Origin of the sequence: Reyranella sp. CPCC 100927, from assembly GCF_007859315.1 — a bacterium.
Lineage (GTDB): Bacteria > Pseudomonadota > Alphaproteobacteria > Reyranellales > Reyranellaceae > Vineibacter.
In genome coordinates this window covers 1-57,127 of record NZ_VOHA01000014.1, presented here as the reverse complement: position 1 = coordinate 57,127, position 57,127 = coordinate 1, and the positions used below count along the sequence as shown (strand labels likewise).

Here is a 57,127-nt window from a genome sequence, read left to right as displayed (position 1 = left end):
CCTCGCTACGCTCGGGATGACAACCGCTTCTAGTCTAAACGACCCGCCGGGCCTTGAACGCCGCCGACAGCGTGCCGTCGTCGAGGTGATCGATCTCGCCACCGACCGGCAGGCCGTGGGCCAGACGCGAGACCTTGACGTGGCCGAACTCGGCCAGACGATCGGCGATGTAGTGCGCGGTGGTCTGGCCATCGACGGTGGCGTTGGTGGCGAGGATCACCTCGTTCACGCCGCCGCTGCGTACGCGCGCCACCAGGGCGGCGATGTTGAGATCCTCCGGCCCGACGCCGTCGAGCGCCGAGAGCGTGCCGCCCAGCACATGATAGCGGCCGCTGAAGACGTGCCCACGCTCCATCGCCCACAAATCGGCGACGTCGGCGATGACGCAGATGGTGGCGGCGTCGCGCCGGTCGTCGCGACAGACGGTACAGGGATCGACGGTGTCGAAGTTGCCGCAGACGGAGCAGGTGCGGATGGCGTCGGCGGCCTGTCCCAGCGCCTGCGCCAGCGGTCGCATCAACGCTTCGCGCTTCTTCAGCAGGTGCAGCGTCGCACGCCGCGCCGAACGCGGGCCCAGCCCCGGCAATTTGGCCAGGAGCTGGATCATGCGCACGATCTCGGGACCGTTCATGGAACTTGTCCTTCCCCCGGAGGGGGAAGGTGGCGCGTAGCGCCGGAAGGGGGATGTTTCAAGAGAATCAATGCAACGTCGTAGAGCCGAAACCGCTCGAACATCCCCCTTCCGCCCTTCGGGCACCTTCCCCCTCCGGGGGAAGGCAGGGACAAGTTCATAGCTTGAAACCCGGCGGCAGCGGCAAGCCGCCGGTGAGGCCACGCATCTGGTCCTGCACCAGCGTCTCGACCTTGATGCGCGCATCGTTGGTGGCAGCCACGATCAGGTCTTCCAGCACGCCCTTTTCGTCGGCCACCAGCAGTGACGGGTCGATCTCGACCCGACGCATCTCGTTCTTGCCGTTGAGCGTCACCTTGACCAGGCCGGCGCCGGACTGGCCGACCACCTCGCTGTCCGCCAGACGCTCCTGCAGCTCGCCGATCTTCTGCTGCATCTCCTGCGCCTGCTTCATCAGGGCGCCCAGATCCTTCAATCCACCGAGCATGGTTCGTTCGCTTTCCGTGTTGAACGCTTCTCAATAGTCGCGTTCGGGAATCTCCTCGTAGGCGTCGGTCGGGTACTCCTCCGCCTCGGGTACATCGTCGCTGACACCGGCATTCTCGGCCACGATGGTCGCTGGTCCAGCCTCGTCCTTCGAACGCACCGCTTCAAGCGTCGCGCCCGGGAAAAGTTCCATCGCCGCCTGCACCATCGGGTGCGCCATCGCCCGTGCCCGTCGCGCATCTTCGGCCGCGACGCGCTGCTGCTGCAAGGTCGGCTCGCCGGCATCGCCCGACACCGACACCATCCACCGCCGCCCGGTCCACTGCGAGAGGACGTCGGCGACGCGCGGCGCCAAGTCGCGCGGCGCCGTGGGCTGCGGGCGAAACTCCAGCCGGCCCGGCTCACACCGCACCGGGTAGACATCGCGGCTGAGATGGTGCGCCAGCTTCGGCTCGCGCCGCTGCTCGAACAGTTCCACGATCTCGGCAAAGGTTGCCGGCGATGGCTTGGGCGGCGCATCGGCTTGTGCCGGTACGGCACCGGCTGCCGGCGCGACGGCCACCGCGGCATTGACGGACGCCAGCCGCGCCACCGGCGCATTCGGCGGCGGCGACGGACGCGGCGGTGGGGCAGGCGGCGTGCGCACCGCGGTACCGGTACCCCCGGCGGGACCGGCGGGCGCACCGCGGCCAGCAGGTGGCGCCGCGCCGACGCTGCCGGCACTCGCGTCGTTCAACGCCCGCAGCGCCTCCGCCGGGGTCGGCAGGTCGGCGGCATAGCACAGCCGGATCATCGCCATTTCAGCGGCGCGGATCGGCGAGGGCGCGCTCTGGGTTTCCTGCAGTCCCTTCAGCAGCATCTGCCAGGCCCGCGTCAGGTGGGCCATGGCCAGACGCTTGGCCATGTCGGCGCCGCGCGTGCGCTCCAGCTCGGCTGCCGTGGCGGCAGCATCGGGCACCACCTTGAGACGGGTCAGCCAGTGCGTCAGTTCCAGCAGATCCTGCAACACCACCACCGGGTCGGCGCCGGAATCGTACATGTCGCCCAGCAGCGCCAGCACCGCCGGCGCGTCGCCCTTCATCAGAAGGTCGAACAGGTCGAACACGCGGCCGCGATCGGCCAGCCCCAGCATGTCGCGCACCTGGCCGGCATCGACCACGCCGCCGCCGTGGGCGATCGCCTGGTCGAGCAGGCTCAGGCCGTCGCGCACCGAACCGTCGGCGGCGTGGGCCACCAGGCGCAACGCTTCCGGCGCGATCTCGACCTTTTCCGCCTCGGCAATGCGCGCGAAATGCGCCGACAGCACATCGATCGGCACGCGGCGCAGGTCGAAGCGCTGGCAACGCGACAGCACCGTCACCGGCACCTTGCGGATCTCGGTGGTGGCGAACAGGAATTTCACATGCGGCGGCGGCTCTTCCAGCGTCTTGAGCAGGCCGTTGAAGGCCTGGCGCGAGAGCATGTGCACTTCGTCGATGATGTAGACCTTGTAGCGCGCTGATGCCGGGCGATAGCGCACGCCCTCGATGATCTCGCGGATATCGTCGATGCCGGTGCGGCTGGCGGCGTCCATCTCCTGGACGTCGACATGGCGGTCCTCGGCGATCGCCACGCAATGCTCACAGGCACCGCACGGATCCATCGTCGGGCCGCTTTTGCCGTCGCGCCCGATGCAGTTCAGCGCCTTGGCGATGATGCGCGCGGTGCTGGTCTTGCCCACACCGCGCACGCCGGTGAGCATGAAGGCATGCGCCAGCCGCCCCGACTCCAGCGCGTTGCGCAGGGTGCGCACCATCGCCTCCTGCCCGATCAGGGTGGAGAAGTCGGCCGGCCGGTACTTACGGGCGAGGACGTGGTAGGGCGAACCGTCGGCGATGTCGTTCATGCGGCGACCGCCCCGAATGGCGCCCGGCCTCGTCGGCGCGGGCTGCGTGTGCTTGCAGCGCGGGTGGGAGACCGGACACGACCCGCAGCGAATTCGTTACGGCTGCTTCCTTCCGGACCTGACCGGGTTGGCGAAGACTGCGTCCACGCCGGCCTCCCGAGGGGGTTATATCAGGACTCCGGGCGCCCGCCGCAAGGGCAATGATGGGCCTGTTGACAGCCGCCCTGCGACATGTGCGCCGCCACGCCCCGGCAAACGCGCGCCTACTCGACCAGACCCGGTCCCATGGTCATGACGCCGCCCACGGCCGCCTGGGCGATCGTGCGGAAGGCGGCCTTCAACTCCTCGACATTCTTGGCGGAGTACCACTTCTTGTCGTCGCTGGCGCAATTCTTCCAAAGATTCACGGCCGTGCTGTTGCGCGAGTCGACATTGTAGCCAACCGTGTAGACGGTGATTCCCGCCGCCTTCATCTTGGTGCACAGGGTCTGCGTCTGTACCGACGAATTGCCGTTGGCGGTTTCGTAGTAGGTGTTCATGTCGAAATCCGACAGCAGCACCGCGACCTTCAGCGTCTTGGTCGCATCGTAGGCGGCCGGCGTGGTGTCGCCCGTCCACACGTTGGACCACTTGGGCGACAGCAGGTACCACGTCCAGGCGACGCCCAGATGGCCGGCGGTCGAGCCCTTGGCGGTGAAGTCGTCGATCGTGTCCTTCAGTTTGGTCTTGTCGGTCGTCAGCGGGTGGACCAGCGCGCTCGACGGCACGTTGGACGAATAGTTGGCGACCTGGGAGGCATATTGCCCCTGCGCACTGCTCTTCTTGGTTCTGAAAGCGCCGAAATATTTGCCGGATGCCGGGGCGTCATCGGTGAACGCCGATGTGCCGGTGCGCTCGACAACAGTGGACCACGTTGTCGAGGTCTTGTTGGTGACGGCCTGGTAATAGTCGCGGCCGACATTGACCGCCGACGAATAGGGCGCGATCGCCACACGCGATTTGAACGGCGCCTGCGTCGGCTGCACGACGATGTCGATCAAGGCCTTGGCGGCGTCCTGCATGCCCTCAAGCTTGGAGCCGTCCATCGAGCCGCTGACGTCGAGCATCATGGCCACTTCGAGATTCTTGCCCTGTACGCCGGACTGGTAGCTCACCGAGCGCGCCGAGACGGTCTGGGCCGTCTTGATGAAGTAGCGGCTGAAGACGAGCGGCAGGTCGCGCTTGAAGGTGATTTCGACCGCGTTGCTCTTGCCGGCGTACGGACCGCTGGTCGGCGGTGACTGGAAGCAGCCGTCGCATTGGGCGGTGTAGCCGTTGCGGCGCGCATCATTGAGCGCGGCCATCTTGGCATCGGCGAGCGATCCGCCGTTCTGCAGCACCCGCACGGCGCCGAGGCTCGCGCTATCGGCCGCCTGCTGCAGCTTGCGCTTCTCCAGGTACCACAGGCCGGTATCGATCCCCAGGCCGAGGGCACCGATGACGACCGGCAGGGCCACGGCAACCATGATCATCGACGCGCCGCGCGTATCGGTCTTGAACGCCGACAGCAGCGCTGCAGCGGATGTCCGGCAACCTGCCGCCCGGGCCCAGAAACGTGTGACCGTCGCCATCTTGATCCCCCGTCCCCACGGCGGCCCCTGCGAGGCACGACCACTCCCTTTGGCGCAACGCGGGTCGCGCCCTTGCTCCGGTCTTCGGTGTCAGGAAGTGGCGGGCGGCAATTCCGCCCGCGCCGTCAAATTCGTTTGTAAAAATCCCGTTCGACGAATGCCGATCCGTTCAGAATGAACACAATGTAAAAATATCGCGCATCATGGTCAATAATAATGATTAAACTATTGAAATAATTGAATCTTATTTTAACGATATTTTGACGTTCTGATCTGCGAATCGGCGATTTCCGCCGATTCAGCAATATGTTGCAGGCAAATGCTAATGTGAATCAGCGTTCCTGATGCGACATCTGCAACGGCGCCGTCAGGGATTGCCGTCAGCCGGCCCCAAACGACGCTCGCGGGCGGTTTCGGGTTTGCCGCCGGACGCGGGCGCCAGGACATTGTCGCGCGGCGGGCTGGTGCGACCGCCCAGGTGGCGCGCCAGGAAGGCTTCGACCATGGTGTAGTAGCGGGCCCGGTTGGCGGGACGGTTGAGCCCGTGCCCTTCATCGGCAAAGACATGCAGCTCGACCGGCTTGCCGAACGAGCGCAGCGCACCGGCAAAGCGTTCGCTCTGGTCCCGGCGCACCCGTGGATCGTTGGCGCCGTGGATGATCAGCATGGGGCGCTCGACCTTGTCGGCCAGCCGCAGGGGCGAGACATCCCACATGCGGGCACGGGCCTCGGGATCACCGGGTTTGCCCAGGAAGCGGTGCCAGCGGTAGGGCTCCCAGTATTCCGGCATGAGGTCCATCAGGGCCGGCAGATCGGCAGGACCGACGAAGGAGACACCCGCGGCGTAGAGCCGGGGTGTGCGCGTCATCCCGACCATGGTGGCGTAACCGCCGTAGCTGGCGCCCATGATGGCGATGCGATCGGGATCGGCGATGCCGGTGTCGACAGCCCAACGCGCCGCATCGTCGATGTCATCGGACATCTTGCGGCCGAACTCGCCGACTGCCGACCACAGGTGGGTCTTTCCGTAGCCCGCCGAGCCACGATAGTTGACCTGGACCACGGCGTAACCGCGGTTGGCCAGGAACTGCACGCGCGAATCGAGCGTGCCGAAATCGCGCACCCACGGACCGCCATGGATGAACATCACGGTCGGCAGCCGCTGGCCCGACGCGCCGCGCGGCACCGTGACGTAGGCCGGGATGGTACGGCCATCGCGCGCTGCGAAACTGGCCGGCTGGGTCTCCGACAGGGTTTCGCGCCAGGCCTCCCACGGGCTCACCGACAGCAACGCGCGCTGGCCCGTGTGGCGATCGAGCAGCAGCGTACGCGCCGGCTTCACGGGACCGCTGACGGTCACGACAAGCCAGCGCCGGGCCTGGTCGCTGGAGACGATGTTGACGACATCGCCGGCATCGCCTGCCAACGGCTTGAGGTCGGCCTCCAATGCGGAATCGAAAAAGTGCAGCCGCTGCCGGTCGGGCCACGATACAGCGAGCAGAGGCTGACGCAGGTCAGCACTCAGCCGCACACTGCTGATGTCGACCGCAGGATCGGCATGAACCTCGGTTTCACTGCCGGTTTTGAGATCGAGCCGGACCAGTGCGGTCTTGTCACGGCCGCGATTGGACAGCGCCCAGACGGTCGGCTCACCCTGGGCGCCGCCCAGCATGCTGACGGACTCTTCCAGGTCGAGATCGAACAGCCGGCCGCAGTTGCCGCCGTCGTCGCATCGCTCGAACGACCGGCGGCCAGCATCGTTGGGCCGGGTCATGCGCGCAATCATGGTGCCGGCGGGATCGAAGAACCAGCTCGACACCGTGCCCGGGTTTTCGGCCACCAGCTGCGGCTCGGCGTCCGCCGTCAGTGCCAGTTTGTAGAGATCGAAGTAGCGGCGGTCGCGACGGTTGCTGCACAGATAGATCGCATCGTGCATGTCGCGTGGCGACAGCACCCAGTTGCGGGTCCCCTGCCAGGGCGTGACGTTGCGCGGCGTCGCGGTCGGCGCCTGCGTGTCGACGATCAGGATCTGGTCGTTCTCAGAACCCGACACCGGATCGATCGCCACGGTCATGAATCGGCTGCCGGCGGTCCAGTGGTACGAGCCGACATCGCGCGACAGGCGCACGACGACGGGATCCCCGCCTTCGACCGGCCGAATGTGGATCTGACGCCGGCCGCCGATGCGCTGCAGCCACGCGATCGTCTTACCGTTGGGCGAAATCTGGAAATTGCTGCGCGTTTCGGGATCGCCATCGGCCAGCAGAGAGATCGGCAGCAGCGGTGGCAGCTTGGCGTCCTTCAGCGCCGGATGAGTCTGCGCCGCGGCCACGCCCGCAAGCAGCCCGATCACGACGGACGACAAGACCAATTGCCTCAGATGCGCGCGCATGGAGCCTCACGCCGGCTGGAAAGGCAGCCATGCTAGCACGGCGGACCGGTTGCCGCTGGCCGCCTGCGGTGCCATTGTCGGCGACCCGTCCCCATGACTGCCAGTGGCGCCCGAACGCAATGCAGCCCAATCCCTATTCCAGCGCCGAGATCGACCGTGCCTCGCACCAGCGCGAGGATGAAGAGCATATCGAGGATCTGCTGGTCGGCTCGAAAACCAAGTTCGTGCCGATCGACAACGAGCGCAACCTGGTGAACAACAAAGGCCAGCCGGAGCCGGTGTTCCTGCAGGGGATGATGGCGCGCGCGTTCATCCGCGGCGGTGCCTCGCCGATCTTCCTGGGACACGTCGAGGGCGAGACCTTCTTCGCGCTCGACGTGACCGGCTTCGACATGCCGGCCGATGGGCTGGGCGAGTTCGTCGACCTGCGCCAGGTCGGCGCCCTGCTGTTCGCCCGCGAAGGGTCGATCCTGGCCTATGCGCGCGGCATGACCTACTGGCACCGGCGCCACAAATTCTGCGGCGTCTGCGGCGCGCCGACCAAGGTCGCCAAGGCAGGCCACGAGCGACTGTGCACCAACGAAGCGTGCAAGGCACAGCACTTCCCGCGCACCGACCCGGCCGTGATCATGCTGGTGCATCACGGCGACAAATGCCTGCTGGGGCGCAGCAAGCACTTCCCGCGCGGCATGCACTCGACCCTGGCCGGCTTCGTCGAGCCGGGCGAGAGCTTCGAGGATGCCGTGGCCCGCGAAGTGTACGAAGAGGTCAAGGTGCGCGTGAGCAACGTGCGCTATCACTCCTCGCAGCCGTGGCCATTCCCGGCATCGGTGATGATCGGCTTCCATGCCGAGGCCCAGTCGCTGGAGATCGACGTCAACCAATCGGAGCTGGAGAGCGCGCGCTGGATGAGCCGTGCCGACCTGCATCCCGACAACCTGCCCAAGGACGGCTCGTTCTTCATGCCGCGCAAAGACAGCATCGCGCGCCGCCTGATCGAGGACTGGCTGGGTCACGAAGCCGGCCCGCCGCCGACGGCGTAGGCGGCCTACTGCAGCACCTGTCATCCCGAGCGCAGCGAGGGATCCAGGCGTCGCCCCTGGATCCCTCGCTGCGCTCGGGATGACAGCAAAATATGCGTCATTCCACGTTCGGAGAGTGCCATGCCGCCTGCCCTCTTTACGCCCCTGCCCCTTGGCGGCGACGTCGTGTTGCCCAACCGGATCGTGGTCTCGCCCATGTGCCAGTACTCGGCCGTCGACGGCTCGGCGACCGATTGGCATCTCGCCCATCTGGGGCAGCTTGCCGCCAGCGGCGCCGGACTGCTGGTGGTGGAGGCGACGCACGTCGAGCGCCGCGGCCGCATCACGCATGGCTGCCTGGGACTCTACAGCGACGAAAACGAAGCGGCGCTGCAGCGCATCGTCGACTGGGTGCGCGCCTGGATGCCGTCCATCCGCCTTGGCATCCAGATCGGCCACGCCGGTCGCAAGGCATCGGCGCAACGCCCCTGGCGCGGTGGCGGTCCACTGAGCGCCGCCGACACCCCGGATACACCATGGACCACCGTGGCGCCGTCGGCGATCGCCTTCGACGCAACCGGACCCGGCGTCGGATTCGTGACCGGCGGCGCCAGCGTGCCGGCGCCTACCGCCAAGTGGCACACGCCAGTGGCGCTCGACCATGCCGAACTGAAGACGATCAAGGCTGCCTTTGTCGCCGCCACGCAGCGCGCCGCGCGGCTGGGCTTCGATGTCGTCGAGTTGCACGGCGCGCACGGCTATCTGCTGCACCAGTTCCTGTCGCCGCTCAGCAACCGGCGCGATGATGCGTACGGCGGCAGCGCCGAAAAGCGGCGCCGGTTTCCGCTCGAGGTGTTCGAGGCCTGCCGTGCCGCCTGGCCACGCGAGCGCGCGCTGGGCGTGCGGCTGTCGGCCATCGACTGGGTCGAGGGCGGCGTCACGATCGAGGATACCCTCGCGACCGCGCAGGCGCTGAAGGCGCTGGGCTGCGACTTCATCGACGTGAGTTCGGGCGGCGCCGTGCCCAACGCCAAGATCGCGTTCGGGCCCGGTTACCAGGTGCCGTTCGCCGCCCGTATCCGCCAGGAGGTCGGCATCAAGACCTGGGCTGTCGGCATCATCACCGAGCCGGAGCAGGCCGAGCAGATCGTGACATCAGGCGACGCCGACTGCACGGCGCTGGCGCGCTCGTTTCTCGCCGACCCGCGCTGGGGCTGGAACGCCGCGCGTGCGCTGGGCGCCGAGAGCCCGCCGCTGCCGACGCCCTATCATCGGGCCGCAACGATCCTGCAGTTCAAACCGCAGCCGGCAGCAGCGAAAGCAGCGGAATAGTATCGCCGTCTACCCCAGCGTGTGATCGAGAAAGAGCATCGTCGCGAAACCGATGAACAGCGCCACGGTAGCGCTGATGGTGCCGCCGGTTTCGGGGGCATGGGTTTCCGGGATGATCTCGTGGCTGATCACGAACAGCATGGCGCCGGCGGCGAAGGCCAGCGCCCAGGGCAGCAGCGCGTGCGAGACCGACACGGCGGCCGCGCCGGCGACACCACCCACGACCTCGATCAGTCCGGTGGCCGCCGCAACCATGAAGGCGCGCGCCCGGCCATAGCCCAGCGACAGCAGGCCGACGGCGACGGCGAGGCCTTCGGGCATGTTCTGCAGGCCGATGCCGATCACGACACCCAGGCCGGGGATCTCCCCCGGCATATGCGGTGCCGGGTTGCCGGCGGCCACGCCGGTCGCCAGACCTTCAGGAAAATTGTGGATCGCAATGGCGATCACGAACAACCAGACCCGCCGGATGCGCTGGACGTGCGGACCCTCACGGCCGCGGCCGAAATGCTCGTGCGGCGTCACGCGATGCGTCATGGCGATGACCAGCCCGCCGATGGCGAGCGCGATGATCACGCCGATGGCTGCCGGCACCCGGCCGGATGTTTCCTCTCGCGCCAGTTCCAAAGCCGGCAACAGCAGCGAGAAGAACGTTGCGGCCAGCATGACGCCGGCCGCGAAGCTCAGGAGCGCATTGCCCAGGCGTTCCGGCAACGACCGAACGACCATGACCGGCACGCCGCCGACGGCAGTGCCCAGGAAGCCGGCGATGACGGCGCCGGCCACGCCAGCCCAGAACGGCGACAGGTGAGCGAGGAACTGCATGGTCGTGTTTCCTGGGAGGGCCCGGTTTCAGGCCCGCATCAGGCGAAAGCCTTGCTTTCGCCTGACATGAGCAAGAGCGGGCGGGACACCCGCGCCCCCAGGTTACTCCGCCGGCGCCTGCGGTGCGGGTGCCGGACGGCGGCGCAAACGCTCCTCCAGGAAACGGATCGAGACGTAGAACACCGGCGTCAGGAACAAGCCAATCAACGTCACACCGATCATGCCGGCGAACACCGTGGTACCCAGTGCCCGGCGCATCTCGGCGCCGGCACCCGATGACGTCACCAGCGGCAGCACGCCCAGGATGAAGGCGAACGCCGTCATCAGGATCGGCCGCAGGCGCAGACGGCAGGCCTCGATCACCGCCGCGATCGGATCGAGCCCGGCATGCTCCTGCTGGCGGGCGAACTCGACGATCAGAATCGCGTTCTTGGCCGCCAGGCCGATCAGCACCACCAGGCCGATCTGCACCAGCACGTTGTTGTCGATGCCGGCGACCCAGACGCCGATCAGGCCGAACAACATGCTCATCGGCACGATCAGCATGATGGCCAGCGGCAAGGTCCAGCTTTCGTACTGCGCCGACAGGGCCAGGAAGACGAACAGGATCGACAGCGCGAAGATGAAGACCGCCGTGTTGCCGACCGAGCGCTCCTGCAGCGCCAGTTCGGTCCACTCGAAGCTTTGACCGGGCTGCAGCGACTCGCGTGCCAACTTCTCCATGGCGTCCAATGACGCGCCCGTCGAGATGCCGGGCGGCGTGTTGCCCTGAATCGGCACCGACACATACATGTTATAGCGCTGGACCAGGTCAGGCCCCGACGCATCGACGACATCGAGCAGGGTGCCGAGCGGCACCAACTCGCCGGTCGCCGAGCGGACCTTGAGCTGCTGAATGTCAGCACGCTCCAGGCGGTACTTGGCGTCGGCCTGGATACGGACCTGGAACACGCGGCCAAAGGCATTGAAGTCGTTGACGTAGGCCGACCCGATATTGACCTGCAACGCCTCGAATACCGACGACAGCGGCACGTTCAGCATCTGCGCCTTGACCCGGTCGATGTTCAGATAGACCTGCGGCGATGATACCGAGAACGTCGTGAACACGTCGGTGACGGTCGGCACGGTCCGTGCGCGACCCATCATCTGATAGGCCGCCATCAGCAGCGGACCGATATCGTCGCTGGTGCGGTTCTGCAGCTGCATCTTGAAGCCGCCGCTGTTGCCGATGCTGGGCACCGCCGGCGGCGGCACCGCCAGAACGAAGGCCTCTTCGATGCCCTGCAGGCGGCCGATCATGTCGCCGATGATGCGGTCCGACGTGAGCCCCTGCGGCAGCCGATCCTCGAACGGCTTGAACGTGACGAAGACCACGGCCGCGTTGGGCGAGTTGGTGAACGTCGCGCCGTTGAAGCCCGGGATCGATACGATATGGGCGACACCGGGAGTCTGTTCGATGAACTTCTCCGCCTTCTTCACCACCGCGTCGGTGCGATCCAGCGTGGCGCCGTCGGGAAGCTGCGCGATCACAATGGCGTAGCCACGGTCCAACGGCGGAATGAAGCCCTGCGGCACATGCCCGAACATGTAGACCGTCGCCCCCACCAACACGGCATAGGCGATCAAGCTCATCGCCCGGTGCCGGATGATGGAGCGCACGCCGCCAGCATAGGCGTGGCTGGTCCGGTCAAAGCCGGTGTTGAACTTCCGGGCAACGACCTGCCCGATCCAGATCGGCAGGAACCGCGACCGCTGGTGTTCCCCGCTGCGATGCGGCTTCAGCAGGATGGCGCCCAGCGCCGCCGACAGCGACAGCGAATTGAAGGCCGAGATGATTGTCGAGACCGCGATGGTGAGCGCGAACTGGCGATAGAATTGACCGGAGATGCCGGGAATGAAGGCCGTCGGCACGAACACCGCCGCCAACACCACGGCGATGGCCACCACCGCCGTGCCGACTTCGCCCATCGTGCGATGCGCCGCCTCGCGGGGCGACAGGCCCTCGGCGATATTGCGCTCGATGTTTTCGACCACGACGATGGCGTCGTCGACCACGATGCCGATCGCCAGCACCATGCCGAACAGCGTCAGCACGTTGAGCGTGAAGCCGAAGGCCAGCATGAAGGCCGCCGTGCCGATCAGCGACACCGGGATCGCAAGAATGGGGATGAGAGCCGCGCGCCAGTTCTGCAGGAAGATCAGCACGACCAACGCCACCAGCAGGATGGCCTCGATCAGCGTCTCGTAGACCGCGTCGATCGACTGCACGATGAACTCGGTCGGATTGTAGATGATGTCGTACTTCAGCCCCGGCGGGAAATCCCGCTGGAGCTCATCCATCTTGGCCTTGACCTGCTCGGCCGTGGCCAGCGCGTTGGTGCCGGGCCGCTGGAATACGCCCAGCGCAATGGCCACCTGGCTGTCGAGGTAGCTGCGGCTGCCGTAATCCTTGGCGCCCATCTCGACACGCGCGATGTCCTGCAGGCGTACCAGCCTGCCGTCCTCGCCGGCCTTGACGATCACGTTGCGGAACTGGCGTACGTCCTGGAAGCGACCTTGCGTGGTGACAATGGCCTGCAAGGCGGTATCGGTCGGCGCCGGCTGCTGGCCGAGCTGACCACCCGATACCTGCACGTTCTGCGCCCGCAGCGCCGCCACCACTTCGCCGCTGGTCAGCGAATAGGCGGCCAGGCGTGCCGGATCGAGCCAGATGCGGATCGAATACTCGCTACCGCCGAAGACGATGACGTCACCGGCGCCGTCCAGCCGCAGAAGCTGCTCACGAATGCGCAGCTGCATGTAGTTGGCGAGATAGAGTTCGTCATAGCTCTTGTCCGGCGACAGCAGATGCACGACCAGCAGGAAGTCGCCCGACCGCTTGCGCACCTGGATACCCTGGCGGCGTACTTCTTCTGGCAGGCGCGCTTCGGCCACCGCCACCCGGTTCTGCACCTGTACCTGGGCGATATCGAGATCGACGCCGGGACGGAACACGACGGTGAGCTGCAGCGTGCCGTCGCTGGTCGAATACGAGGACATGTAGAGCATGCCCTCGACACCGTTGATCTCCTGCTCGATCGGCGTCGCCACCGTGCGGGCCAGGGTCTCGGCATCGGCACCGGGATAGGTCGTGACCACCGACACCGACGGCGGCGCGATGTCAGGGTACTCGGTGATCGGCAGGCGGGTATAAGCGATCACGCCGACGATCACGATCACGATCGACACGACCGCTGCAAAGATCGGCCGATCGACGAAGAAATGTCCGAACTTCATGACGAGTTCCCGACCTGTCTATTTCTTGCTGTCGTCCGGCTTCTTGTCGCCGCCTGGCTTGTCGCCACCGGGCGGACCACCGGCGCCTGGCGGCGGCCCAAGCGCCATGAGGCCTTTCCACACCGGCGGCAACTCGACCGGCTGCGGCGTCACCTTGCCGCCCCCCATCCGCACGCGCTGCAGGCCGTTGATCACGACGGTCTCGTCGCCCTTCAGCCCATCGCGAACGATGCGGTAATTGTCGGTGCGCGATCCCAGACGCAGCGGCTGCTGCTTCACGCTGCCGTCGGCAGCAACGACGTAGACGAAGCGGCGATCGAGGTCGGTGAGGATCGCCTCATCCGGCACCATGACACCCTTGTATTTCGGGCTGCCCGGCACGGCGATGCGACCGAACAGACCCGACGTCAGGAACAGGTCCTTGTTGGGAAACGATGCGCGCAAGCGCATCGTACCTGTCGCGGCATCAAGGCGATTGTCCGTGAAGTCCAGCGTACCCTTGTGGCTGTACTCCTTTTCGTCGGTCAGCATCACCATCACCGGCAGGCCGGTGCTGCCACCATTGCCGGTGCTGTTGCTGCCCTGCTGCGCCAGTCGCTGGTAGGCGAGGTAGGAGCGCTCGTCGATGTCGAAATAGAAGTAGATCGGATCGATGGAGACGATCGTCGTCAACAGCGTCGTGTTGGCGTTGATGAGGTTGCCCTCGGTGATCAGCTTGCGCGAGATGCGGCCGGTGATCGGCGCCCGGATTTCGGTGAACTCGTAGTTCAGCCGCGACTGCTCCAGTGATGCCTTGGCACCGGCGAGATCGGCTTGCGCCGACAGGTAGCCCTGGCGGCGCTGATCCAGCGACTGCTCGGTGCCGGCGCCGCTCTTGGCCAGCCGCTCGGCGCGCTCGAGCTCGACCTTGGCGAGATCGAACCGCGTCTGCGCCGCCACCAGCGATGATTCAGCCTGATCGAGCACAGCCTTGAAGGGCCGCCGGTCGATGACGAACAGCAAGTCGCCTTCCTTGACCACGGCGCCTTCCTTGAAGTGCACCGACTCGAGATAGCCGCCGACCCGCGCCCGCACCTCGACCGCGCCCACCGGCTCGAAGCGGCCGGTGAATTCGTCCATCTCGACGATTTCCTTGACCACGGGCTTGGCAACCGTCACCGGCGGCGGGCCACCGCCCTGCTGGTCCTGCTGTTTGCGCTCGCAGCCCGCAACGGCGAACACCATGGCCAGGGTCACGACTCCCAACGGCCCCGCCCACGGCGCTCGCGACAAAGCCCATGCCTTCTTCATTGGTATCCCCTACCACGCACCGAGGCAGGCAGGCTGCGACACCACGCGGGGCGCTGCCGCCTGTCTCTGCGCGAAAATCGTCGTGCCTGCCTGTAAGCCAAGACGGAAGCCCGGGCTAGTTGTATCAATTCCGGGCCGACATCCGACGGACGCCGGACGGATCCCTACCAAGCCGGGTGGATATGGTGGTACGGCCGCCGTTGTTCCAGTGGAATCAGTTTAGATATCGTAACCGCTGCGATGAACGAGGAATCACTCGACTCACGTTCCTGGCCGCGTCGGCGCCTCCCAGCCCTTGCGCCGGAACGGGTGCGCCGGAAAGGTGCCCAGCATCTTGAACTCTTCGGAGAAGAATTCGAGTTCCTCCAGCGCCAGCTGTAGAGACCGCTGCTCCGTGTGCCCTTCCACTTCGGCATAGAACAGCGCCTGCTCGAACGCCGCACCCGACAGGTAGCTCTCCAACTTGGTGATGTTGACGCCGTTGGTGGCGAAGCCGCCCAGCGCCTTGTAGAGCGCCGCCGGACGGCTTTTCACCCGGAAGAGAAAGGCCGTCAGACAGGGCACCGTGCGCCACTCCGGCGCCGCCGGCTCACGCGAAAAAACCAGCATGCGCGTCGTGTTGTGATCGGCATCTTCGATGTTGCGGGCCAACACGTGCAGCCCGTAGATCCGCGCCGCCAACGACGAGGCAATCGCTGCAACCGTCTTGTCACCCAACTCGGCGATCTCGCGCGCGGCGCCCGCGGTGTCGGCATGGATGTGCGGCGTCAGCCGGTGCTTCTTCAGGAAGCCACGGCACTGCGCCAGTGCCTGCACATGACTGCGCACGCTTTTCACGGTCTTGAGCGACGCACCCGAGACTGCCACCAGGCAATGCTCGACTCGCTGGAAGTGCTCGGCCACGATCCGCAGGTTGGTGTGCGGCAACAGGCTGTGCAGATCAGCCACCCGGCCGGCGATCGAATTTTCGACCGGAATCATCGCCAGTGCCGCGCGACCCTTGCGCACCGCTTCCATCGCGGCTTCGAAAGTCGGGCACGGCAACGTCGTCATGTAGGGAAACGCCGACCGGCATGCCATGTCGGAATTGGCGCCGAAGTCGCCCTGGAACGCGATGGTGTTGTTGGGGCGTGGCAAGGTCTTGCGGCGGGCGGCCATGACTGATCCGACGTTCGATTGTTTCCCAGGGACGCTGCTCTAGCGGGAAATGAACCGCGACGCCAGAAGCTGTCACGGCGCCAGGCGCCGGCGCGCTTCCTCGAGGTCATCGGGCGTATCGACTCCCAGCGGCACCGTATCGACCAGGCGCACGTCGATGCGCATCCCGGCCTCCAGCGCCCGCAGCTGCTCGAGCCGCTCGCGTTGCTCCAGCACGCCCGGCGGCAGGGCGACGAACCGCTCCAGCGCCGCGCGCCGGTATGCGTAAAGCCCGATGTGGTGATAGAGCGCACCCGGCCCGGTCGGCACCTGGGTGCGGCTGAAATAGAGAGCACGGGCGATCGCCCGACCCGGCGCGAACCCGGCGACGGCCTTGACCACCTGCGACGCCTCGCGCTCGTAGTCGGTGCGGATCTCGGCCACCAGGGTGCCGATGTCGACGGCCGGCTCGATCATCGGCTCGAGCGCCGCCTGCACGACGTCAGGCGCCAGCGTAGGCAGGTCGCCCTGGATGTTCACCACCACGTCATGGCGCCGGTCCGGATCGATCTGCCCCAGTGCCTCGTGGATGCGATCGGACCCCGACGGATGGCCGGGATCGGTGAGGACGGCACGGCCGCCGGCATCCCCGACGATCGCGATGATCTCGGGCTCGGCAGCGGCGACGACGACGGGGCCGATATCGGCCTCCATGGCGCGCCGCCAGACATGGACGATCATCGGCACGCCGTGAATATCGGCCAACGGCTTGTTGGGCAGGCGGGTCGAGGCCATGCGGGCGGGGATCAGCACGACCGGATTGCGAACGCCGGAGCCAGCTGACGAAACCATGAATTTATGTGTCAAAAGAGGATGTTAGCGGCAAATTGCGACGACATGCCGCGCCCCGCGAAAGCGCGGCGACAGAATACTACTGCCCGTGCGGCGATTGTGGTAGACGCGTTGCCGTTGCTGGTGGCACGTCGGTGCCGCCGCAGATTGTCTGCGTGTCCGGAAGGGGGCCATGGACTCGTTCGAATTCAACAAGATCGCCGGCGCCGTGCTCGCGGCCTGCCTGGGCGTGATGATCATCGGCAAGGTCTCGAACGCCCTGGTTCACCCGCATATGCCGGAGAAGCCACATATCGAGGTCAAGGAAGAGGTCGCCGCGGCCCCCGGACCGGCCGATGCCGCGCCGGCCAAGGCGCCGCCGGCCACCGGTACGGACGCTGCCGCGGGCGAGGCCACCTTCAAGAAGGTGTGCATGACCTGCCACACCAGCGAGAAGGGCGGCGCCAACAAGGTGGGGCCGAACCTGTTCGGTATCGTCGGCAACAAGAAGGCGCATCTTGCCGGCTTCTCGTATTCGTCCGGCATGACCAGCAAGGGCGGCGAGTGGACCGAAGAGGATCTCAACGAGTTCCTGTTCAAGCCGGCCAACTTCATCAAGGGCACCAAGATGGCGTTCGTCGGCGTGTCCAAGGACAAGGATCGCGGCGACGTCATCGCGTTCCTGAAGAGCCTCAAGTAGCGGCCGATCCGCTGGACGTTCATTTCTGCGGGGCGGCAATGACCGCCCCGTTCTCATTTGGGGCTGTGCCAGAGAGGGCTCGCATGACCAGCACCACGCCCGTTTCGGTTCCCGATGCCTTTGTCGCGCTGGCGCATCGCCTGGCCGATGCGGCGCGGCCGGTCGTGCGCCGCTATTTCCGCACACCGGTCGGAATCGACGACAAGGACGACGACTCGCCGGTGACGATCGCCGATCGCGAGGCGGAAGTGGCGATGCGCGCCATCCTGGGCCGCGAGGTGCCCGAACACGGCGTCTGGGGCGAAGAGCACGGCAGCGAGCGCCTCGACGCCGAATGGGTCTGGGTGCTGGATCCCATCGACGGGACCCGGGCGTTCATCACCGGCATGCCCGTCTTCGGCACGCTGATCGGGCTGCTGCATCGCGGCCGACCGGTGCTGGGCATCATCGACCAACCCATCCTGGAGGAACGCTGGCTGGGCGTGAACGGCCGGCGCACCACGTTCAACGGCACACCGGTGGCGACGCGGACCTGCGATGCCCTCGCCAAGGCCTACATGTATTCGACCGCGCCACAGATGTTCGCGGAGGACCAGGCAGGCTCGCATCGCGCGCTTGCCGACAAGGTCAAGCTCTTCCGCTGGGGCGGTGACTGCTACAGCTACGGGCTGCTGGCGTCGGGCTGCGTCGATCTGGTGATCGAGTCCAGCCTCAAGCTGCACGATTTCTGTGCCGTCGTCCCCGTCATTCAGGGTGCCGGCGGGCTGATGACGGACTGGCGCGGCCAGCCGCTCGACAAGGATTCGGAGGGCCATGTGATTGCCGCCGGCGACGCTGCCGTCCACCGCGCGGCGCAGGCCATCCTGTCGGGCGAACGCCACGGCTAGTGGCCGAACCTCGGAAAACCGTTCCCGGCGGACCAGACTCTCTCCTTCGTGACGGGAGTCCTCTTGGTTTCACCATATTGACACCGTAGGCTTGGACCCATTGTGGAGGCCGAGTGCATGTTTCTGCCTGGAATTCGACGTCGCTCCGTCCTGGCCGGCCTTGCCGCCACACCCGCGTTCCCGACGCTGGCGCGGGCCCAGGGCGGCGGCGGCAAGACCATCGTCTCGCACGGCATCGCCATCCACGGCGAGCCTGGCTACCCGGCTGACGCCAAGCACCTCAGTTACGCCAATCCCAATGCGCTCAAGGGCGGCACGATCCGGCTGGCCGGACGCGGCACATTCGACTCGCTCAATCCCTTTATCCTGCAGGGCACGCCCGCACGCGCCGCCGCCGGCATCTACGAGCCGCTGTTGGAAACCGTCTATGACGAGGTCTCCACCGAGTACGGCCGGCTGGTGGAAACCATCGAAACGCCTCCCGACCGCTCGTGGGTGATCTTCACCCTGCGCAGCAACGCGCGCTGGCACGACGGCAAGCCCGTCACGCCGGAAGACGTCGTGTTCTCCTTCAACATCCTGAAGGAGAAGGGCCAGCCGCTGTATGCCGTGTACTACCACGACGTGGTCGGCGCCGAGGCACTCGACGACCGCCGGGTGAAGTTCAGTTTCCGCGGCGGCGACAACCACGAACTGCCGGTGATCATCGGCCAGTTGACCATCCTGCCCAAGCACTGGTGGTCCAGCCGCCCGTTCGACCGCGCCAGCATGGAGGTCCCCCTGGGCAGCGGGCCGTACCGCATCGACCAGCTCGAGGCCGGCCGTTTCATCACCCTGAAGCGGGTCGAGGACTATTGGGGCAAGGACCTCTGGCTCAACCGTGGCCAGAACAATTTCGACGTTGTCCGCTACGACTACTATCGCGACGAACAGGTGGCGTTCGAGGCCTTCAAGGCTGGCGACGTCGACTATCGCGACGAGTTCACGGCGCGTTTGTGGGCCACGTCGTACGATTTCCCGGCGGTGAAATCCGGTGCCGTGCAGAAGGCGGAGCTGACGCACGAGAGCACGCTGCCCATGCAAGGCATCGGCTTCAACCTGCGCCGCGACATGTTCAAGGACCGGCGTTTCCGCGAAGCCTTCGTACATCTGGTCGACTTCGAGTGGTTCAACAAGGCGCTGTCGTGGAACCTGTTCACCCGCATCAACAGCTACTTCTTCAACTCCGAACTGGCGGCCAGGGGCCTGCCCTCGAAGGAAGAGCTCGAGATCCTCGAACCGCTGCGCGCTCAGCTGCCGCCTGAACTGTTCACCCAGGAATTCAAGCTGCCGGTCACCGACGGTTCGGGCAGCAACCGCGACGGCATGCGCCGCGCCATCGGGCTCCTGAAGGAGGTCGGCTGGGAACTGCGCGCCGGCAAGATGACCAACGTCAAGTCGGGCCAGCAACTGTCGTTCGAACTGCTGCTGGGGGAATCGCGGCTCGAGCGTTTCGCCCTGCCGTTCAAGGAATGGTGCGGCCGGGTCGGCATCGATGTGCGGCTGCGCACGGTCGATCCCGTGCAGTATCAGAAGCGCATGGATGAGTTCGACTACGAAGCCACCATCGTCATCTTCAGCCAGTCACTGTCGCCCGGCAACGAGCAGCGTGAATTCTGGGGGGCGGCGGCCGCCAAGACCACCGGCAGCCAGAACACGATCGGCATCGCCGATCCCGCCATCGACAAACTGATCGAAGCGGTGATCGCCGCGCCCGACCGGCCCAATCTGATCACGCGCAGCCGCGCCCTGGATCGCGCCCTGTTGTGGAATTACTTCATCGTGCCGCAGTACTATTCGACGACATGGTGGATCGCGTACTGGAACAAGTTCAGCCGCCCGGAAAAGCTGGCGAAGTACCAGCCGCGCGGCATCTCGACATGGTGGATCGACCCGGAGAAGGAGAAGGCGCTGCGCGCGGGCACGCCGGAGCGCAAGCCTTGATAGTGCCAGCGCCGCACTCCCAGCCGAAGATGTCGTAGCGGACGCCTGCCGTGCTCGCCTATATCCTGCGCCGGCTGCTGCTGATGGTGCCCACGCTGGTCGGCATCCTGACGCTCAACTTCTTCATCATCCAGGCTGCCCCCGGTGGCCCCGTCGACCGGATTATCGCGCAATTGCAAGGACGCGCCGCCGATCCGACAGCGCGCTTCAGCGGTGGCGGCACCGATATCAGATCGACACCGCAATCCGGCGACGTCACGTCGCGCGGCGCCCGTGGCATTCCGCCTGAAGTCGTGGAGCGCATCAAGAAACAGTACGGCTTCGACAAGCCGCTGCACGAACGGTACCTGCTGCTATTGGGCAACTATGCGACGTTCAATCTTGGCAACAGTACGCTGAGCGGGCAGCCGATCCTGGAACTCGTCGCCTCGAAGCTGCCCGTCTCCATATCCCTGGGCCTGTGGACGACGCTGCTGGTCTATTTGATCTCGATACCGCTGGGCGTCGCCAAAGCGGTGCGTGATGGCTCGCGCTTCGATGTCGCGAGTTCCTCCGTCGTCATCGTCGGAACAGCCATCCCCGCCTTTCTGTTTGCCATTCTGCTGGTGGTGCTGTTCGCCGGCGGCAGCTACTGGAACATCTTCCCGCGCCAAGGATTGACGTCACCCGATTGGGACACCCTGTCGACCACGGGAAAGATCCTCGACTATTTCTGGCATCTGGTCCTGCCGATCGTGGCGATGGTCATCGGCGGCTTTGCCACGCTCACGATGCTGACCAAGAACTCCTTCATCGACGAGGTTCGCAAGCAGTACGTTCAAACCGCACGGGCAAAAGGGCTGAGCGAACGACGCGTGCTCTATGGACACGTGTTCCGCAACGCCATGCTGCTGGTCATCGCCGGCTTTCCCGCCGCCTTCATTTCAATTCTCTTTACCGGCTCGCTGCTGATCGAAGTGATCTTCTCCCTGGATGGCCTGGGATTCCTGGGCTTCAATGCCGCCATCAATCGCGACTATTCGGTCATTTTCGGCACGCTCTGGATCTTCTCGCTGCTTGGATTGATCCTGGGCCTGATCGGCGATCTGATGTACGTGCTGGTCGACCCGCGTATCGATTTCGAAAGGCGCGGGGCATGACCTTGTCACCGCTGACCCGGCGTCGCCTGACGGTCTTCCGCGCCAACAAACGGGGCTATTGGTCGCTGATCATTTTCAGCCTGCTCATCGTCCCGACCCTGTTCGCCGAGTTCCTCGCCAATGACCGGCCGATCCTGGTGCGTTACGATGGAGCATTCTACGCGCCCATCCTGCGTGACTATCTGGATACCGATTTTGGCGGCGACCTGGGGATTCCAGCCGACTTTACGGACGCTGAGCTCACCCGACAAATCCGCGCCAAGGGCTGGGCCGTCTGGCCGCTAATCCCCTTCAACTCCTTCAACGCGGTCAAGGATCTTGGACGGACAGGCCCGACGCCCCCGACGGCGCGCAATCTGCTGGGTACCGATGGCCAGTCACGCGACGTTGTCGCCCGCCTTGTCTATGGCTTGCGCATATCAGTGCTGTTCGGCCTGATCCTGACCGTGGTGAGTTCCATCGTCGGCATCGCCGCCGGCGCGGTGCAGGGATATTTCGGTGGTCTCATCGACCTGCTGTTCCAGCGCTTCCTCGAGCTGTGGTCGAGCTTGCCGCAACTTTATGTCCTGATTCTCATGGCGAGCATCATCGAGCCGACGTTCTGGTCGCTGCTCGGGATCATGCTGCTGTTCAGTTGGACGACCCTCGTCGGGCTGGTGCGGGCGGAGTTCTTGCGGACGCGCAACTTCGATTACGTGCGCGCCGCGCGGGCGTTGGGCGTGTCCGACAGCAAAATCATGATCCGGCACATGCTACCCAATGCGACGATCTCGACCATGACGTACCTGCCCTTTATCGCGGCCGGCTCGGTGACGACGCTGACAGCCCTGGATTTTCTGAATTTCGGCCTACCGCCCGGGTCGCCATCACTGGGCGAACTGCTGTTGCAAGGCAAAGACAACCTTCAGGCACCGTGGCTGGGCCTGACCGGCTTTTTCGTTATCGCCATCCTGCTCACGCTGCTGATATTTATTGGTGAAGCCGTGCGTGATGCCTTCGACCCGCGCAAGATCCTTGCCTGATGCCGCCTGACGATACCCGCCCCGATTCCCACCAAGGCCCTCTGCTCGAGGTCCGCGACCTGTCCGTCGACTTCGGTGCCGGCGCGGCCGCCGTGCACGCCGTGCGCAAGGTCTCATTCACCATCGAGCGCGGCGAGACCCTGGCGCTGGTGGGTGAATCGGGCTCCGGCAAGTCGGTAACGGCGCTGTCGGTCCTGCAATTGCTGCCCTACCCCATGGCGCGGCATCCGACCGGCAGCATCCGGTTCCGCGGCGAGGAGCTGGTCGGCGCCCCGGCCAACACCTTGCGTGCGGTGCGCGGCAACCGCATCGCCATGATCTTCCAGGAGCCGATGACGTCGCTGAACCCGCTGCACACGATCGAGCGGCAGGTCAGCGAAACATTGCTGCTGCACAAGGGCCTGACCCGCGATGCGGCGCGGACCCGCACGCTCGAACTGCTGAAACAGGTCGGCATCCCGGAGGCGACCAAGCGGCTGGACGCCTATCCGCACCAGCTCTCGGGCGGCCAGCGCCAGCGGGTGATGATCGCCATGGCGCTCGCCAACGAGCCCGACCTGCTGATCGCCGACGAACCGACGACGGCGCTGGATGTCACCATCCAGGCGCAGATCCTCAAGCTGTTGAAGACCCTGCAGAAGCGCTACGGCATGGCGCTGCTGTTCATCACCCACGACCTGGGCATCGTGCGCAAGATGGCCGACCGTGTCTGCGTGATGAGCAAGGGTGACATCGTCGAACAAGGCCCGGTCGCCCAGGTCTTCGACTCCCCGTCGCATACCTATACCAAGCACCTGCTGTCGGCCGAGCCCAAGGGGCGGCCGCTCGCCGGCGCACCCGATGCGCCCATCGTGTTGGCCGCCGGCGACGTCAAGGTGCATTTCCCGATCAAGCGCGGCTTGCTGCGCCGTACCGTCGGCTACATCAAGGCGGTCGACGGCGTTTCGATCGAGCTGCGGGCCGGCCATACCGTGGGCATCGTCGGCGAGAGCGGCTCGGGCAAGACGACCCTTGGCCTGGCGCTGCTGCGGCTGGAGAGGAGCGAAGGCACCATCCAGTTCGACGGTCGCGACCTGCGCGCCGTACCGCCGCCGCAGCTGCGGCCGCTGCGCCGCGAGATGCAGATCGTGTTCCAGGACCCTTACGGCTCGCTCAGCCCGCGCATGTCGATCGAACAGATCGTGGGCGAGGGCCTCGACGTCCACGGCATCGCCAAGGATCCAGCCGAGCGCCGCCAGCTGGTTGATGACGTGCTGAGCGAGGTCGGTCTCGACCCGTCGATGCGCGATCGCTACCCGCACGAGTTCTCCGGCGGCCAGCGCCAGCGCATCGCGATCGCCCGCGCCATGGTGCTGCGACCGCGCTTCGTGGTTCTCGATGAGCCTACGTCAGCGCTGGATATGAGCGTACAGGCACAGATCGTCGATCTGCTGCGTGACCTGCAGGCGCGGTACAAGCTTGCCTATCTCTTCATCAGCCACGATCTGAAAGTGGTGCGGGCGCTGGCCGACGAAGTCGTGGTGATGCAAGGCGGCGTTGTGGTTGAACGGGGATCGGCCAAACAGATCTTTGAAGCACCCAGGACCCCGTACACCCAGGCCTTGATCGCAGCCGCCTTCAATCTCGAGCCGATCGGCGCCGATACCGGCGCCGTCGCGCAGTGAGGACAGCGATGGCCGGTGCGTTCACGTATGTCAGCAACGCCCAGGGTGGCGGCGATGCTGCCGGCTGGCGGCAGCGCCTGGGCGCCGCGCTGGATGAGACGATCGATCTCAGGGCCTGGCCGGATGTCGGCGATACGTCCGACGTCGAGATCGCGCTGGCGTGGAAGCCGCCGGCCGGTGTCCTGGCCCGCTTTCCCAACCTGAAACTGATCGTTTCGACCGGGATGGGTGTCGATCACCTGCTGGTCGATCCCGATCTGCCGGCCGATGTGCCGATCGTGCGCGTGATCGATCCCGGCCTGGTCGGACAGATGGCCGAGTACGCCATCTACTGGACGCTGCACTATCACCGCGACATGGAATCGTACGCGGCGCAGCAGCGTCAGCACCTGTGGCGGGACATACCGTTCACCGATACGGCGACCCGCCGCGTCGGCGTGATGGGCCTGGGCGAAATCGGCGCCGACACCGCGCGCAAGCTGGCACTACTGGGTTTTGCCACGGCTGGCTGGAGCCGCTCACCGCGGACGATCGACGGCGTGACATGCTTCCACGGCGCCGACGGGTTCGAGGCCTTCCTCAAGCGCACCGACGTCCTGATCGACGTTCTGCCGATGACACCACAGACCGCCGGTTTGTTGAACGCCCGCACCCTGGGCCTGCTGCCGCCGGGTGCCGTTCTGATCAACATGGCGCGGGGTGGGCATGTGGTCGATCGCGATCTGATCGCAGCACTCGATGGTGGGCATCTGTCCGCCGCCGTGCTCGATGTGTTTCATGTCGAACCCTTGCCGGGCGATCACCCGTTCTGGGCGCATCCCAAGATCAAGGTGACGCCGCATATCGCCGGACCGACCAACCCGCGCACCGCCGCCGAGAGCGTCGCCGACAATGTGCGCCGTCTGCGCGCAGGTCGCCCTCTGCTGAACCAGATCGATCGAGCCGCCGGTTACTGACGCACCCCATGACCCTCGCCATCGTCTGTGGCACGCCGGAACCCGGGCGCGATGGAATCGGTGATCATTCGCGGCTGCTGGCCGCCGCGCTGAAGGCACGGGGCGTACCGGCCGTCCTTGTCGGCATGAGCGATGGGATCATCGGGACCGGGACGCACCAGGAGCGCCAGGAGGCGCTGGGCCAGACCATCGAGGTCCTGCGACTCAGCCGGCAGCGGCCGCTGGCCGAACGCATCCCAGACGCGATACGTTTCCTCGACAGCGTCGGCGCGCATCATCTGCTGTTCGCCTTCGTCGTCTATGACTACGGCCAGCGCGGCATCATGTGGCAAGCGTCACGACTGCTGCCGCGCGTGGCCGCGGGCCGCACCGCCTCCATCCTGTTCCACGAAACCTGGATCGGCGAAGAAGATGGCGCCGGCCCCTACGTTCGTTCGATCGGCAAGATGCAGCGATGGATGGTGAAGCGTTTCGTGCGCACGCTTCATCCGGCTCGGACCTACACCACCAACGCCGCCTATCGTGCCATGCTCGGTCAGATCGGCATCGACGCGCAGATCGTGCCCCACTTCGGCAACGTCCCGCCGGGGACACAGAACGCCGCGTCCTGGTTACCGGCCGAACTGGCTGCCGCCGGTTTCGATGTCGGACCCGGCGGCCTTGACGGACTTTATCTCGTCGGACTGTTCGGCGCACTCTACCCAGGCCTGGATATCCCCTCCTTGCTGCCGATGCTCGATGCGGCCGCGCGCAAGACCGGCCGGCGGCTCTGCATCGTCGCCATCGGCCGCATGGGCGGGCGGCTGTCGGAATGGCAGGCGTGGCGCCAAAAGCACGGGGTGCTCTACGGCCTGGTCACGGTGGGAGAACGCTCGCCGGATATGATCTCCCAGTTCATCAACAGCCTCGATCTGGCCATCGCCGCGACGTCATTGGCACAGATCGGCAAGAGCGGCACGGCAGCCGCATTTCTCGAACACGGCATTCCGACATTGGTGCCCGTGGAAACCACGCACTACCGCTTCTTTCCCGACGAGACCGTCGGATTGCCGGAAAGCTTTCTGCGCGTGACGCCCGACATCGTCGACCGACTCGCCGCGATCAAACGCGGGCCGCAGCGTCATCTGCTCGATGCGCTGGCCGACCGGCTCGCTGTCGACCTGCGCGACCAGTGACGGTGGGCGAGCCGCCTAACGCCGCGGCGGATATTTGGCGGCCAGCATGCCGTAGATCGCGCGCGCACCCATTGCCTCGCCACCTTCGGGTCGGCCAGGCTGGCTCGACTGATTCCAGGCCATGGTATCAATGTGCGCCCACGGCACTGAATCAGGCACGAACGTCTGCAGGAACAGCGCGGCGGTAATGGCACCACCGAACGCCGATTGTCCGGCATTGTTGATGTCGGCCACCTTGCTGTCCAGGAAGCGGCGGTAGCCGCGCCACAACGGCATGCGCCACAACGGATCCTCGCGCTCCTGCGACGCTTTCAGCAGGCCGTCGGCCAACCCATCGTCGTTGCTGAATAACGCCGGCACATCGGGGCCCAGCGCGACGCGGGCCGCGCCGGTGAGTGTCGCGACATCGATGATCAACGCCGGCTCCTCGCGCGCCGCCTCGGTCAGGGCATCGCACAGGATCAGTCGGCCTTCGGCATCGGTGTTGCCGATCTCCACCGTCACGCCCTTGCGCGACGTGATCACGTCGAGCGGCCGGAAGGCATTGCCCGAAACGCTGTTCTCGACGGCCGGAATGAGCACGCGCAGGCGCACGTTCAGACGCGCCGCCATCACCATGGCGGCGGCCGCCAGCACGGTGGCGGCACCACCCATATCCTTTTTCATCATCAGCATGCCGGCTGCCGGCTTCAGGTCGAGGCCGCCGGAATCGAAGCAGACACCCTTGCCGACCAGCGTGATCTTCGGTGCATTGGGCCGGCCCCACACGATGTCGATGAGGCGCGGCGCGCGCGTCGAGGCACGACCCACGGCGTGGATCACCGGGTAGTTGCGACGCAGCAGTTCGTTGCCGACCGTGACGGCGAAGCGCGCCCGATGCCGGCGTGCCAGTTGGCGCGCCGCGGCGGCCAGTTCCGCCGGCCCCATGTCGTTCGACGGCGTCGTGATCAGATCGCGTGCCAGATAGACACCGTTCACGACACGTTCGACAGCACTGCGGTCGCATTTGGACGGCCACACCAGTCGCGACCGCGCCTTGTTGTCCGCGCGATAACGCGTGAAGCGCCATGACCCCAGCGCAAAGCCGATGCAGGCGTCGACGGTGGAGATCGGTGCCGTGTCGCCGATCAGGCAGTAGTCACCCGGCGGCAATTTGCTTGCGAGCGCACCATAGTCCCACATCGTCGGTGCGGCCGAACGTACCAGGACGGCCAGTTCGGCCCGGCCGTCGTCATCGGGAAGCAACGCGAATTCACCAGATTTGCCACCGATTCCAGAGGCCTGCAGCCACGACCGCGCGTGCGCGGACTGCCGCTTCAGCCACGCCGACCAGTCGGTTGGCGCAACGATGGCAATCGGTACGGCAGCGGGTGCACGGTCAAGAAACGGAAGCGACACGGTATCCTCCGTGTTGTTATGTTCGACGACGAACCTCCAGCATGATCGGGAATCGGTTACGCTGGCAATGTGCAAAGTCGCGACGCGAGGCTGCGATGAGTGAGTTCACCCTGGTGATCGGCAACAAGAACTATTCGTCGTGGTCCTTGCGCGGCTGGCTGATCTGCAAGGCAGCAGGCATCGAATTCGACGAAGTGCTGGTGCGTCTCTATGAACCGGACAGCAAGGCGCAGGTGGCCCGCCACTCGCCATCCGGCTTCATACCGGTGCTGACGCATGGCGGCCTGTCGATCTGGGATTCGCTGTCGATCGGCGAGTACCTGTACGAACTGAAACCGGAAGCCGCCTTGTGGCCGGAGGCTGCCGCGGCGCGGGCCGTGGCGCGGTCGGTCGCGGCAGAAATGCATGCTGGCTTCCCCGATCTGCGCCGCGAGATGCCGATGAACATTCGCGCCTCGTTCCCGGGTCACGGCCAGACGCCCGAGGCCATGGCCCAGGTGCAACGCATCGTCGGCCTGTGGCTGGACTGCCGTAAGCGCTTTGCCGGCTCGGCGCCGCGCGACGACGGCTTCCTGTTCGGCACCTTCACCATCGCCGATGCCATGTATGCGCCTGTCGTGACTCGCCTGCGGACCTACGGCGTCAAGCTCGACACCCAGGCGCAGCGCTACTGCGATGCGGTGATGGAACACGCGGCCATGAAGGAGTGGTGCGACGCGGCACGCCACGAGCCGTGGCTGATCGCGGAATACGAGTTCCGGTAGTCTCACCTCTCCCGCGAGCGAGCGGGAGAGGAGGGCAAGGTCACTCCTTGATCAGGCCGCGTTCCTTGTAGAAGCGGGTTGCGCCCTCGTGCAGCGGCACGGTCAGGCCGTCGATCGCGGTTTCCAGCCGGATCGCCGCGGTGCTGGGCAATCCCCGATCCAGACGGCCGCGCACCGCCGGGTGGAACAAAGCCCGCAGGTTGCCATAGACGATGTCGGCCTCGACCCGCTCGGCGACCAGCCAATGCGCATTGACCTGAAATGACGGACGCGCGTCGATGCCGTCATAGAGACCGGTCGCAACCGTCGCTTCCGTAATGTAGGGCTGGCTCTCGCGCATCTTCTCGACAATCGCCGTCGGCACCGGCAGCAGGTCGATGGGCGATTGCAGCGCCATGGCCGTCAACAGCGGCGCCGGCTGTCCGGCAATCATGATGAAGGCGTCGATGGTGCCTTCCCGTAACCGGGTGCTGGCTGCTTGCGGCGACAGATAGAGCGCATCGATGTCCCGCCGGCCTATCCCGAAGGCCAACAGCAGCCGCTGTGATATCGACAGTGCCCCTGACTCGCGCTCGCCCAGCGAAACGATGCGTCCTCGCAGGTCAGCGATCGTCTCCAGTCCGGTTCCGCGCCTGACCACCACATGCACTGTCTCGGGAAACAGATTGGCCATGGCGCGCAGGTTGGTGAGCGCCCGGCCGGTAAACGTGTCCTCACCCTTGTAGGCCGCCAGCGCGACATCGGCCTGGGCCAGGCCCGACTCCATGCCGCCATCGGCGATCTTGCGCAGGTTTTCCACCGAGCCCTGCGTGGCCAGCACATCGGCGACCAGGCCGGGGACCCCGCAGTTGCCGCCGGCCTCGCACGGGCGGCCGCCAGGCGGGTTGCTGATCGCCGTCGCGATCAGGCCGGCCACGGGAAAATAAGTGCCGCCGATAGGCCCGGCGCCGATCACGAAATGACGCTCGGCCACAGGCTGCGCACGCACGGCGGCAGCGCCGGACAGAGACGCAGCAACGGTCGAAAAGAAAAGGCGGCGGCGGGTGAACACGGACGGCCTCTGCGGCACGCAACGCAATTTTCAAACTACATCGCCTCGTCCACGAGGACAACGCGCTTGGCCGTCGCAGCACGTGCGAGCGCATCACATGGCTGTGCCTGATCGCCACAAAATCGCCGCGCACCGGTCATGCCTGCTGCAACTTGCTACCAGACGCCAAAAAAGATGCCGTGCTTCTTGTGGCTGGCGGTGCGCGCCTCGACATAGGCATCATCGACGGTGACCCGTGTCTTGCGAGCGCGCATCCAGTCGAACAGACGGGCATGCATCTCGTCGCGCACGGTCGCGTAGCCAGGATCGCGGCCGAGGTCGGCCATTTCACCGGGATCGCCCGCCAGATCGAAGAGCTGCGGCGGAAAATCCAGCCACCAGACATACTTCCAGCGCTCGGTGCGGACCATGAAGGCGCGGCAATCGCGCGGATGGCGGCCCAGCAGACGCCGCGCCTCGCGGAAGGAATAATCGAGTTCCGAGAAAACCGCGTCACGCCACACCCCTGCGGTCGCCGGCTGCCGGGTCAGCGGCAGCAGCGACCGCCCCTCGACGAGATGGCGCGCGGGCGGCAACCCGAGCGCATCGAGCGTCGTGGGCAACACATCGATGCCCTCGACCAGACGCCGATCGACGGTGCCGCGGGTGGCATCCGCCGCCGGGTCGGGGTCGACCACGATGAACGGCACCCGGACCGCTTCCTCGTAGAAGATCTCCTTTTCGCCCAGCCAGTGATCGCCCAGGAAATCGCCGTGGTCGGCGGTGAACACGATCAACGTGTCGTCAAAACGGCCCAGCCGCTGCAGGGTTGCGAACAGGCGGCCCAGGTGATCGTCGATCTGGGCGATCAAGCCCATGTAGGTAGGCCGCACCGTCGCCGGCGCATCGGGCCGGCTGAAGCTGACCGACTCCTCGTGCCGGCGATAGGCAGCCAGGACCGGATGCTGATTCTCCAGCTCTGCCGCACTGCGGTTGAGCGGCAGGCAGTCCTGCGGACCGTACAGGGCGTGATACGGCGCCGGCGCCATATACGGCCAGTGCGGCTTGACGTAGCTCAGGTGCAGGAACCAGGGCTGCTCGCCTTGTGCCTCGACAAAGCGAATGGCCTGGTCGGTCATGTACGCGGTCTCGGAGTGCGCCTCCTTCACCCGTGCCGGCAGGCGCGCGTTGCGCATGTGCCATCCCGACCGAGTCTCGCCATCGGGACCATCGGCGGCGATGACGAATGCGCTCCACGGATCGTCGGCCGCATAGCCGTGCTGACGCAGGAAAGCCGGATAGCCGCTCTCGGTGCCGGGCGGCGAGTGGCCATCGTAGCGGTCGAGTTCCTCGAAGCCGCCGTTGCGCAGCAAGGCCGCGAAGGCCGAACCGCCCTCGATACCGTAGCGCTCCAGGCCGTCGACATCCGGCAGAACGTGTGTCTTACCGGCAAGAGCCACGCGGATCCCGGCCGGCCGCAGGTAATCGCCGATCGTCTTCTCGCGTACGCTGAGCGGCACACGGTTCCAGGTCGCGCCATGGCTGAACATGTAGCGGCCGGTATAGAACGACATGCGCGACGGGCCGCAGACCGCCGACTGGACGTAGGCCTGCGGAAACAGCACGCCGCGTCGCGCCAGGGCGTCGATATGGGGCGTCTTCAGATGCGGGTGGCCGGCGCACGACAGATGGTCGGCGCGCAGCTGGTCACACATGATGAAAAGGATGTTGCGGACAGCGGCCATGGTCGGGGATCAGGAGCCGGGGATCAGGTATCAGGAGAATAGCCCTGTTCACCGATCCCTGATAACTGACTTCTGATCCCTGCCATGCCTGATCTCATCACCCACATCCTCGACTTCTGGTTCCTGCCGCCCGGTCATCCCGGCCATGGCAAGGACCGCACCATGTGGTTCAACGGCACGCCGGCGCTCGATGCCGAGATTGTCCGTCGATTCGGCGCCGCGATCGAAAAAGCCCTGGATGGCCATTACGATCATCTGGCGCGCACGCCGCGGGGCGCTCTGGCGCTATGCCTGATGCTGGACCAGATGACCCGCAACGCGTTTCGCGGCACCGGCCGTGCCTTTGCCGGCGACGCCCGCGCGCGGCGGATCGCCAGGGCAGCGCTGGCGCGCGGCTTCGATCGCAGGCTGCCGCGCGTTCAACGCAGCTTTCTGTACATGCCTTTCCACCACAGCGAGTCGCAGGGCGATCAGAATCGCAGCATCGGATTGCTGTGGCGGGTGCACGGTCCCGGTCCGCTCAAATACTCGGTGGATCACCGCGACATCGTCGTACGCTTCGGTCGATTTCCTCACCGCAATGCCGCGCTCGGACGCACTGATACGCCGGCGGAACAGGCCTATCTCGGGGGCGTACACGCACGCTTCGGACAGTAGGCTTCGTGCCTGTCCTAGGCTGCCGCTAATGCCGCACGCATGTCGGCGGCGCTGGCGAGCGCGCCCCCGGCAGCCTCGACCAGACGGCGCGCACGGTCGACCAGCGACCGGTTGTCGGCTGCACTACCCAGTGGCACATCTTCCAGGCCGACGCGGACGTGCCCTCTGCGCAGCACGGCAGTCTCGATGAGCGGCTCGATCTCGACACCCAGCCCTGCAATCATCCAGGGCGCGTCGGGCGCCTCCAGTGCCAGCAGCCGCAGGTAGGCGTCGAGCGCCCAATCCTGCGCCGGAAAGCCGAACGCCATGTCCTGTGAGAACATGAAGCGGTAAAGCGGCACCGGCGTTCCCGGGCAAGCGCGGTGCAGCGCCGCGCCCAGCCGCAGGAAACCGGGCTCATAGATGGCGTAGGACGGCGTGCGTGCATGGCGGCGCGCCAGATCGAGCCCGTGGCGGATATGGTCTTCCGGGTTGGCATAGACGAATCCCGGCCTCGCCGCCGCGATCGCGGCATAGTGCGCGAGGTTCGTCGAGCCGGGGTCGACCCCGACCCACTCGATCAGACCGGCCTTCACCAGGGCATCGACGGCGGCATAGCGCTGTGCCGGGGTCAACGGCGATGGTGAATCGACACTGCCGGCAAACGGGATCGTGGGGTAGCAGACGACATCGACGGCAGCGCGGATGCGCTCGATGATCGGCGCATAGATCTCGTAGTCGTCGCGCTGGCGGCCTGTCACGGAATCGTAGGCGTGCATGTGGATGATGGCAGCCCCTGCTTCGGCGCAGGCGATCGCATCGCGCACGATGTCATCCGCGGTGATCGGGATGTTGGGCTGATGTCGGCGCGACCAGGGTCCGTTGACGGCAACTTCCAACCACACCTTGTGTGTCATGCAGCCCTCCCTGTCGTCGCTGCAGGCGTGCTCGAACGTCGCGGTTGAGCAGCCGTCGATCGACATTACATTGAAACACGTGGTGCAAAAGTAAGGAGCACGAAAAAAAATGGCCGCCGTTAATCTTGGACTATCCGACAACGCGCGCCGGCAGGTCGCCGAATCGCTGGGGGCGATCCTGGCCGACCATTACCTGCTGGCGCTGAAGACGCAGAACTTCCACTGGAACGTCACCGGACCGAACTTCCAGGGCCTGCATGCCCTGTTCGGCGCGCAGTACGCGGCCCTGCACGCTGCCCTCGACGAGGTCGCCGAGCGCATTCGCACGCTGGGCTTTCCGGCACCGGGCGGCTTCGTTGCCTATGGCAAGCTGGCGACGCTGCCGGAGGCCAAGGGTGGCGAAAGCTGGGGCCAGATGTGCGAGCAGCTCGCCGCCGACAACGACAGCCTGGTGCAGCGCTGCCGGCCGGTGCGTGAGCTGGCCGAAAGCCTGGGCGACGCCGAAACCGGCGACTTGATGATCGAGCGCATGGACGCTCTGGCCAAGGCAGCCTGGATGCTGCGCAGCCACGTGGGCTGAGCGCCGACGCCAAAAGAAAAAGGCCGGCGGAAGCCGGCCTTTTTTGTTGGATCGTCTGACCTCAGCGCCTGGGTCTACCAGTAACGCACCGAGCCGGTGTCGAGGTGGACGAAGCCTGAGCGCGGATAGTATCCGACGCCGCCGAGCCCGAGGTCCCGCGCCGCCTGTCGAATCTGATAAGCCGTATAGCCGGGCAGCTTCACGTCCATGGCCTGCCCCCGCATATGAAGGCTGTCGGAGGCCACGCCGCGGCTGGCGCTGGCAAGCCAAGCGTTGGTCTCGGGCGAGCGATATGCCGATAGCACCTCGTACGGTCCATCGGCGCCCAGCGACCGCTTCACGTGCCACAGGATGTCGAACAGCTGCGGGTCCATCTGAACCGAGTCGCCGTTGCGCGAGTCACGCAGGAAGGCATTCACCCGGTCGAGTTCGGACTGAACGTAGCGGCCATCGCGCCGGTAGGTGACCGTAAGCGATTCCTGGCTGTTGACACTGTAGAACGACAGCGTCCGCGGGCTGCCATCGTCGGGCGGCGGCGGCAGCTTTTCCTGCGGCGGCGCATAGAGCGACGGCATCACAGGAACGGCGCCGAAGCGCGTGCTGCGCAGCGTCGCCGGCGCCCGCGAGCCGATGGCACGGCCGCCATAGCCAATCCGGGACACGCGCGTGTTCTGCCGCGATGCGACCTGCTGGCGGGCAGCGACCGATGATTTCGTGGCACCCGGCCGCTGCGTCGTTGCAGCAGTCTTGGTCGTGGGCGTTTTCGCCGAAACGACCGCAGGTTTGGTTGTGGGCTTGGTCACCGGCTTCTGGGCCGTTGCAGCGGCCTGCTTGGCGGGAGCCTTGCTTACTGTGACTTTTTTGGGCGCGGTCGATTGCGCCATCCCATTTGAAACGATCGATATGCCGACAGCAAACGCCAGCAACGCCGTTACATACTTTGCGGCCGCCATGTACGCTTCACTCCGCTGCAAAGGGGTGTTGCAGAAATGCCACGCCTTTTTAACCGTCAATATGTTGAGTGCAAACCCCTTTTTGGTTCACCAATATGAGCGCTCATTTTCAACCAAGCTGTTAACTGGCATCGCCTTGCTGCCACGCAGCGCGAAATTTCAGGCGTTTGAGTCAACTTCCTGTCATCCGCGCCGCTGGGCGGCGACCGTTTCGATCTCCTGGCGCATCTCGGGACGCGCGGTCAGCAGCCGACGGAAGGCATGGGCGTCCAGGCGCAGCAGGTGGCAGACGCCCTTGGCCACGACGTCGGCATTGCGCGGCTTGTGCTCCAGCAGTGCCACCTCGCCGAAGAAAGCGCCTTCGCCCAACTCGACATCGCCCATCGCCAGTTTCACCTTGGCGACGCCGGCGGCGATGAAATACATCGCATCGCCGCGCTCGCCACGCGCCACGATCTTCTGTCCCGGCAACACGACGCGCGCCCGCAGCAGCTTGCCCACGGCAGCCACCTCGCCGGTATCGAGGCCGGCGAACAGCGGCACGCGCTCGATCATCGCCGTCAACTTCAGGCCCAGCCGCAGCGGCGGCCGGCGATTGGCTTCGGCGCGTCGTTCCTGCAGCGCATGCTGCAGGTCCCTGTAGACCTCCTGGCTGATGGCGAAATTGCCCAGCTGGCGATCGTATTCATCCGCCTCCATCCGAATGGCGATGCGTTGCAGGTGCTGGCCACGGATGGTGTCGGCATAATCGCCGTACTGCAGCGACAACGCCTTCAGCGCGCCTTCAATGCCTTCCAGCCGCTCGTCCAACAGCTCAGCCAGACGGTCGGCCACGGCGGCGCCCAGCAGGTCCGCCACGTCGGTGCGATTGAACGCCTTCAGTTCATGCAGCACGCTGCGCTCGACCATCAATGTCTCGAAGCGATCGGCCAAGCGGTCCGACAACGGCCGTTCCCAGCCGAAAGTCTGGTGCAGCCACAGCGTGATGCGAAAGCCCCGGTCGACCACGACGTCCTGCCGCAGCGCCAGCGCATAACCGGCGACACCTTCCGTCTGCACTTGGTCGATCAACCGGTCGGCGGACGCGACCAGCATGGTGGCGATGTGCCGCGAGATCGACTGGTGCCCGAACCGCCACAGATAGAGCTCGCGCTCGCGCGCGCAGAGCGTACGCAGTCCATAGGCGACCCGTTTGTCGATCGGCAACGCGATATCGGCCTGCGACGTCGAGGCATGCCCCAGTTCCAGGTGCGGCAGGCGCTGGGCCATGTCGGCTTCGGCGCCGTAGATCTTCGCCGCCTCGCGGACCTGGGTCGCCACCGACGCCCACGACAGCAGCAGCACGCGATCGCGCAGCACCTTGTCGGTCTCGTCGAGCTCGTTCAAGCCGAAGAAGCGCATCAGCGGCCGCAGGGTGGGCGCATTGACGAACAGCGTAGCCAGCACGAACAGCGTCGCGAGGATGGCGACGAAATCACGGACGTCCTGCGGCAGCCGCTCGTTGCCGTACGCGACCAGAGCCAGCGCCAGCGTTACGGCGCCGCGCAAGCCGCCCCAGACCAGCATGGTCTTGTATCGGTGATCGACGGGCTGAACGCGGCCGACCGCCTCCAGCACCGGCAACAACCCGTACAGCACCAAGGCACGGGCACCGAATGCGGCGACGTACAGCGCCAGCACGGCACCGACATGCCACCAATGGAACCCCGCCAGCACGCGCGCCGCCACCACCGCCGCCAACAGGAAGATCAGCGAGCTGGCCCAGAATTCGAGCTGATGCCAGGTGTGACGCAAGGCCTCCCATTGATGCGGCTGCAGGCGCGTTGGCCCGAGCGTCGCAAATGTCAGCGCCGCGACGACGACCGCCACGACGCCGGACACGTGCAGGTACTTGTCACCCAGGATGTAGGCGACGTAGGCGAGGCCGACGGTGACCGAAGCCAGGCCTACGATCGAGCCGCCCAGCCGCATGACGATGAACAGAGCGATGTAGGCCAGCACGATGCCCAACGCGACGCCGCCGGCAAACTCGCGTAGGAAATCCAGTCCCGGCGCCGCAGCATCGGGCACGATGTGATGGACCAGCACGTTGATCAGGATACCGAACGTGGCGATGGCGGCGGCATCGTTGAACAGCGCTTCGCCCTCGGCCAGGATCGACAGCCGCTTGGGCGCGCCGACCTCGCGAAAGATGCCGATCACCGCTGCCGGATCAGTGGTCGAAACGACGGCGCCCAGCAGCAGGCATACGTAGATGTCCACACCCGTGGCCACGTGAACGACACCGCCCACGACGCCGATGCAGACGAACACGGCCACAATGGCCAGCAGCAGCACCGCCGACACTTCGTCAAACAGGCGGCGAACGTCGATGGTCAGCCCCGCCGTGAACAGGAGCGGCGGCAGGAAGACGTAGAGGAATGCGCCCGGACTGGCGCCGACCGTGCCCAGGCCATCGAACACGTCACCCGGCAGACCGAACCGGTGCGTATCCGTTCCCACCCAGGCGCCGGCCGCGCCCAGAGCGATGCCCAGGACAGCCAGCAGGACCGTATGCGGAATGCGGAACCGCTCGGCCACCGGCAGCAGGACGCTGACCAATATCAGCGCCAGCGCGATGGCCAATATCGCGACAACAATCTCCGTCAAGCCGCCCCCGTCCGTCGCCGTGCCGACGGCGAGCGCCGGCCTGTCTTAGTCGTCGGCGCGTGCCAGACTGCCTGCGCGCCACTCGCCCGACGACATGTGGCCGTCAGGCGCAACGGAGACACCGTAGCCGTCAGCGACGCCATCGACAAACGTTCCGTGGAACCGCACACCGTCCGGCCCCACGAGGATTCCCGGTCCATGGCGCTTGCCGCCGCGGAAGCCTCCCTCGTAGCGCCAACCCGAGGACGTGGTCTCGACCCCGGGTCCCTCCAGAACGCCGTTCTGCCAGACGCCGGCGCGGGTCGTGACGTCGCGCCCGTCGCCTACAGTCCGGACACCCGCACCCTGCGGCTGGCCGGCCTTGACCTCACCGAAATATCGTTCTTCGCGGCTCAAGCGGAAAACGCCGATGCCTTCCGGCAAGCCGTGCCGCCACTCGCCTTCGTAGGAGCGGCCGTCGCCAGCGCGCAGCATGCCCAGCCCTTCCAGGCGATCGCCTTTCCACTCCCCGGACTGGCGCTCGCCATTGCGCAGCTCGGCAACCCCCAGGCCGTCGCGCCGGCCATCGGCACGCTGGCCGATATAGGCAGACCCGTCATCGAACGTGAGCCGCTCGGCGCCCGGAAGATCCGACTTGGCGGCCTCCGCGGCACGGATCCGGGCATCACCGGCGCGCTCCATGGCGCGTCGGTGCGCCTTCTCGGCCAGCTCGGCCATCGACTTCGCTTGCGATGCCGCCTGCCGCGCGATGTCCAGCGTCTTGTCACGCCCCGCCTTGCTGGCGCCAGGCGCCTGCGCACTGGACGGCGTCTGACTGGCTTTGCTCAGCAGCTCATCGATCGATCCGACCTGGCCGGCCGTCGATCCTGAACCGGCCGGCGGTGGTTTGATCGGCACCGGGTCGCCCTTCGGTACGACCGACGCTGGCGGCACCCCGGCGGCCTTTTGTGCGGGCGGCGCGGTTGGCGTCGGCGGCGGTGTGGCGGTGCCCGCAGGTTGCTGCGTATCAGCCGTCTGCGATTGCCCGGTGCCGGGCAACGTACGCCACGCGTAGAGACCGGCGGCTCCTAACAGGACAACGCCCAGGATCAACGCAACGCTTTTCCCGCGGCCACCGCCGCTTGCCGGCCGCCGCGGCGGCGGTGCAGCCAGGCGCACGCGCTGCGAGTCATCAGCGCCGCCCAGGCGCAACGGCACGAGCGGCGTCGACGCCGCCAGCGTCAGCGGCGCCTGCATCAGCCGCGTCTGGGCACCTGCCGGTGTCGTGTCGCCCAGCTCTTCCAGCGCGGCTGCTTCCGCCGGCGCCGGGCCCATCGACTGACGCCATGCGGCGACGCTCTGCGGCCGATCTTCGGGGTGGACGGCCAAGCCGTGATCAATCGCGCTGAGGAACAGCTCGCTGTGACCGGCGATGCCGGCATCGACCAGGGGCTGACAGGGATCCTTGCGTACGCGCCCCGGTGCTTCCGGCGGCGGATCGCCGGTGATGGCATGTCGCATCACTGCGGCCAGGGCGTAGATGTCGGTCCACGGCCCCTGCTCGGCATCGGCCTGGTATTGCTCCAGCGGTGCGTAGCGTGGCGTCACGATGCTGGTGAGCGTCGCGCCGCCGCGCAGCAGGGCCTGACGTGCGGCGCCGAAATCGATCAGCACCGGCGTGCCGTCGCTGCGGATGATGATGTTGGACGGCTTGATGTCGCGATGGAGGAAGCCAGCCGCGTGGACACGCGCCAGACCATCCATCAGGCCTTCGAGCAGCGTGCGCACCCGCGCCGCCGACAGGCGACCGGGCCCCGTCAGCAGGGTGGCCAACGAGCGGCCCTCCTCGTACTCCATCACGATGTAGGCGGTGCCGTTGGCTTCAAAAAATCGTAACACCGGCACGATGTTGACGTGACGAAAGCGCGCCAGCGTGCGCGCCTCTTCCAGAAAGCGATCGAGGCCCCAGCGATAATCATCTGCCACGCGTCGCGTGCGCGGCATCACCGTGGCGCCTTCGGCCCGGACGGCGAACTGGGCAGGCAGGTATTCCTTGACCGCGACCTTCTTGCGCAGGCTCGAGTCGGTCGCGAGGTAGGTGATACCGAAGCCGCCATGCCCCAGCACCCGCTCGATCTGATACTCGTGCAGCGCGTGGCGCGGCGGCAGGGCGATGGGATAATCGGCTGATGTCATCATGAAAATGGCCGGTCGAATGGAACGACCGGCGCAAGGTGGATGTTCGACCGCGAATCGGGCGGGAAAAGGGCGCTGGTCCGGCCGAAAGACGATCCTTGCGAGCGCCATCATGCCTATCGTGCATGACACCGCTGCAAATCAAACGACCGCCACACGCAAGGACCGCGGGCCAGGAATGAACATCCGATTCGCAAAATCAGACGGCGTCAGTCAGGCCGGCGCGTGCTAAGGCCCACACGCCTTTCGTCGCTGTCCGAGGTCAAATCATGTCCCTGTGCCGCCGCGCTTTTTTTGCCGGCATCGGCTTCGCTGCCGTCGCGTCGTCGGCGCGCGCGCAATCGTGGCCAGCCAAGCCGGTCCGTCTTGTCGTCCCCTATCCGGCCGGGGGTTCCACCGACGTGCTGGCGCGCGTCATCGCCGAGAAGCTGACAGCGGCGCTGGGGCAGCAGGTGATTGTCGACAACAAGCCGGGCGCCAGCGGCAACCTGGGCAGCGACCTCGTGGCCAAGGCCCCGGCCGATGGCTACACGCTGGTGATGGGCAATAACGCCACACATGCCACCAACCAGAGCCTGTTCCCCAACCACCCCTACGACGCCGCCAAGGACTTTGCGCCGATTGCCCTGGTCGCTGGTGTCACGCATGTGCTGGTGGTTCATCCCGATGTGCCGGCGGCCGACATCCGCGCCTTCGTCGCCTGGGCCAAGGCGCAGGGCGGCAAGGTGAACTATGCCTCCACCGGCAACGGCTCGGCCTCGCATCTGACGATGGAACTGTTCAAGGGCTTGGCCAAGTTCGATGCCGTGCATGTGCCCTACAAGGGCACGGCGCCGGCGGTGCAGGATCTGGTCGGCGGTCAGGTGCCGACCAGCTTCCAGACCATGCCGTCGGTGATCGGCCAGATCCGCGCCGGCAAGCTGCGGGCGCTGGCCACCACCGGCAAGACGCGCGCCGCGGCACTGCCCGATGTGCCAACCGTGGCCGAGACGTTGTCGCCCGGCTTCGAGTCCGATGCCTGGTTTGCGCTCTTCGCGCCGGCTGGCACGCCGGCCGACATCATCAACCGCCTCAACGCCGAGACCCTCAAGGCCATGGCGCTGCCGGACGTGAAAGAGGTCGCGGCGAAGGCCGGCTTCGACGTCGTCACGTCGTCGCCCGCCGAGCTCGGCACGTTCGTGAAGTCTGAAATCGAGAAGTGGGCGAAGGTGGTGAAGGCATCCGGGGCGACGGTCGATTGAGCTCTTTTACCTGATGCGTAATCGACAAAGCCGGCCCGCGTGCCGGAAGGTCGGTGGAACACGCATTGGAAAGAGAGGACTCCATGGCCGACCTCCACGAGCTGGTGAGCCGCTACGTCGCCGTCTGGAATGAACCCGATCCCGTGAGTCGGCGCCAGCAGATCGCGGCCCTGTGGGCTGACGACGGCAGCCACTTCACACCGAACCAGGACTATCACGGCTACACCGCGCTGGAGACGCGCATCACCGGGGCCTACGACAAGTGGGTGCGCGATGGCGGCCACGTCTTCCGGCCCCGCGATCCCGTCGACGGCCACCACGACACCGTGCGTTTCCAGTGGGAAATGGTGCGCGACAACACCGTGGTGTCGGTCGGCTTCGACTTCCTGCTGCTGGGCGAGGATGGTCGCATTCGGGCCGACTACCAGTTCCTCGACCAGCCTCCCACGGCCTGACCGACGACGGCGTTTCGGAGTCGATCATGGAAGCGGTCTACACCATCGACGGCCCACGGGCCGTGCCCAGCCGCTATGCCGGTGGGCCTTGGAACACGTCACTGCAGCACGGCGGCGCGCCAGCGGGACTGATCGCCTGGGCGGCCGAGGCGATACCGGCCGACCAGCCCATGCAGGTCGCGCGGCTGACCATCGATCTGCTGCGGCCGGTGCCGGTGGCGCCGCTCACGGTGAGCACCGAGGTTATCCGCGAAGGCCGCAAGATCCAGCTGTGCGGTGTCCGGCTCGCGGCCGAGGGAACCGAGGTGGTGCGGGCAAGCGTGCTGAAGATCCGTTCCGCGCAGCATGCCCTGCCACCGGCGACACTGGATCGGCCGCTTGACGTGCCTCAGCCCGATCAGTGCCGGGAGGCGACCGAGATCGCCGAGGTTTCCATCGACAACCCGTTCCTGACCGGTGTTTCGGTGCGCGTCGCCAAAGGCTCGCTGCGCCGACCGGGGCCGGCATCGGTGTGGTTCCGGGCCGATCGGCCGATCGTGCAGGGCGCGCCGATCTCGGCCCTGATGCGCGCGGCGCTGACGTCGGACTTCAGCAACGGCACCGCGACCGCACTCGATTTCGATCGCTGGACCTTCATCAACGGTGACTTGACCATCAGCCTGGCCCGACTGCCGATGGACGACTGGATCCTGGTCGATGCCGAAACCTGGCTGGGACCGACATCCACCGGCATCGCGTTCGCCAAGCTGGCCGATCGGCATGGTTATTTCGGACGCGCCGTTCAGAGCCTGGTCGTCGAACCTCGTTAACGCGGGCTGCTACCGGTCCAGCCAGCCGCTCGCCTTAACGGCATCCCGGTAGGTCTTGCTGACCGGTACGCGCACGCCGTTGCGCAGCACCAGCGCCAGCTTGCCGGCCTCGCGGTCGGCCTGCGCAACGGCCCCGTGCGCCACCCACCACGACCGATGCACCTGCAGGCCGCTGCTCTCGCCCAGCTCGGCCACAGCATCGCGCAGGCGCAGAAGAATGAGCGTGCTGCCCAAGGCAGTATGGACCCGCGCATAGTGGTCTTCCATTTCCAACGCCAGCAGGTCACGCCCCAGTTCCGGCGGCAGGCGACGCAGGAAGGCATCGGACGTCGACCTTGGCGGCACCGGCTCGCTCGCGCCCGACATGTCCTCGGCAGGGCAGGGCGGTGTCGGCGGAGGTGCGGCCGGTGACGGCGTCGTCAGCTCCGTTGTTCCCGCACGCGAACGCAGCCGCAGCTCGACCGCCTGGCCGATGGCGACCGATACGACGATGGTGAGCACCGTCGCGTCCATCAGTAGATAGGGCAAGTCCGCCATCGGCGGGACACGACGAAACAGCGCCTCGGCACTCCAGGCAATGGCCGTCATCGGCACGCCGCCGATAAAGCCCGCGACCACCATGCGCGCGACCACCGGCCAGCCCTGCAGCGGTTCGATCCGGTCGATGCCGGCACCAATCGCCGTCATCAGGATCCAACCCGTCAGCATGCACAGCGTCCAGTAGGCAGCCCGCAGATCCAACGGCAAGTCGCGGTAGGTTCCGTAAGGCCCGACCAGCGCCAGGACCGCCGCCGCGATAAGCACGTACAAAAGCTGCTGCGGCAGCGACTGGAAGAACGTCGATTCGCGCATCGCGAATCGATCAATGCCGTTGTTTGGCGCAAAACGCCAGCGATTCCACGAACTTGGGATGGCCTGTCGAGCAGGGGGCCGCGCATATCGACGCCAGCGGTCCAGCAACGACGGCAGGGTTTCATGTCAGCAATCTTACAGACGATCATCCATACACCGGTCTGGGTGTGGGCGTTGCTGGCCCTGATCCTGTGGCTGGGCTGGAGCGGCTTGCGCACCCGCACCGTCGTCCCGGGCCGGCTCGCCATCCTGCCGGTCGTGGCAACCTCCATATCACTCTTCAATGCCCTGACATCGGCACAGCCCCTCCTCGCCATGCCCGTCTGGCTGGTCGGGCTGTCAGTCGGCGCCCCGCTGGGCGTGCTGATCGCGCGTCAGCGCGGCCTTGAAGTCGAGCCGAATGGTCTTCGCGTGCGGCTGGCCGGAAGCTGGTTTCCCATGGTCCTGGGTCTGTCGATCTTCACGATCCGCTACGGGATGGGTGTAACAGCCGCGTTCCATCCGGCTTGGGTCCGTGATCCAGCATGGGTGATCACCGCCAGCGCCGTGAGCGGCGTGGTCGCCGGCATCGCGCTGGGATGGCTGGCCTGCCTGCTGCTGCGACACCGGCGGGCGCTGCGGCCGGTGGGTGGCAACGCAAACCGCGCCATCACTGCGACCTGACAGAGAGGTCCGGATGTCATCTCCGGAGACACACGATATGTCCGCTGCCAGCCTGCCGGAAGACGAGGTCTTACGCCGGGCCCAGCGCCGGCTGGCGGTGATCAAGGCGTTCTATGGTCACCTCGCGGTCTATCTTGCCGTCAACGCCATGCTGCACCTGATCAACCTGTTCGGCAGCCGGCACTACTGGGCGATCTGGCCGCTGCTGGGGTGGGGCATCGCGATCGCCATCCAGGCCGCCTCGACATTCGAGTGGCCGCTGCGGCTGCTGGCACCGGACTGGGAGCAGCGCAAGCTGCGCCAGCTCATGGAGGCCGAACGCCGACGCGCCGGCGGCACGCCGACGTCCTAGCGTGGGCGTGAAGCCGAAACTCAGGCCTTCGGCCCATCATCCGCCAGCGGCTCTCCATCCACCACGCGACGCCACGACAGGCGCGACAGATCGATGGAGCGAAACCCGCCGTCGAGGATCAGCTCTTTGACGGCGCGCCCCACCGCGGGCGCGTGCATCAGACCGTGTCCGGAAAAACCGGCGGCCAGGATGAAGTTGGGCACCGTGTCGAAGCGGTCGATGATCGGGTTGCCGTCCAGTCGGTTCATGTCGTAGTGGCCGACCCAGCCACCTTTCGGCTTGATGGCCTCGAAGGCAGCGCTTTGTTCGGCAAGCTGCGGCCACAGCACGGACTCGAACACCTCGTGCTCCAGGTCCCAGTTGAAGCCGCTCGGCTGCCGCGGGTTGGTGAAACCGCAGATGTAGCCGTCCTGGTGGACGCGCACCCCGAGACCGTCCATGCGACGCATGGCCGGAATGGGTTCGATGCGCTGCTGCGTCAGGAAGAAGAATTGCTGGCGGCGCACGGGCTCGATCGGCACCGGCATCCCCACCATGGCGCAGATCTCCGGCGCCCAGCAATTGGCGGCATTGACCAGTGTGTCGACGGATAGGCCGCGGCCCGAGGCCAGACGCGCCGCGGTGACCCGTGCGCCTGATATCTCCAGTCCGACGAGGCGATCTTGCACATATGTCACGCCCAACCCTGACGCGGCCTTGCGGAACCCCATCAGCGCCGCGTAGGGATCGATCTGCCCGTCCGCGGGCGACAACGCGGCACAATCCACGCTGACAAAGCGAAAGGACGGGTAGCGCCGGCGCAGCTCGTCAACGCCCAGGACATGCACCTCCACACCAGCCGCGCGCTGCATGCGGACATTGGCTTCGAGCGCCGCGATGCTCTGCGCGCCGCGCACCTGATAGAGATAGCCGCGGCGTCGGAATTGCGGGTCAAATTCCACGGCGCTGCCACGCACATGCTCGGCGAAGGCCGAATAGACCTGATCGCCGTAGAGCGACATTTCGACATTCTCGCGCACGGCATGCTGCAGGCGGATGCCACCGACCGCGCGCGGCGTGGCCGCGAACTCGTAGGTAGGGTCAGGTTCCAGCACGGTGACCGCAGCGCCCGCTCCGGCCAGTGCCAGATAATAGGCAATGCAGGATCCCATGATCCCGCCGCCCACGATAACGATCCGTTCCATTCCCGAACTCTCCCACAACCGTCGCGGCGTCGACCAAGCCCGATATGGAGCCGCGACCGATGGACGGACGCGCCGGAATTGGCTAACACCGGGCCATGCCCGACGCACCTGTTGTTCCAACGGTCTCGCCTGACGCCGTTGCCGCGGCCTACGTCCGCATCAAGCCCCATATCCGTTACACGCCAGTGATCGACCTGCCGGCGGACGCCTTCGGCCTTGCCCATGGGCTGGCGCTGAAGCTGGAGTCACTGCAGCACAGCGGCACCTTCAAAGGCCGCGGCGCGTTCCACAAGCTGCTGGTCAGCACACCGGGGCCGGCCGGCGTCATCGCCGCCTCGGGCGGCAACCACGGCGCCGCCGTGGCCTATGCTGCCCGCGCGCTGGGTCATCGCGCCGAAATCTTCGTGCCCACCATTTCGGCGCCGGCCAAGGTCGAGCGTCTGCGCAGCTACGGCGCTGTCGTGCATCAGGTCGGGGCCGTTTATGCCGAGGCGCGGGCCGCCAGCGAAGCGCGTGCCCAGGAGACGGGCGCGCTGACCATTGCTGCCTACGACGACCCCGAGGTCTTCGTCGGCGCCGGCACGACGGCACTGGAATTCGAAATGCAGACGCGGTTCGACACGCTGGTGGTGGCCGTGGGCGGCGGCGGCCTGATCGCCGGTTGTGCGCTGTGGTGCGGCGCGCGGGTGAAGGTGATCGCCGTCGAGACCGAGGGCACACCCAGCCTGCACGCCGCGCTGGCGGCGGGCGAGCCGGTCGATGTCGCCGTCAGCGGACTGGCCGCCGACGCGCTGGGCGCCACGCGGATCGGTGCCCCCAATTTCGAGATCGCCCGCAACCGGGTCGCGCGCAGCGTGCTGGTCACCGACGACGCTGTGCGCGATGCCCAGCGCGCGCTGTGGCGTGAGCTGCGCGTCATGGCCGAACCGGCCGGCGCCACCGGCCTCGCCGCACTGCTCTCCGGTGCCTACAAGCCCGAAGCCGGCGAGAAGGTCGGCGTGCTGGTGTGCGGCGCCAACCTCGATCCGGCGTCGGTGGCCTGATCGGCCTGTGGTACCTGGAAGCGCTGATCGCTGACACACCTGTCATCCCGAGCGCAGCGAGGGATCTCCCGCGAACGGCGCACCATGCGTCGCTAGCAGGAGATCCCTCGCTGCGCTCGGGATGACCGTCGCAGTCTACGGCGCCTCGCGCGCCGCCAACCAGCGCGCGATCTCAAGCTCGAAGGGATCGTCGATGTTGACGATCGCCTCGTCGATCGGCACGCCAATGCAATCTTCCTCGACGATGTGCCGGCGCTCGATGACCGTCGGTCGTAGCGCCGCGTAGCAATAGCCGTTGCGATACCAGTAGGGTGGAATGGTCTGCCTGTTCTTGTGCTGCGCACCGTCGGCGGCAAAGAACGACAACCTGCCGGCATCATCGCGCAACAACAGCTTCTGTGGCGTGAAATGGCCCGGCACGCGGCTGACCGTGCAGGCCGCGGCGCTGCCGCCCTCGATCATCGACCGCACCGTGGCCTCGACATGGGCCGGCGTGCGGAAGGGGCTGGTGGGTTGCAGATAGACCGAGATCTCGAAGCGCATACCGTGCTGGGCTTCGGCAGCCAGCCAGGCATGGATCCAGACATCCGCGGCATGAGCCGTGTCGCTGGAGAGATCGGCCGGGCGCAGGAAGGGTGCGTCGAGCCCGTGGCGCCGTGCCTCGGCTGCGAAGTCGGGATCATCGGTGCTGATCAGGGCATGATCGATCCACGGCAGAGCCTTGATGACTGCCGCGGTGCGGGCGATCAGCGACAGGCCGCCGACCTCGGCGATGTTCTTGCGCGGCACGCCCTTGCTGCCGCCGCGCGCCGGCACCACCGCCAGAACCGTCCTGCCCTGCCAAGCCATGCCGTCGATCCTCCACGGGGGCGCTATGACATGGACGCCGGCCAGAGGAAAGAGCCTCAGGGCGACCGATCGAGGAGTGGTTTCACATGCGGTGACCAGATCGTCACGCTGCCTCTGGCCACAAACAGGGCATGGCCGTCCTGCCCGAAGGCCGGCAGCAGCCGGTAGGTCGCCGAACCGCCGGCACTGCGGTAGGCATCGGCCATGCGCCGGCTGAGCCCTGCATCGAAGAAGGAATCGTTGGCCGTATAGAGCCACAGCGTCGGCGTACGCGCCGTACGGCCGTAGGTGCCGGCTCCCTGTACCAGCTTCTCGGGTGAGCAGTTGTCGTTGGGCAGATTGTCGCGCCGCCCGCCGCGGCCGCCGGCGACATTGATCATGGCCGCCACACCCGGCGGATTGAGGCTGGCGTAGGCCAGGGTGGCCCAGCCGCCCGCCGAATGCCCGGCAACGACGAGGCCTTCCGCGCGAACGAACGGCTGCTGGCGCATGAAAGCCACGGCGGCAGCGATGTCGCGAGCGCCCTCGCGACCGGCACCGACGAAGTCGGCATTGTCGCAGTAACCGAACGACTCGTTCTGCCGGCCGCCGGTCTCGCCATAGCCACGCCGTTGCGGCACCACGACAACGTAGCCCTGGTCCACGAACCACGCCGACGCCTCGGCAAAGCGCGGCTGCGGCGCGGTCGCCGGCCCGGCGATCGACGCGCCGTGGTTGATCACCACCAGCGGTCGGGGACTCTCCCCCATCGGACGATACACCACGGTGCGCATCAACCGCCCTGAACCGTCATCGGTCGGGATCAGCCAGCGCTGCTCGCGGTATTTGCCCTGTTCAGCACCTTGGGGGCCGGGCGCCTGGGCACGCGCCGGCGGCACGACAGCCAGGGCCAGGAGGACTGTGAGCGCGAAGCCGCGGTGGCGCATGAAATCGATCAGAGCGGGATATCCTACGATGCCACGAGTCACGCCCTGGCGCCATGCGCGAACGGCGCTTGAGCCCATCCGGCCCCGCCGCTAGCGTCAGCCGATGAGTGACCTCACCAGCGACTTCGACGCCGACCTCACCACCGCCGAGCGGGATCTGATTGCGCGCGCCCGCGCTTTCGCCGAAATCCATGTCGGCCCGCACGCCGCGCGCTGGGAGTGGGAGCGCCGCCATCCCACCGAGACCCTGCGCGCGGCCTGCGCCGAGCGACTGCACACCGTCGAGCTGCCGGCCAAACATGGCGGCCGGGGGCTCTCCTTCTCCGCCAAGCTGCGCATGTGCGAGGAGATCGCGCGCCACGACTACGCCTTCGCCTTCTCGCTGGTGAACCACGCCAACGCCACGACGCGGATGGCACGCGACGGCAGCGCCGCGCTGATCGGCCGCGTGCTGCCGCGCATGCTGAGCGGCGAGGTGATCGGCTGCGCCGGCCTGTCCGAGCCCGGCGCCGGCAGCGACTTCGCCGCCATCAAGACACGCGCGCGCAAGATCGATGGCGGCTGGGCACTCGACGGCGCCAAGGCCTGGATCGGCAACGCCGCCGTCGCCGGCATCGTGGCCACCTACGCGCAGACCGACCCGTCGCAAGGCTCCAAGGGCATCGGCTGCTTCGCGGTCGAGGCCGATCGGCCGGGCTTTCACCGCGATCCGCCGTTTGCACTGCACGGCGGCCACGCCCACGGTGCCGGCGGCTTCCGCCTCGAGGGCTACGTTGCGCCCGACGACGCGGTGCTGCAGCTCCCTGGCGAGGCCTTCAAGATGGCGCTCAACGGCATCAACGGCGCCCGCGCCTATGTCGCGGCCATGTGCTGCGGCATGCTGGCGGCATCGATCGATGTCGCGACGGCCTACACCAACGAGCGCCAGACGTTCGGCCGCAAGGTGATCGAGCACCAGGGCCTGCGCTGGAAGCTGGTCGATGCGCTGACCGACCTCGAGGCGGCGCGCCTGCTGACCTACCGCGCCGCGCGCCTGATCGACCGCGGCGGCGATGCCGTGCTGCCGGCGGCGCACGCCAAGAAGTTCGCCACCGAGATGGCGCTGGCGCGCATCGCCGACTGCATCCAGGCCATGGGCGCCAACGGGCTGCGCGCCGAGTACCCTCTGGCCCGCCACCTCGCCTGCGCCAAGATCGCCTGCTACACCGACGGCTCGATCGAGATGATGAACGAGCGCATCGGCCAATCGCTGCGGCGCGCCAAAAGATAGCCAGTGGATGAATGCGCCGCCGATGCGTACTCGCGCCATCGCGGCGGCAACAATCGCGAGAGCGCAACATCAGGCAATGCTGATGTCGGTCAACGGAAAGTCCTGCCCTTTGCACAACAACAGGGCACCGGTTTCCTTTGCCAGCGCATAAGCAAAACAATCACCGTAGTTCAGTGCCGCGCCGTGCCCGGTCCCTTTGCCGAACCGCATGTGGGCCGCACGCGCGACTTGCGCCTGCTCCGCCGTCACAGGCTCGATTCGAATTCCTGCCAAATCGATGAATTCATCGAGCCATCGCTCGGCCTTTTCCGAAGGAATTTTCTTCAATGCCCGCAAGACGATCGAGACTTCGAGCAGATTGGCCGCCGATATGATCGGGTCGCTGTCACCGGCGATACTCCGCGCATAACGCGCGGCATCATCTTCCTGGCGAAAGATGGCGATGACGGCCGAGCTATCGACCACGATCACGTCGGCAGCCCGTTCTCGTCATAGCCGAGGATCTCGTCCGGGCTTCGTCCGGTATCGGGCAGTGCGGCATAGCGGCTGCCGATTTTCATCAGCCGGGCCGCAATGCTGTCGGTCTGGCGCAGCCGACGCTCGCGGGCCAGACGCTCCCGCAGCGCCAGAGTGACGGCAGAGGTCAAGCTTTCTCCAGTCAGCTGTGCAAGTTCCGTTGCCAGCTTGTGGGCCTCGTCATTCTTGATATTGAGATGCATCGGCCATTGCCCCATCATTGTGGTAGAAATATAGGAAATTTCTACCACAACAGCAAGACGTCAGGCGATGGCGCCCGCTATACCGCTTTCACCGCGTCGAGCTGGATTTCGATCAGCATCTCGGGCCACGGCAGACCGGCGACGTACATCAGCATCGAGGCCGGCTTGGCGCCGTCGAGGAAACGGGTGCGCAGCGGCTGGTAGAGCGGTCCGTCCTCGCGCCGCACCAGGTACTGTGTCACTCGCACGATGTCGTGCGGACCCATGTCTGCCGACGCCAATGCCTTCAGCACGTTGCGCCAGGCCCATTCGGCCTGGGTCGTGAAGTCGGGTGACAGCTTGCCCTCCTGGTCGAAGCCGGGCGTGCCCGAGGTGCTGAGGAAGCGCAGGTTGCCGCGCATTTCGACGGCATCGCTATAGGCGCTGATCCGTGAGATGACGCCGGTATCGTGTTCGATGCGGGACATGGCTACACTCCGTTCTGCTGTGTAGCGACAAGGTAGGAGCGTTCTGCTGCCCTTTCCTTCGGAAAGGACCGAACCGTCGAGACCCCATGACCGTGAGCCTGCGCACCATCGACATGCACACCGGCGGCGAGCCGACGCGCATCATCCTTGACGGCTGGCCGTCACTGGAGGCGCCAACCCTGCTGGGCAAGCGGCGCGAAGCGCGCGACAAGCACGACCACCTGCGCCGCGCCCTGATGCACGAGCCGCGCGGCCACGCCGAGATGTACGGCGCGCTGCTGGTGCCGCCGGACCATCCCGAAGCCGATCTTGCCGTGCTGTTCCTGCACAACGAGGGCTACAGCACGATGTGCGGCCACGCCACCATTGCGCTCGCGCGCTGGGCCGTCGACAGCGGGCGCGTGGCGACGGTCGCGCCGGAAACGACCGTGCGCCTGCAATGCCCGTGCGGCCTGGTCACGGCGCATGTCGCGGTCAGTGACGGCCGCGCCGGTCGCGTGCGATTCGAGAGCGTGCCCGGCTTCGCCTTTGCGCTCGATGCCATCGTGCCGACCGAGACCTGGGGGCCGGTGACCGTCGACATCGGCTACGGCGGCGCCTTCTACGCGTTCCTGGATGCCGCCAGCATCGGGCTCGACGTGCGCACCACGCCGGTCCGCGCCCTGATCGATGCCGGAGAGACGATCGCCGACGCTGTCCGGCGCTTCATCCCGCTGCAGCATCCCGACGATCCGGATCTCGCCTTCATCTATGGCACCATTTTCACGGATGGCGGGACCGGCGTGTCGTCGCCCAGCCGCAACGTCTGCATCTTCGCCGGCCGGCAGGTCGATCGCAGCCCGACCGGCAGCGGCGTGACCGCGCGCATCGCCCTGCAGATGGCACGACGACAGGTCGGCCTGGGCCAGCCGTGCACCTATGAAAGCGTCACCGGCGCGCATTTCACCGGCCATGCCGTGCGCGAGACCACTGTCGGCAACCGCAAGGCCGTGATCGTCGAAGTCGCCGGCGAGGCGTACTACACCGGTGAGAGCGTGTTCCGGTTGGAGGACAGCGACCCGTTGCGGTGGGGCTTCAGGATCTGACGTTGCGGCGTGCGCTACCAGCCCCAGACCAGCCGCCGTGCGATCCATCCCCGCAATCCGCCGTCACGCTGCACCTTGATCCAGTTGCTCTTGCGCTCGAGCGTCTTCAGCAAGTCGCCGTAAGCGAGCTTGGCGATGATCCGACTGCGCGTCGTGGGCTGGCTGCGCATGTTCGCGACCTTGACGTTCACGATGGAATACGGCGTGCCGGCGGTGAGCGGCCGATAGATCCATCCGCCGTCATTCTCGAAATCGCGGACTTCAAGCCATTTGCCGCGTTGCCCGATGACCTTGAGCGGATAGCCGTGGCTCACGATCCATTCCGCAGGATACTGTTTTCCGGGGCCCGACCGCAGATTCACCTCTTCGCCGGCGACGCTCACCATCCGCTGTGCGTCCGCCTGCGGCGTGATCAGCAGAAAGAAAGTCGAAAGAAGCAGCACCAGGCAACGGAAGCGGCGAATCATTCAATGGACTCCATCGTGGAAGGTGACCGTGCATCACTGCGTGCGTCGGGACCGGCGTCGATGGTCCTGACGCGGCCGCGGTTCTCCCATGATGTTCCAGATGCAACTCAACCTCAATTCCATATCGCGTGCCGGGCATGCCGCACTCTGCGTGATCGAACACGGGCGACCTTCGTCTTGAACGACGCCGAACCGAGACAGATGAACGGGACGACGCCGTTAGCGTCGGATTCACTCGGGCCCTAACGATCGGCGGCCGGTGCATCGCTTTCCAGTGGAACCGCTGTACGACGCACCGCCTCGAGCAGCGCATGCAGTGACGGATCGCGGAAGCCGTGCGCCTCGAGTTGTTCGACGGTGTTCACCAGATAGTCGAGATTGCGGCCGGTGACACCGACACCCTGGCGGATCAGGCGCACCGCGTCGGCCTGCGGCAGCTTGCCGGCGTATTGCAAATGGTCGCGGTTGGCGAGGTAGACCAACGCCTCGACCGTGGAGCCATCGGCAAGGATCACGGGCCGCACGGTCTCCAGATAGACGCCGTCGTTCATGATCTCGCGGTCCCACAGATAGTGCCGCACGACATCATAGCCGTCCTGCGGCAGCCGATGGACCATGCCGCGGCAAACACCGCCAGGCAGCAATCCCAGGATCAGGCCCGGCGCCTCCTTGGTGCCGCGATAGTGTTCGGACCGGATGCAGAAGGCGCGATGCCAGCCGGGCAGCCGTGCCGGCCGCGTCTCGGGCGTCGCGAAGCCCGGGTTCCACATCAGCGAGCCGTAGGCGAAGACCCAGTCCGGACGCGCCGCGATGGGCGCCGTGCTCGACGCAGGATAGGTGGGTCGGACCATGATCAGCGCCGCGTTGCCAGTGCCACGCCGACGACCGTCACGGCCATGCCGAGCAAAGCCAGCGCACCCAGCCGCTCGCCGAACAGCAGCCAGGCCATCACTGCCGTGCACGGCGGCACCAGGTAGAACAAAGCCGCCACGCCGGTCGCCGCGCCGCGCCGGATCAGCCACAGCAGCAGCATGGCAGCACCGACGCTCATCGCCAGCACCGACCAGACCAGTGCGATGGTCAGATCGAGCGTCCACGTCACCTCGATGCGTTCAAACAACAGCGTGCAGATCGAGAAGGCGATCGCCGTAATGATGTATTGCGTCGCCGTACCGGTGCGCAGGTCAATACCGCCCATGAAGCGTTTCTGCCACAGCGTGCCTGCGGTCATGCCCAGCAGTGCCACGACCGACAGCAGGACGGTCACCAGCGTCGCGGAGCCCACCTGCGCCTTCTCCCACACGACCAGGGCCGTGCCGATCAGGCCCAGCACCAGGCCCAGCCACTGCCAGCGCGTCACGGTCTCGCCCAGCAGCGGACCGGCCGCGACCGCCGTCAGCAGCGGCTGCAGCGAGACGATCAGCGCCGAGACACCGGCCGGCAGTCCGCGTTCGATCGCTGTGAAGACGCCACCGATATAGACGAAATGCATCAGCAGGCCGGCGACGGCGCAATGGCCGACATCCGAGGCGCGCCGCGGCCACGTCGCCGCCCCCAGCACCGCGACCCCACCCAGCAGGATGGCCGCCAACCAGTAGCGCAACGTGAGGAACGTCCCGCTCTGCGTGTAGGGCAGGGCGAGCTTGGCGACAATGAAGCCGGTGCTCCACAGGAACACGAAGATGGCGGGGGGCAGAACGGCGCGCAGAGACACGAGCGGGCAACGCAGTGGCGAACTGGTCCGGCGTTCTACACCGCCCTGCTACGCGACGCGAAGCCTATTGCCGCTACCCTGCGATGCTTTTTCGGACCGCGGGCGTCCACGCCCGCATTCGCTCGCAGCGAAGCGAAGAGCGAACCAACGTCGGCGCTGCGCGCCGATGCGGGCGTGGACGCCCGCGGTCCGAATAGCCTACAACGACACGCGGGTGGAGACGCGGCGGTTGGTGCGCCGGTTCTTGTCGTCCTTTTTGCCCTTCTTCGATTCGGGCTTGGCCGTGCGCGTCACCTGCGAATCGTCGAAGGCGATCAGCGAAATGCGTTCGGACTGGACGCCTTGTTTCACGAGGTAGTCCCGCACCCCTCGCGCGCGCGACAGGCAAAACTCGCGTGATTTCGCCGGCTCGATGTCGTCATCGCAGTAGGCTTCGAGCGTCACCTTCACGTCAGGCTTGGCAACCAGCCACTTGGCCTGGTTGTCGAGGATCTTCAGCGACTTCAAGGTGAGGTCGTTCGATTGGTAGGGGAACATCACGGTATCGCCCACGGCGACCGCGAATTCGCTCTGCAGCTGCGTGACAGGTGTCGGCGGCGCCGGCGGTGTCGCCGGCTTGGTCGCCGGCGTACCGGCGGGCGGGGTCGCCGGCGGCATCTGGGCCGCAGCGCCGGTCGCCAGCGCGACCATGACAATCGAAGCGATGACAGTGCGCGGGATCATGATCCTACACTCCAGCCGGACACCCGAGGTTGCACCACCTTCTGGTGATCGCCAATTGCGGCGAAAATCGCGCCTCAGGCCTGCTTCATGTCGAGCAGCGCACGACGGATGGCCCGGGTGCGGGAGAACAACTCGAACAGCTTGTCGCCCTCGCCCCAGCGGATGGCGCGCTGCAGGTAGAACAGGTCCTCCTGGAAGCGGCCCAGGATCTCCAGCACGGCCTCGCGATTGTTCAGGAACACGTCGCGCCACATGGTGGGATCGGACGCCGCGATACGCGTGAAGTCACGGAAACCACCGGCGGCGAACTTGATCACTTCGGAGCGCCGTTCGCCGGCCATGTCGTCGGCGGTGCCGACGATGGTGTAGGCGATCAGGTGCGGCAGGTGCGATACGATGCCCAGCACCTTGTCGTGCCAATCCGGCGCCATGAACTCGACCATGCTGCCGCAACGGCGCCAGAACTCGGCAACCGTGTCGGCGGCGGCCCGGTCGACGTCCGGCAGTGGCGTGACGATGGCCCAGCGGCCCTCGAACAACTCGGGAAACCCCGCCTCCGGCCCCGAATGCTCGGTGCCGGCGATGGGGTGGGCGGGTACGAAATGCACGCCCTTCGGCACGTGCGGGCGCATGTCGCGGATCACGGCCTGCTTGACCGAGCCGACCTCGGACAGGATGGCGCCGGGCTTGAGGCTGGGCGCGATGATCCGGGTTGCCTCGCCGCAGGCGCCAACCGGCGTGCAGATGATCACCAGGTCGGCGTCCACGCAAGCCGCAGCGAGATCCGTGCCGCATTCGTCGACCAGCCCCAGGCGGTTGGCGGTGTCGGCGGTCTCCTGCCGGCGCGTGGCGGCGACGATGCGGCGCGCCAGCCCTGCCTGCCGTGCCTTGAGGGCAAGCGAGGCGCCGATCAGACCGATGCCGATCAGCGTCAGCTTGTCGAACATGGGGGCCGCCACGTCCGGTGCGGCGGCGCTATCTGTCGCGTTGCTCATCGTTGCGCGACGAAGCGGGCGAGCGAGTCGCGGACCGCCTTGACCTCGTCCTCCGTGCCGATGGTGATGCGCAGGTACTGGGGCAGGCCGTAGCCGTGCATCATGCGCGGGATAAGACCGTCTTCCATCAGGTGCGCGTTGGCGGCCTCGGCGCGCGCCTGGGTACCGAAGCCCACCAGCACGAAGTTGCCGACGCTGGGACGCGGCTCGAGACCCAGCTTGGCCAGCTCAGCCGACAGCCAGGGCAGCCAGATGTCGTTGTTGGTGCGGGTGGCGTCGGCATGCGCCACGTCGGCCAGCGCCGCGATGCCGGCCGCCTGGGCCGCGGCATTGACATTGAAAGGCTGGCGCAGCCGGTTCATGACGTCGATGATCGTCGCCGGCCCGTACATCCAGCCCAGGCGCAGGCCGCCCATGGCGTAGATCTTCGAGAACGTGCGGCACATCACGACATTCTCGGCCGCGTTCACCAGATCGACGCCGGCATCGTAGTCGTTGCGCGACACGTATTCAGCGTAGGCAGCGTCAAGCACCAGCAGCACGTTCTTGGGCAGTCCGGCATGCAGGCGGCGAACATCGTCCTTGGTGATGTAGCTGCCGGTCGGGTTGTTGGGGTTGGCGAGGCAGACGATCCTCGTCTTGGCCGTCACCTTGGCCAGCATCGCATCGACGTCGGTGCGCAGGTCCGTCTCGGGCGCCGCCACCGGCGTGGCGCCCACGCCCTTGGCATTGAGCGGGTACATCATGAAGCCGTGCGCGCTGTACAACAGCTCGTCGCCCGGCCCGCAGTAGGCACGCACCAGCAGGTTCAGCAGCTCGTCCGAGCCGGCGCCGCAGACGATGCGTGCCGGATCGAGGCCATAATGGCGCCCCAGCGCGTCGCGCAGCTTCTCGCTGCCGCCGTCGGGATAACGATGCAATTCGCCGGCCGCCTTGACGAAGGCTTCCATCGCCTTGGGGCTGGGACCCAGCGCGCCTTCGTTGGACGAGAGCTTCATCACCCTCGCCCTGCCCTCGACGGTGTCCTTGCCACCGACATAGGGCGCGATGGTCATGATCCCGGGACGAGGCTGCGGAGCGGTCATCATGATCTCCGATGAATGCGAGGGCGCTCAGCGCACCAGTGGCGGCACCGCATAGGCACCCAGCGCCACGACACGGGCACCGTCGATGCCCAGCGCCACGGCCAGTGCGGCAAGCCGTGGGTCGGCGTCACCGACGAATTCAGGAATTTCGATCAGGTCCCAGTAGGTGCCGCCCTGCTCGACGTCGAACAGAGCCGTCGCATCCTGCAGGCCGGCCTTGCGGATCGCGGCCGCCAGGCGGCTGCGGCTGATCTCCTCGCGCGCCTCGATGGCAATCAAGGAGCGGTCCTCGCCGCTGGGCTCGGCATCCAGCCGCGCCAGCACGAAGCCGGTGAGGTCGCGGCCCCGGCTGTTGGGCATGGCGACGAAGGGCAATTTCTGAACGATGTTGGGCGTGGTCGGATCGCCGCTCATCAGCCGCGGCCACCACGGCTGCGGCTCATCCTGCGCCGGCGCCGGCACGACGCCGATGACGTTGGGGTCAGCCCTTACGGCCGCCAGCACCTGGATCGGCGTTTCGTGGGCTGTAAACGGGATCTGCACACCGAAATGGTCGCGCGCCAGGTCCCAATAGCCGGGCTGATCGGCCGGCCGACAGATCGCGACGCGGATCGGGCACTGCAGAAATGTGAAGGCACCCATGATCTCGCGCCAAAGACGCACCATGGAAGCTGGCGGAAACCGCCCGCCATGACGGACCAGCAAGCGGCGGATCACCTGGGCCTCGCGGCCGGGCCGCAGCGCCAGGCCGCCCGCCGCCTTGGCTGCGGCGATGCGCTCCACCAGCTCGGCGCGACGCATCAGCAGATCGTGCAGCGTATCGTCGATGCCGTCGATCTGTTGGCGCAGGTCGTCGAGGTTGGGACCGTCCATGCGTGCGAAAATAAGGCTAGGCGCGAGGGCTGAACACGGGGGTGGGCACAGGGGCGATACCTCTAGTCGGAAGGCTGGCCAAAAGCAAAGTAAACGTTGACACCTCTGTCCTCCCCAACGCAGTTGGGGAGGTGCCCCGCAGGGGCGGAGGGGAGCCGACGTGGTCTATGTGGCTGAGACCGCGTGGGCTCCCCCTCCGGCCTTAGTGCGACCGCAGCACATGGGTAACAGATTGTACTCAGCACATGGGTGACAGTTTTCTCGC

The 57,127-nt window shown here is 66.4% G+C and carries 52 protein-coding genes and 1 other RNA gene; 21 read left to right on the top strand and 32 right to left on the bottom strand.

Annotated elements, in window-relative coordinates; genetic code table 11:
* Positions 1-34: 34 nt before the first annotated feature.
* The 6 genes from recR to FQU96_RS28495 all read right to left on the bottom strand — a co-directional run bounded on the left by recR (position 35) and on the right by FQU96_RS28495 (position 7,004).
* A complete protein-coding gene (gene recR / locus FQU96_RS28520; protein WP_146544773.1) occupies positions 35-631 on the bottom strand; it encodes a recombination mediator RecR in 597 nt (198 codons plus the stop codon).
* 157 nt (positions 632-788) lie between these two features.
* Positions 789-1,118, bottom strand: coding sequence for a YbaB/EbfC family nucleoid-associated protein (locus FQU96_RS28515; RefSeq protein ID WP_178130752.1), 330 nt, complete (start codon positions 1,116-1,118; stop codon positions 789-791).
* Between the two features lie 30 nt (positions 1,119-1,148).
* Positions 1,149-3,002: a DNA polymerase III subunit gamma/tau gene (locus FQU96_RS28510; protein ID WP_146544772.1), complete on the bottom strand. Its 1,854-nt coding sequence runs from the start codon at positions 3,000-3,002 to the stop codon at positions 1,149-1,151.
* 61 nt (positions 3,003-3,063) lie between these two features.
* An RNA gene (gene ffs / locus FQU96_RS28505) (signal recognition particle sRNA small type) lies at positions 3,064-3,161 on the bottom strand.
* Between the two features lie 104 nt (positions 3,162-3,265).
* Positions 3,266-4,612 carry a pilus assembly protein gene (locus FQU96_RS28500; RefSeq protein WP_146544771.1) on the bottom strand — a complete coding sequence of 449 codons (1,347 nt, stop codon included), beginning with the start codon at positions 4,610-4,612 and terminating at the stop codon, positions 3,266-3,268.
* Between the two features lie 367 nt (positions 4,613-4,979).
* Positions 4,980-7,004, bottom strand: a complete 2,025-nt coding sequence (locus FQU96_RS28495; protein WP_146544770.1) for a S9 family peptidase — start codon at positions 7,002-7,004, stop codon at positions 4,980-4,982.
* Between the two features lie 29 nt (positions 7,005-7,033).
* Here FQU96_RS28495 and nudC point away from each other — a divergent pair, with 29 nt between their 5' ends.
* Complete coding sequence (gene nudC / locus FQU96_RS28490) at positions 7,034-8,047, top strand: NAD(+) diphosphatase (protein ID WP_218574914.1); 1,014 nt, start codon at positions 7,034-7,036, stop codon at positions 8,045-8,047.
* 120 nt (positions 8,048-8,167) lie between these two features.
* A complete protein-coding gene (locus tag FQU96_RS28485) occupies positions 8,168-9,358 on the top strand; it encodes an NADH:flavin oxidoreductase/NADH oxidase (protein WP_146544769.1) in 1,191 nt (396 codons plus the stop codon).
* Positions 9,359-9,367: 9 nt separating this feature from the next.
* On the opposite strand, the gene FQU96_RS28480 is transcribed toward FQU96_RS28485, so the two are convergent.
* From FQU96_RS28480 to FQU96_RS28460, 5 genes are all read right to left on the bottom strand, one after another.
* The gene (locus FQU96_RS28480) at positions 9,368-10,183 is read right to left on the bottom strand and encodes a ZIP family metal transporter (protein WP_146544768.1); all 816 of its coding nucleotides are present in this window, start codon (positions 10,181-10,183) and stop codon (positions 9,368-9,370) included.
* 102 nt (positions 10,184-10,285) lie between these two features.
* A complete protein-coding gene (locus FQU96_RS28475; RefSeq protein WP_146544767.1) occupies positions 10,286-13,459 on the bottom strand; it encodes an efflux RND transporter permease subunit in 3,174 nt (1,057 codons plus the stop codon).
* A gap of 18 nt (positions 13,460-13,477) precedes the next feature.
* Complete coding sequence (locus tag FQU96_RS28470) at positions 13,478-14,749, bottom strand: efflux RND transporter periplasmic adaptor subunit (protein WP_146544766.1); 1,272 nt, start codon at positions 14,747-14,749, stop codon at positions 13,478-13,480.
* A gap of 261 nt (positions 14,750-15,010) precedes the next feature.
* On the bottom strand, positions 15,011-15,907 hold the full coding sequence (locus tag FQU96_RS28465) for a prephenate dehydratase (RefSeq protein ID WP_146544765.1): 897 nt from the start codon (positions 15,905-15,907) through the stop codon (positions 15,011-15,013).
* Between the two features lie 72 nt (positions 15,908-15,979).
* Entirely contained in the window at positions 15,980-16,738 is a 759-nt protein-coding gene (locus FQU96_RS28460) for a 3-deoxy-manno-octulosonate cytidylyltransferase (RefSeq protein WP_146544764.1), read from the bottom strand.
* A 172-nt stretch (positions 16,739-16,910) separates the two neighbouring features.
* On the opposite strand from FQU96_RS28460, the gene FQU96_RS28455 reads away from it, so the two are divergent.
* The 8 genes from FQU96_RS28455 (at position 16,911) to FQU96_RS28420 (ending at position 26,243) form a co-directional block, all read left to right on the top strand.
* Complete coding sequence (locus FQU96_RS28455; RefSeq protein ID WP_146544763.1) at positions 16,911-17,417, top strand: cytochrome c family protein; 507 nt, start codon at positions 16,911-16,913, stop codon at positions 17,415-17,417.
* Positions 17,418-17,500: 83 nt separating this feature from the next.
* Positions 17,501-18,304 carry a histidinol-phosphatase gene (gene hisN, locus FQU96_RS28450; RefSeq protein WP_146544762.1) on the top strand — a complete coding sequence of 268 codons (804 nt, stop codon included), beginning with the start codon at positions 17,501-17,503 and terminating at the stop codon, positions 18,302-18,304.
* Positions 18,305-18,421: 117 nt separating this feature from the next.
* The gene (locus FQU96_RS28445) at positions 18,422-20,287 is read left to right on the top strand and encodes an extracellular solute-binding protein (protein ID WP_146544761.1); all 1,866 of its coding nucleotides are present in this window, start codon (positions 18,422-18,424) and stop codon (positions 20,285-20,287) included.
* Positions 20,288-20,337: 50 nt separating this feature from the next.
* Positions 20,338-21,426 carry a microcin C ABC transporter permease YejB gene (locus FQU96_RS28440; RefSeq protein ID WP_146544760.1) on the top strand — a complete coding sequence of 363 codons (1,089 nt, stop codon included), beginning with the start codon at positions 20,338-20,340 and terminating at the stop codon, positions 21,424-21,426.
* Positions 21,423-22,448 (top strand): ABC transporter permease, encoded by a 1,026-nt coding sequence (locus FQU96_RS28435; RefSeq protein ID WP_146544759.1) that lies wholly within the window; start codon positions 21,423-21,425, stop codon positions 22,446-22,448. Before FQU96_RS28440 ends, FQU96_RS28435 begins: the two co-directional genes overlap by 4 nt.
* Positions 22,448-24,112, top strand: coding sequence for an ABC transporter ATP-binding protein (locus tag FQU96_RS28430; RefSeq protein WP_146544758.1), 1,665 nt, complete (start codon positions 22,448-22,450; stop codon positions 24,110-24,112). The genes FQU96_RS28435 and FQU96_RS28430 overlap by 1 nt, the downstream gene beginning before the upstream one ends.
* Positions 24,113-24,120: 8 nt before the next feature.
* A complete protein-coding gene (locus FQU96_RS28425) occupies positions 24,121-25,068 on the top strand; it encodes a glyoxylate/hydroxypyruvate reductase A (protein WP_146544757.1) in 948 nt (315 codons plus the stop codon).
* A gap of 8 nt (positions 25,069-25,076) precedes the next feature.
* On the top strand, positions 25,077-26,243 hold the full coding sequence (locus FQU96_RS28420) for a glycosyltransferase family 4 protein (RefSeq protein ID WP_146544756.1): 1,167 nt from the start codon (positions 25,077-25,079) through the stop codon (positions 26,241-26,243).
* Between the two features lie 15 nt (positions 26,244-26,258).
* On the opposite strand, the gene FQU96_RS28415 is transcribed toward FQU96_RS28420, so the two are convergent.
* The gene (locus tag FQU96_RS28415; RefSeq protein ID WP_255468605.1) at positions 26,259-27,641 is read right to left on the bottom strand and encodes a M17 family metallopeptidase; all 1,383 of its coding nucleotides are present in this window, start codon (positions 27,639-27,641) and stop codon (positions 26,259-26,261) included.
* A 95-nt stretch (positions 27,642-27,736) separates the two neighbouring features.
* Here FQU96_RS28415 and FQU96_RS28410 point away from each other — a divergent pair, with 95 nt between their 5' ends.
* Entirely contained in the window at positions 27,737-28,405 is a 669-nt protein-coding gene (locus FQU96_RS28410) for a glutathione S-transferase family protein (RefSeq protein ID WP_146544755.1), read from the top strand.
* A 40-nt stretch (positions 28,406-28,445) separates the two neighbouring features.
* Here the strand turns inward: FQU96_RS28410 and FQU96_RS28405 are convergent, their stop codons facing one another.
* On the bottom strand, positions 28,446-29,456 hold the full coding sequence (locus tag FQU96_RS28405) for a TAXI family TRAP transporter solute-binding subunit (RefSeq protein ID WP_178130751.1): 1,011 nt from the start codon (positions 29,454-29,456) through the stop codon (positions 28,446-28,448).
* 155 nt (positions 29,457-29,611) lie between these two features.
* Positions 29,612-31,180 carry an alkaline phosphatase family protein gene (locus FQU96_RS28400; RefSeq protein WP_146544753.1) on the bottom strand — a complete coding sequence of 523 codons (1,569 nt, stop codon included), beginning with the start codon at positions 31,178-31,180 and terminating at the stop codon, positions 29,612-29,614.
* A gap of 84 nt (positions 31,181-31,264) precedes the next feature.
* On the opposite strand from FQU96_RS28400, the gene FQU96_RS28395 reads away from it, so the two are divergent.
* Positions 31,265-31,837 carry a DUF924 family protein gene (locus FQU96_RS28395; RefSeq protein WP_146544752.1) on the top strand — a complete coding sequence of 191 codons (573 nt, stop codon included), beginning with the start codon at positions 31,265-31,267 and terminating at the stop codon, positions 31,835-31,837.
* Positions 31,838-31,851: 14 nt separating this feature from the next.
* Here FQU96_RS28395 and FQU96_RS28390 read toward each other — a convergent pair whose 3' ends face one another.
* A complete protein-coding gene (locus FQU96_RS28390) occupies positions 31,852-32,733 on the bottom strand; it encodes a 3-keto-5-aminohexanoate cleavage protein (protein ID WP_146544751.1) in 882 nt (293 codons plus the stop codon).
* Between the two features lie 109 nt (positions 32,734-32,842).
* Here FQU96_RS28390 and FQU96_RS28385 point away from each other — a divergent pair, with 109 nt between their 5' ends.
* Complete coding sequence (locus FQU96_RS28385; RefSeq protein WP_146544750.1) at positions 32,843-33,313, top strand: Dps family protein; 471 nt, start codon at positions 32,843-32,845, stop codon at positions 33,311-33,313.
* A gap of 74 nt (positions 33,314-33,387) precedes the next feature.
* On the opposite strand, the gene FQU96_RS28380 is transcribed toward FQU96_RS28385, so the two are convergent.
* The 3 genes from FQU96_RS28380 to FQU96_RS28370 form a co-directional block, all read right to left on the bottom strand.
* A complete protein-coding gene (locus FQU96_RS28380) occupies positions 33,388-34,266 on the bottom strand; it encodes a DUF882 domain-containing protein (RefSeq protein WP_146544749.1) in 879 nt (292 codons plus the stop codon).
* Positions 34,267-34,449: 183 nt separating this feature from the next.
* Entirely contained in the window at positions 34,450-36,915 is a 2,466-nt protein-coding gene (locus FQU96_RS28375) for a cation:proton antiporter (protein WP_146544748.1), read from the bottom strand.
* Between the two features lie 45 nt (positions 36,916-36,960).
* Positions 36,961-39,093 carry a serine/threonine-protein kinase gene (locus tag FQU96_RS28370; RefSeq protein ID WP_178130750.1) on the bottom strand — a complete coding sequence of 711 codons (2,133 nt, stop codon included), beginning with the start codon at positions 39,091-39,093 and terminating at the stop codon, positions 36,961-36,963.
* Positions 39,094-39,359: 266 nt separating this feature from the next.
* Between FQU96_RS28370 and FQU96_RS28365 the strand changes: the two genes are divergently transcribed.
* The 3 genes from FQU96_RS28365 to FQU96_RS28355 all read left to right on the top strand — a co-directional run bounded on the left by FQU96_RS28365 (position 39,360) and on the right by FQU96_RS28355 (position 41,595).
* Positions 39,360-40,331, top strand: a complete 972-nt coding sequence (locus FQU96_RS28365) for a tripartite tricarboxylate transporter substrate binding protein (RefSeq protein ID WP_146544746.1) — start codon at positions 39,360-39,362, stop codon at positions 40,329-40,331.
* An 83-nt stretch (positions 40,332-40,414) separates the two neighbouring features.
* Positions 40,415-40,786: a hypothetical protein gene (locus tag FQU96_RS28360; RefSeq protein ID WP_146544745.1), complete on the top strand. Its 372-nt coding sequence runs from the start codon at positions 40,415-40,417 to the stop codon at positions 40,784-40,786.
* Between the two features lie 26 nt (positions 40,787-40,812).
* Positions 40,813-41,595 (top strand): thioesterase family protein, encoded by a 783-nt coding sequence (locus FQU96_RS28355; protein WP_146544744.1) that lies wholly within the window; start codon positions 40,813-40,815, stop codon positions 41,593-41,595.
* Positions 41,596-41,604: 9 nt separating this feature from the next.
* On the opposite strand, the gene FQU96_RS28350 is transcribed toward FQU96_RS28355, so the two are convergent.
* A complete protein-coding gene (locus FQU96_RS28350) occupies positions 41,605-42,447 on the bottom strand; it encodes a LytTR family DNA-binding domain-containing protein (RefSeq protein ID WP_146544743.1) in 843 nt (280 codons plus the stop codon).
* Between the two features lie 123 nt (positions 42,448-42,570).
* On the opposite strand from FQU96_RS28350, the gene FQU96_RS28345 reads away from it, so the two are divergent.
* The gene (locus FQU96_RS28345) at positions 42,571-43,110 is read left to right on the top strand and encodes a DUF6622 family protein (RefSeq protein ID WP_146544742.1); all 540 of its coding nucleotides are present in this window, start codon (positions 42,571-42,573) and stop codon (positions 43,108-43,110) included.
* A gap of 37 nt (positions 43,111-43,147) precedes the next feature.
* Positions 43,148-43,462 carry a 2TM domain-containing protein gene (locus FQU96_RS28340; protein WP_178130749.1) on the top strand — a complete coding sequence of 105 codons (315 nt, stop codon included), beginning with the start codon at positions 43,148-43,150 and terminating at the stop codon, positions 43,460-43,462.
* Between the two features lie 20 nt (positions 43,463-43,482).
* On the opposite strand, the gene FQU96_RS28335 is transcribed toward FQU96_RS28340, so the two are convergent.
* Complete coding sequence (locus FQU96_RS28335; protein ID WP_146544740.1) at positions 43,483-44,646, bottom strand: FAD-binding oxidoreductase; 1,164 nt, start codon at positions 44,644-44,646, stop codon at positions 43,483-43,485.
* 95 nt (positions 44,647-44,741) lie between these two features.
* Here FQU96_RS28335 and FQU96_RS28330 point away from each other — a divergent pair, with 95 nt between their 5' ends.
* Positions 44,742-45,689 carry a threonine/serine dehydratase gene (locus FQU96_RS28330; protein WP_146544739.1) on the top strand — a complete coding sequence of 316 codons (948 nt, stop codon included), beginning with the start codon at positions 44,742-44,744 and terminating at the stop codon, positions 45,687-45,689.
* Between the two features lie 135 nt (positions 45,690-45,824).
* Here FQU96_RS28330 and FQU96_RS28325 read toward each other — a convergent pair whose 3' ends face one another.
* Both FQU96_RS28325 and FQU96_RS28320 read right to left on the bottom strand, forming a co-directional pair.
* On the bottom strand, positions 45,825-46,538 hold the full coding sequence (locus FQU96_RS28325; RefSeq protein ID WP_146544738.1) for a cytidylyltransferase domain-containing protein: 714 nt from the start codon (positions 46,536-46,538) through the stop codon (positions 45,825-45,827).
* A gap of 56 nt (positions 46,539-46,594) precedes the next feature.
* Positions 46,595-47,506, bottom strand: a complete 912-nt coding sequence (locus tag FQU96_RS28320) for a S9 family peptidase (protein ID WP_178130748.1) — start codon at positions 47,504-47,506, stop codon at positions 46,595-46,597.
* Positions 47,507-47,567: 61 nt separating this feature from the next.
* Here FQU96_RS28320 and FQU96_RS28315 point away from each other — a divergent pair, with 61 nt between their 5' ends.
* The gene (locus FQU96_RS28315) at positions 47,568-48,734 is read left to right on the top strand and encodes an acyl-CoA dehydrogenase family protein (protein ID WP_146544736.1); all 1,167 of its coding nucleotides are present in this window, start codon (positions 47,568-47,570) and stop codon (positions 48,732-48,734) included.
* A gap of 69 nt (positions 48,735-48,803) precedes the next feature.
* Here the strand turns inward: FQU96_RS28315 and FQU96_RS28310 are convergent, their stop codons facing one another.
* From FQU96_RS28310 to FQU96_RS28300, 3 genes are all read right to left on the bottom strand, one after another.
* On the bottom strand, positions 48,804-49,205 hold the full coding sequence (locus FQU96_RS28310; protein WP_146544735.1) for a type II toxin-antitoxin system VapC family toxin: 402 nt from the start codon (positions 49,203-49,205) through the stop codon (positions 48,804-48,806).
* Complete coding sequence (locus FQU96_RS28305; protein ID WP_146544734.1) at positions 49,202-49,453, bottom strand: type II toxin-antitoxin system VapB family antitoxin; 252 nt, start codon at positions 49,451-49,453, stop codon at positions 49,202-49,204. The genes FQU96_RS28310 and FQU96_RS28305 overlap by 4 nt, the downstream gene beginning before the upstream one ends.
* 77 nt (positions 49,454-49,530) lie before the next feature.
* Entirely contained in the window at positions 49,531-49,920 is a 390-nt protein-coding gene (locus FQU96_RS28300) for a RidA family protein (protein WP_146544733.1), read from the bottom strand.
* An 86-nt stretch (positions 49,921-50,006) separates the two neighbouring features.
* On the opposite strand from FQU96_RS28300, the gene FQU96_RS28295 reads away from it, so the two are divergent.
* Entirely contained in the window at positions 50,007-51,005 is a 999-nt protein-coding gene (locus FQU96_RS28295) for a proline racemase family protein (protein WP_218574913.1), read from the top strand.
* Between the two features lie 14 nt (positions 51,006-51,019).
* On the opposite strand, the gene FQU96_RS28290 is transcribed toward FQU96_RS28295, so the two are convergent.
* The 7 genes from FQU96_RS28290 to FQU96_RS28260 all read right to left on the bottom strand — a co-directional run bounded on the left by FQU96_RS28290 (position 51,020) and on the right by FQU96_RS28260 (position 56,862).
* A complete protein-coding gene (locus tag FQU96_RS28290; RefSeq protein WP_146544732.1) occupies positions 51,020-51,472 on the bottom strand; it encodes an SH3 domain-containing protein in 453 nt (150 codons plus the stop codon).
* Positions 51,473-51,714: 242 nt separating this feature from the next.
* Positions 51,715-52,323 carry a gamma-glutamylcyclotransferase gene (locus tag FQU96_RS28285; RefSeq protein WP_146544731.1) on the bottom strand — a complete coding sequence of 203 codons (609 nt, stop codon included), beginning with the start codon at positions 52,321-52,323 and terminating at the stop codon, positions 51,715-51,717.
* 2 nt (positions 52,324-52,325) lie between these two features.
* On the bottom strand, positions 52,326-53,186 hold the full coding sequence (locus FQU96_RS28280; RefSeq protein WP_255468604.1) for a DMT family transporter: 861 nt from the start codon (positions 53,184-53,186) through the stop codon (positions 52,326-52,328).
* 198 nt (positions 53,187-53,384) lie between these two features.
* Positions 53,385-53,909: an OmpA family protein gene (locus FQU96_RS28275; RefSeq protein WP_146544729.1), complete on the bottom strand. Its 525-nt coding sequence runs from the start codon at positions 53,907-53,909 to the stop codon at positions 53,385-53,387.
* Positions 53,910-53,983: 74 nt separating this feature from the next.
* Positions 53,984-54,856: a prephenate/arogenate dehydrogenase family protein gene (locus tag FQU96_RS28270; protein WP_146544728.1), complete on the bottom strand. Its 873-nt coding sequence runs from the start codon at positions 54,854-54,856 to the stop codon at positions 53,984-53,986.
* A 44-nt stretch (positions 54,857-54,900) separates the two neighbouring features.
* Complete coding sequence (gene hisC, locus FQU96_RS28265; protein WP_146544727.1) at positions 54,901-55,989, bottom strand: histidinol-phosphate transaminase; 1,089 nt, start codon at positions 55,987-55,989, stop codon at positions 54,901-54,903.
* Positions 55,990-56,016: 27 nt separating this feature from the next.
* On the bottom strand, positions 56,017-56,862 hold the full coding sequence (locus FQU96_RS28260; RefSeq protein ID WP_146544726.1) for a chorismate mutase: 846 nt from the start codon (positions 56,860-56,862) through the stop codon (positions 56,017-56,019).
* Between the last annotated feature and the right edge of the window lie 265 nt (positions 56,863-57,127).

Bases quoted from the DNA above. Each gene is read 5' to 3' on its own strand.
- recR (WP_146544773.1), bottom strand. From the start codon at position 631: ATGAACGGTCCCGAGATCGTGCGCATGATCCAGCTCCTGGCCAAATTG.
- FQU96_RS28515 (WP_178130752.1), bottom strand. From the start codon at position 1,118: ATGCTCGGTGGATTGAAGGATCTGGGCGCCCTGATGAAGCAGGCGCAG.
- FQU96_RS28510 (WP_146544772.1), bottom strand. From the start codon at position 3,002: ATGAACGACATCGCCGACGGTTCGCCCTACCACGTCCTCGCCCGTAAG.
- FQU96_RS28500 (WP_146544771.1), bottom strand. From the start codon at position 4,612: ATGGCGACGGTCACACGTTTCTGGGCCCGGGCGGCAGGTTGCCGGACA.
- FQU96_RS28495 (WP_146544770.1), bottom strand. From the start codon at position 7,004: ATGCGCGCGCATCTGAGGCAATTGGTCTTGTCGTCCGTCGTGATCGGG.
- nudC (WP_218574914.1), top strand. From the start codon at position 7,034: ATGCTAGCACGGCGGACCGGTTGCCGCTGGCCGCCTGCGGTGCCATTG.
- FQU96_RS28485 (WP_146544769.1), top strand. From the start codon at position 8,168: ATGCCGCCTGCCCTCTTTACGCCCCTGCCCCTTGGCGGCGACGTCGTG.
- FQU96_RS28480 (WP_146544768.1), bottom strand. From the start codon at position 10,183: ATGCAGTTCCTCGCTCACCTGTCGCCGTTCTGGGCTGGCGTGGCCGGC.
- FQU96_RS28475 (WP_146544767.1), bottom strand. From the start codon at position 13,459: ATGAAGTTCGGACATTTCTTCGTCGATCGGCCGATCTTTGCAGCGGTC.
- FQU96_RS28470 (WP_146544766.1), bottom strand. From the start codon at position 14,749: ATGAAGAAGGCATGGGCTTTGTCGCGAGCGCCGTGGGCGGGGCCGTTG.
- FQU96_RS28465 (WP_146544765.1), bottom strand. From the start codon at position 15,907: ATGGCCGCCCGCCGCAAGACCTTGCCACGCCCCAACAACACCATCGCG.
- FQU96_RS28460 (WP_146544764.1), bottom strand. From the start codon at position 16,738: ATGGTTTCGTCAGCTGGCTCCGGCGTTCGCAATCCGGTCGTGCTGATC.
- FQU96_RS28455 (WP_146544763.1), top strand. From the start codon at position 16,911: ATGGACTCGTTCGAATTCAACAAGATCGCCGGCGCCGTGCTCGCGGCC.
- hisN (WP_146544762.1), top strand. From the start codon at position 17,501: ATGACCAGCACCACGCCCGTTTCGGTTCCCGATGCCTTTGTCGCGCTG.
- FQU96_RS28445 (WP_146544761.1), top strand. From the start codon at position 18,422: ATGTTTCTGCCTGGAATTCGACGTCGCTCCGTCCTGGCCGGCCTTGCC.
- FQU96_RS28435 (WP_146544759.1), top strand. From the start codon at position 21,423: ATGACCTTGTCACCGCTGACCCGGCGTCGCCTGACGGTCTTCCGCGCC.
- FQU96_RS28430 (WP_146544758.1), top strand. From the start codon at position 22,448: ATGCCGCCTGACGATACCCGCCCCGATTCCCACCAAGGCCCTCTGCTC.
- FQU96_RS28425 (WP_146544757.1), top strand. From the start codon at position 24,121: ATGGCCGGTGCGTTCACGTATGTCAGCAACGCCCAGGGTGGCGGCGAT.
- FQU96_RS28420 (WP_146544756.1), top strand. From the start codon at position 25,077: ATGACCCTCGCCATCGTCTGTGGCACGCCGGAACCCGGGCGCGATGGA.
- FQU96_RS28410 (WP_146544755.1), top strand. From the start codon at position 27,737: ATGAGTGAGTTCACCCTGGTGATCGGCAACAAGAACTATTCGTCGTGG.
- FQU96_RS28400 (WP_146544753.1), bottom strand. From the start codon at position 31,180: ATGGCCGCTGTCCGCAACATCCTTTTCATCATGTGTGACCAGCTGCGC.
- FQU96_RS28395 (WP_146544752.1), top strand. From the start codon at position 31,265: ATGCCTGATCTCATCACCCACATCCTCGACTTCTGGTTCCTGCCGCCC.
- FQU96_RS28390 (WP_146544751.1), bottom strand. From the start codon at position 32,733: ATGACACACAAGGTGTGGTTGGAAGTTGCCGTCAACGGACCCTGGTCG.
- FQU96_RS28385 (WP_146544750.1), top strand. From the start codon at position 32,843: ATGGCCGCCGTTAATCTTGGACTATCCGACAACGCGCGCCGGCAGGTC.
- FQU96_RS28380 (WP_146544749.1), bottom strand. From the start codon at position 34,266: ATGGCGGCCGCAAAGTATGTAACGGCGTTGCTGGCGTTTGCTGTCGGC.
- FQU96_RS28370 (WP_178130750.1), bottom strand. From the start codon at position 39,093: ATGATGACATCAGCCGATTATCCCATCGCCCTGCCGCCGCGCCACGCG.
- FQU96_RS28365 (WP_146544746.1), top strand. From the start codon at position 39,360: ATGTCCCTGTGCCGCCGCGCTTTTTTTGCCGGCATCGGCTTCGCTGCC.
- FQU96_RS28360 (WP_146544745.1), top strand. From the start codon at position 40,415: ATGGCCGACCTCCACGAGCTGGTGAGCCGCTACGTCGCCGTCTGGAAT.
- FQU96_RS28355 (WP_146544744.1), top strand. From the start codon at position 40,813: ATGGAAGCGGTCTACACCATCGACGGCCCACGGGCCGTGCCCAGCCGC.
- FQU96_RS28350 (WP_146544743.1), bottom strand. From the start codon at position 42,447: ATGCGCGAATCGACGTTCTTCCAGTCGCTGCCGCAGCAGCTTTTGTAC.
- FQU96_RS28345 (WP_146544742.1), top strand. From the start codon at position 42,571: ATGTCAGCAATCTTACAGACGATCATCCATACACCGGTCTGGGTGTGG.
- FQU96_RS28340 (WP_178130749.1), top strand. From the start codon at position 43,148: ATGTCCGCTGCCAGCCTGCCGGAAGACGAGGTCTTACGCCGGGCCCAG.
- FQU96_RS28335 (WP_146544740.1), bottom strand. From the start codon at position 44,646: ATGGAACGGATCGTTATCGTGGGCGGCGGGATCATGGGATCCTGCATT.
- FQU96_RS28330 (WP_146544739.1), top strand. From the start codon at position 44,742: ATGCCCGACGCACCTGTTGTTCCAACGGTCTCGCCTGACGCCGTTGCC.
- FQU96_RS28325 (WP_146544738.1), bottom strand. From the start codon at position 46,538: ATGGCTTGGCAGGGCAGGACGGTTCTGGCGGTGGTGCCGGCGCGCGGC.
- FQU96_RS28315 (WP_146544736.1), top strand. From the start codon at position 47,568: ATGAGTGACCTCACCAGCGACTTCGACGCCGACCTCACCACCGCCGAG.
- FQU96_RS28305 (WP_146544734.1), bottom strand. From the start codon at position 49,453: ATGCATCTCAATATCAAGAATGACGAGGCCCACAAGCTGGCAACGGAA.
- FQU96_RS28300 (WP_146544733.1), bottom strand. From the start codon at position 49,920: ATGTCCCGCATCGAACACGATACCGGCGTCATCTCACGGATCAGCGCC.
- FQU96_RS28295 (WP_218574913.1), top strand. From the start codon at position 50,007: ATGACCGTGAGCCTGCGCACCATCGACATGCACACCGGCGGCGAGCCG.
- FQU96_RS28290 (WP_146544732.1), bottom strand. From the start codon at position 51,472: ATGATTCGCCGCTTCCGTTGCCTGGTGCTGCTTCTTTCGACTTTCTTT.
- FQU96_RS28285 (WP_146544731.1), bottom strand. From the start codon at position 52,323: ATGGTCCGACCCACCTATCCTGCGTCGAGCACGGCGCCCATCGCGGCG.
- FQU96_RS28275 (WP_146544729.1), bottom strand. From the start codon at position 53,909: ATGATCCCGCGCACTGTCATCGCTTCGATTGTCATGGTCGCGCTGGCG.
- FQU96_RS28270 (WP_146544728.1), bottom strand. From the start codon at position 54,856: ATGTTCGACAAGCTGACGCTGATCGGCATCGGTCTGATCGGCGCCTCG.
- hisC (WP_146544727.1), bottom strand. From the start codon at position 55,989: ATGACCGCTCCGCAGCCTCGTCCCGGGATCATGACCATCGCGCCCTAT.
- FQU96_RS28260 (WP_146544726.1), bottom strand. From the start codon at position 56,862: ATGGACGGTCCCAACCTCGACGACCTGCGCCAACAGATCGACGGCATC.